Here is a 57,671-nt window from a genome sequence, read left to right on the forward strand (position 1 = left end):
CTGGATGTGCGTGAGCGACTGTTCGTGGGGGGCGTGTGGCGTGAACGCACGGTAATGCTGACGCTCAGGAAGCGCGTGACAACGGAGGCCTCGGAAGGTGATGAAATGGCTGTTGAAGTGGGTGGTGATGGCGTTGATACCCAGCCAGTGGTGCATCGCGGCGCCCTATCGGGGTGAGCCCATCTCGTTGAACTTTCAGGATGTCGAGGTGCGTTCGGTGCTGCAGGTGCTGGCTGACTACGCCGGGATCAACCTGGTGGCCAGTGACACGGTGCAAGGCAATGTCACCCTGCGGTTGCACGATGTCCCCTGGGATCAGGCGCTGGAACTGGTCCTGCGTAGTAAAGGGCTGGCTCGGCGCGAGGAAGGAAATGTGCTGCTGGTGGCACCAGCCGCCGAATTGGCCGAGCAATCCCGCGGCACGCGTATCGGGCAAGAGCTGGATGCGCAGTTGCAACCCTTGCGGCGTGAGTTGCTGCCCATTCATCACGCCAAGGCTTCCGACCTTGCAGAGCTGCTGCTGGCGACCCTGGCGGATGACGGCATCCTGACCGGGCGTGGCAGCCTGAGCGTCGACGCTCGCACCAACACCTTGGTCGCGCACCAGCCTGCGGAGCGCCTTGCCGAATTGCGGCAGTTGGTCGCTCAGCTTGATGTGCCGGTACAGCAGGTAGAGATCGAGGCGCGCATCGTTGAGGCCAATGTTGATTATGAGAAAGGCCTGGGCGTGCGCTGGGGGCGACAGCTGTACGGGGAAGCGCCGCAATTGGGCAAGGACCTGTTTGTCGACCTGGGCGTGGAGCGGGGCGGCGCCAGCATCGGAGTTGGCTTGTTGCGTGGCGGCGTGCTGCTGGATCTGGAACTCAGCGCCATGGAAAAGAGCGGCAACGGCGAAATCATCTCCCAGCCCAAGGTGGTCACGGCCGACAAGGAAACCGCCAGGATTCTCAAGGGTACCGAGGTGCCTTATCAGGAAACCAGCAAGAGTGGCGCCACCTCGGTTGCCTTTCGCGAAGCCTCGCTGTCGCTGGAGGTCACGCCGCAGATCACCCCGGACGGCAAGGTCATCATGACGGTCAAGGTGACCAAGGACGAGCCGGACTTCGTCAATGCCCTGAACGACGTGCCGCCGATTCGCAAGAACGAGGTCAATGCCAAGGTCCGTGTGGCGGACGGTGAAACCATCGTCATCGGTGGTGTCTACTCGACCACGCAAAACAATGTGGTCGACAAGGTGCCATTTTTCGGCGATCTGCCGTATGTTGGGCGGCTGTTTCGACGCGATGCATTACAAGAGAAAAAATCCGAGCTGCTGGTCTTCCTGACTCCGCGTATCATGAGTGACCAGGCGATTGCTGTGAGTCGTTGATTCTGTGCGAAATTTGATACTTGTAGGGCCCATGGGTGCTGGCAAAAGCACCATCGGGCGCCTGTTGGCCAAAGAGCTGCGCCTGCTGTTCAAAGATTCCGACAAGGAAATCGAACTGCGAACCGGCGCCAATATCCCGTGGATCTTCGATAAAGAAGGCGAACCGGGCTTCCGTGACCGTGAGCAGGCGATGATCGCCGAGCTCTGCGCACTCGATGGCGTGGTCGTGGCGACCGGTGGCGGCGCAGTCATGCGCGCGGAAAACCGCCAGGCGCTGCACGAGGGCGGTCGGGTCATCTACCTGCACGCCTCGGTGGAGCAGCAGGTCGGGCGCACGGCGCGCGATCGCAACCGCCCGTTGCTGCGTACCGCCAACCCGGAGGCGACCCTGCGCGCCTTGCTGGAAGCGCGCGACCCGCTCTATCGCGAAATCGCCGACCTGGTGGTGGAAACCGACGAACGGCCACCGCGCATGGTGGTGCTCGATATTCTTGAGCGCCTGCAGCAGTTGCCGCCCCGCTAAGCCGGGACTATTCTCGGCCAGCGCCGAGGCGAGGTTCAACGTTACCGCGCGGGTCGAACAGCCGGCGCCGCGCCCAAGTACATTGTGGGGATACATGCAGACACTTAAGGTCGACCTCGGCGAGCGTAGCTACCCGATCTACATTGGCGAAGGCCTGCTGGACCAGGCCGAACTGCTGGCGCCGCATATCCGCGGGCGGCAGGTTGCCATCGTTTCCAACGAAACCGTCGCGCCTCTGTATCTCGAACGCCTGAGCAAGACCCTCGGCGCCTACTCTGTGCTGCCGGTGATCCTGCCCGACGGCGAAGCTCACAAGAACTGGGAAACCCTGCAACTGATCTTCGACGGCCTGCTGACCGCGCGGCATGACCGCCGTACCACGGTGGTCGCCCTCGGCGGCGGTGTGATCGGCGACATGGCCGGCTTTGCGGCGGCCTGCTATCAGCGCGGCGTCGACTTCATCCAGGTGCCGACCACACTGCTGTCTCAGGTCGACTCCTCGGTGGGCGGCAAGACCGGCATCAACCACCCATTGGGCAAGAACATGGTCGGTGCCTTCTATCAGCCCAACGCGGTGCTGATCGATACCACCAGCCTCAAGACCCTGCCCGAGCGCGAGCTGTCGGCGGGCCTGGCCGAAGTGATCAAGTACGGCCTGATCTGCGACAAGCCGTTCCTTGCCTGGCTCGAAGACAATATGCAGGCCTTGCGTGCCCTGGAGCCCACAGCGCTGACCGAAGCGATCAGCCGCTCCTGCGCGGCCAAGGCTGCCGTGGTTGGCGCCGATGAGCGTGAGTCCGGCGTGCGTGCCACGCTGAACCTGGGCCATACCTTCGGCCACGCCATCGAAACCCACATGGGCTACGGCGTATGGCTGCACGGCGAGGCCGTGGCGGCAGGCACGGTGATGGCCCTGGAAATGTCCATGCGCCTGGGCTGGATCGACCAGACCGAGCGTGATCGCGGTATCCGCCTGCTGCAGGACGCAGGTTTGCCGGTGGTGCCACCACAGGAAATGACCCCGGCGCATTTCATGGAGCACATGGCGGTCGACAAGAAGGTGCTCGATGGCCGCCTGCGGCTGGTGCTGCTGCGCCAGTTGGGCGAAGCCGTGATCACCGACGACTATCCGAAAGAGATTCTTCAGGCCACGCTGTCGGCGGATTACCGCGCGATCGTGGCCCAGCTTTGAGGTTGTGACAGCGTAATGACCAGTTTGCATGCCGATGAGGCGTTCCTCGAACATTACCAGTTGAGCCACGATCCGTTCGCACCGCGTGTGCCCGGCTTCAAGTTCTTCCCTGCCCAGCGCAAGCCGGTGCTGGGCCAACTGCATCACCTGGCCCGCTACAGCCAGCTGATGCTGGTGGTCACCGGCCCCGTGGGCAGCGGCAAGACCCTGCTGCGCCAGGCCCTGGTGGCCAGCACCAACAAGCAGTCGGTGCTGAGCGTGGTGGTGTCTGCCCGCGGCGCCAGTGACGCCGCCAGTGTGCTTGGCCAAGTGGCGCAAACGCTGGAAGTGGCCCAGCCTGAAGTGCAGGCGATCCTGAACAAGGTGGTGCAGCTGGCACTGACCGGGCAGGAAGTCTATTTGCTGGTGGACGATGCGGAACAACTCGACGAGTCGGCACTCCAAGCGTTGCTGGAACTGGCGGCAGGGCTACCGGAAGGGCGCCCGCACGTGTTCCTGTTCGGCGAGCCTTCGCTGATTGCCGGGTTGGACGAGATCCAGGTCGAGGAAGAGCGCTTCCACGTCATTGAACTTGCCCCCTACAGCGAGGAAGAAACCCGCGAGTACCTGGAGCAACGCCTGGAAGGCGCTGGCCGGGGCATCGAGGTGTTCACCCGTGAACAGCTAGTCGATATTCATGAAAACTCCGACGGATGGCCTGGCAACATCAACCAGGTCGCCCGCGATACTTTGATCGAAGCCATGATCGCCAGCCGTACCACGGTCAAGCGACCATCCATGGGGTTCAAAATGCCTAAGAAACACGTACTCGCGCTGTCCGCTGTCGTCGTGGTCGCCGTAGGTGCTGCGGTTCTGATGCCCAAGAAAGGCGACAAGGCTCCTGCCGAGGCGCCGGTGGCCCAGGCCCAGTTGCCGCTGGGCGAGGGCAAGCCAGGTGGCGCCCAGTCGAACAACGGCAACCCGGCCATCGAGTTCTCCGGCCAGTCGCAGCCGATGCCACTGCCGTTGGTGGGCCAGTCCCAGCCAGTCATGCGCGAGCCGCTGGCTCAAGCGGCCGGCATGGGTGACGGTGAAGAAGGTAGCCCGGCCGGCAACACCGCCTTGCAGCCTGGCAATCCACCGACCGTGACCACGATTGCGCCGCCACAGGGCGTGCCTGCCGGCCCGGCGCCGAGCATGGCCCAGGCTACCGCGCCAGCACAGCCGGTTGCGCCTGCGCCGAAACCTGTCGCTACCCAGCCGGTCAAGCCGGTTGCGCCTGCCAAGCCAGTGCCGGCACCGACCCAGGTCGCCGTCGCCAAGCCTGCCGCCAAGCCGGTAGAAAAACCGGTCGCGAGCGCCAGCGCCAGTAGCAGCGGCGGCTGGTACTCGGGCCAGAAGCCAGGCAACTATGTAGTGCAGATCCTCGGCACCAGCTCCGAGGCGTCGGCCCAGGCCTTCGTCAAGGCGCAGGGTGGCGACTATCGCTACTTCAAGAAAAACCTGCAGGGCAAACCCCTGTACGTGGTCACCTACGGCAACTTCGCCAACCGCGACGCAGCGGTTGCGGCAATCAAGAACTTGCCAGCGAAGGTCCAGGCTGGTAAACCTTGGCCACGTACCGTTGCCAGCGTCCAACAAGAGCTGGCCTCGGCCCGCTGACACCTGCCGGGCGGCATCACCCCCGCCGCCCAGTTGCTGAGCGATTAACGACATTCGAATAGCCTGCTGCGCCTGAGCGCGGCAGGCTTTTCTGTCCCAGACTGCCGGCCACAAGCCTCTGTTGCAGTCATGGCTGAAACGCTTCAGACTCGAGCCAAGCCGCTATCACGGCGCATGGCGCAAAAACATTCAAAATTGCGACATAAATTTTCAATGGTGAGACATGAAAATTTGTGGGTATGACTGTCGCTGTGCAACAATGGTTTTCCATGGCCACCGCAAAAAGCTGGCGTTTGATCGGCGTGGATGGTAAGTGGTTGTACATAAAAGAGATTTGCCTCCGGTTGAGAGGTGAACCTGGTGAGAAAGTGTCTATGAAAACAGGTCTGTACCATCCCGAAGAATTCAAGGACAACTGTGGTTTTGGCCTGATCGCCCATATGACGGGCGAACCGAGCCACCACCTTCTGCAAACCGCCATGCAGGCACTGACTTGCATGACCCACCGCGGCGGTATCAACGCCGACGGCAAGACCGGTGACGGTTGCGGTCTGCTCATGCAGAAGCCCGATCAATTCCTGCGGGCCGTGGCCCAGGAGCACTTCGCCGTCGAGCTGCCCAAGCAGTACGCCGTCGGCATGGTGTTCTTCAACCAGGACCCGGTCAAAGCCGAAGCTGCCCGCGCCAACATGGACCGCGAAATCGTCGCTGCCGGCCTGAAGCTGGTCGGCTGGCGCAAGGTCCCGATCGATACCAGCGTGCTCGGCCGCCTGGCCCTGGAGCGCCTGCCGCAGATCGAACAGGTGTTCATCGGCGGTGAAGGCCTGAGCGATCAGGAATTCGCCATCAAGCTGTTCAGTGCCCGTCGCCGTTCGTCCGTGGCCAACGCCCACGACGCCGACCACTACATCTGCAGCTTCTCGCACAAGACCATCATCTACAAAGGCCTGATGATGCCGCGCGATCTTGCGGCGTTCTATCCAGACCTGGGTGACGAGCGCCTGCAGACCGCGATCTGCGTGTTCCACCAGCGCTTCTCCACCAACACCCTGCCGAAATGGCCGCTGGCGCAGCCATTCCGCTTCCTCGCCCACAACGGCGAGATCAACACCATCACCGGCAACCGCAACTGGGCCATGGCCCGTCGCACCAAGTTCGCCAACGACCTGATCCCCGACCTCGAAGAACTCGGCCCGCTGGTCAACCGCGTCGGTTCCGACTCCTCGAGCATGGACAACATGCTGGAACTGATGGTCACCGGCGGCATCGACCTGTTCCGCGGCGTGCGCATGCTGGTACCGCCAGCCTGGCAGAACGTCGAGACCATGGACGCCGACCTGCGCGCCTTCTACGAATACAACTCCATGCACATGGAGCCGTGGGATGGCCCGGCCGGTATCGTCATGACCGAAGGCCGCCACGCGGTGTGCCTGCTCGACCGTAACGGCCTGCGCCCGGCGCGCTGGGTGACGACCACCAATGGCTACATCACCATCGCCTCGGAAATCGGTGTGTGGGGCTACCAGCCTGAGGAAGTCCTGGCCAAGGGCCGTGTCGGCCCGGGCCAGATCCTTGCCGTGGACACCGAGACCGGCCAGATCCTCGACACCGACGCCATCGACAACCGCCTGAAGTCGCGCCACCCGTACAAGCGCTGGCTGCGTCAGCACGCCCTGCGCATTCAGGCGACCCTGACCGACGACCAGGGCGTGGCCAGCTACGACGCTGACCAGCTCAAGCAGTACATGAAAATGTTCCAGGTCACCTTCGAGGAGCGTGACCAGGTGCTGCGCCCACTCGGCGAGCAGGGCCAGGAAGCGGTCGGCTCGATGGGTGACGACACGCCGATGGCCGTGCTGTCGCAGCGTGTGCGTTCGCCGTACGACTTCTTCCGCCAGCAGTTCGCCCAGGTGACCAACCCGCCGATCGACCCGCTGCGCGAAGCGATCGTCATGTCCCTGGAAATCTGCCTGGGCGCCGAGCGCAACATCTTCCAGGAGTCCCCGGAACACGCTTCGCGGGTGATCCTCAGCTCGCCGGTCATCTCGCCTGCCAAGTGGCGCTCGCTGATGAACCTGGAGCGCGAAGGCTTCGACCGTCAGCTGATCGACCTCAACTATGAAGAGAGCGTCGGCCTGGAAGCAGCCATCCGTAATATTGCCGACCAGGCTGAAGAGGCCGTGCGCAGCGGCAAGACCCAGCTGGTGCTGAGCGACCGCTACATCGCCCCGGGCAAGCTGCCGGTGCATGCATCGCTGGCTGTGGGTGCCGTGCACCACCGCCTGACCGAACAGGGCCTGCGTTGCGACAGCAACATCCTGGTCGAAACCGCCACTGCCCGCGACCCGCACCACTTCGCCGTGCTGCTGGGCTTCGGTGCCTCGGCCGTGTACCCGTACCTGGCCTACGAAGTGCTGGCCGACCTGATCCGTACCGGCGAAGTGCTGGGCGATCTGGACGAAGTCTTCAAGTACTACCGCAAAGGCATCTCCAAGGGCCTGCTGAAGATCCTGTCGAAGATGGGCATCTCCACCATCGCCTCGTACCGTGGCGCCCAGCTGTTCGAAGCCGTGGGCCTGGCCGAAGAAGTGGTCGGCCTGAGCTTCAAGGGCGTGTCCAGCCGCATCAAGGGTGCGCGCTTCGTCGACCTCGAAGGTGACCAGAAGCTGCTGGCAGCCGAAGCCTGGAGCGCGCGCAAGCCGATCCAGCAAGGTGGCCTGCTGAAGTTCGTCCACGGTGGCGAATACCACGCGTACAACCCGGACGTGGTCAACACCCTGCAGGCCGCCGTGCAGCAGGGCGACTACGCCAAGTTCAAGGAATACACCACGCTGGTCGACCAGCGCCCGGTGTCGATGATCCGCGACCTGCTGAAAGTGAAAGTGGCCGACGAGGCCCTGCCGCTGGATCAGGTCGAGCCGCTGGAGGCCATCCTCAAGCGCTTCGACTCCGCCGGTATCTCGCTGGGCGCATTGTCGCCGGAAGCTCACGAAGCCCTGGCCGAGGCGATGAACCGCCTGGGCGCGCGCTCCAACTCCGGTGAGGGCGGTGAAGACCCGTCGCGCTACGGCACCATCCGCAGCTCGAAGATCAAGCAGGTGGCCACCGGCCGCTTTGGCGTGACCCCGGAATACCTGGTCAACGCCGAAGTGCTGCAGATCAAGGTTGCCCAGGGCGCCAAGCCCGGCGAAGGCGGCCAGCTGCCTGGCGGCAAGGTCAACGGCCTGATTGCCAAGCTGCGCTATGCGGTACCGGGCGTGACCCTGATCTCGCCACCGCCGCACCACGACATCTACTCGATCGAAGACCTGGCCCAGCTGATCTACGACCTCAAGCAGGTCAACCCGCAGGCCCTGGTATCGGTCAAGCTGGTGGCTGAGGCCGGCGTTGGCACCATCGCCGCCGGCGTGGCCAAGGCCTATGCCGACCTGATCACCATCTCCGGCTACGACGGTGGTACCGGTGCTTCGCCGCTGACCTCGATCAAGTACGCTGGCGCCCCGTGGGAACTGGGCCTGGCTGAAACCCACCAGACCCTGCGCGGCAACGACCTGCGCGGCAAGGTACGGGTACAGACCGACGGTGGCCTGAAGACCGGCCTGGACGTGATCAAGGCCGCCATCCTCGGCGCTGAGAGCTTCGGCTTCGGCACCGCGCCGATGATTGCCCTGGGTTGCAAGTACCTGCGCATCTGCCACCTGAACAACTGCGCCACCGGCGTAGCCACGCAGAACGAGAAGCTGCGCAAGGACCACTACATCGGCACTGTCGACATGGTGATCAACTTCTTCACCTTCGTCGCTGAAGAAACCCGTGAGTGGCTGGCCAAGCTGGGCGTGCGCAGCCTCGGCGAGCTGATCGGCCGTACTGACCTGCTCGACGTGCTGCCAGGCGACACCGAGCGCCAGCAGTACCTGGACCTGACTCCGCTGCTGGGCAGCTCGCACATCCCGGCCGACAAGCCGCAGTTCTGCGAAGTCGACAAGAACCCGCCGTTCGACAAGGGCGAGCTGGCCGAGAAGATGGTCGAGATGGCCCTGCCGGCGATCCGCGATCAGGCCGGTGGCGAGTTCAGTCTCGACATCTGCAACTGCGACCGTTCCATCGGTGCCCGTATCTCTGGCGAAATCGCCAAGCTGTACGGCAACCAGGGCATGGCCGACAAGCCGGTCACCTTCCGCTTCAAGGGGACTGCCGGGCAGAGCTTCGGCGTGTGGAACGCCGGTGGCCTGAACCTGCACCTGGAAGGCGACGCCAATGACTACGTCGGCAAGGGCATGACCGGTGGCAAGGTGACCATCGTGCCACCGGCCGGCAGCCCATTCGCTACCCAGCACAGCGCCATCGTCGGCAACACCTGCCTGTACGGCGCCACCGGCGGCAAGCTGTTCGCCGCAGGTACCGCAGGCGAGCGCTTCGCTGTGCGTAACTCTGGCGCCCACGCGGTTGTCGAGGGTACTGGCGATCACTGCTGTGAATACATGACCGGTGGCTTTGTCTGCGTTCTGGGCAAGACCGGTTACAACTTCGGTTCTGGCATGACTGGCGGCTTCGCCTACGTGCTCGACATGGACAACAGCTTCGTCGACAAGCTCAACCACGAGCTGGTGGAAATCCAGCGCATCAGTGGTGAGGCGATGGAAGCCTACCGCAGCCACCTGGCGCGGGTCCTTGGCGAATACGTGGAAGAGACCGGCAGTGAGTGGGGGCGTGAGCTCTTCGAGAACCTGGACGACTACGTGCGGCGCTTCTGGCTGGTCAAGCCGAAGGCGGCCAACCTCAAGCAACTGCTGTCCAGCACCCGTGCCAACCCGCAGTAAGAACAGCTGCAAGTGACGGCCCCGTGCGCGGGGCCCGTCGTGCTCAAGTGATCGTCTTGCAGCTTGCAGCCTGAGGCTGGCAACTGCGGTAAAGAGGTTTTGAAAAATGGCTGAACGTCTGAACAACGACTTCCAGTTCATCGAAGTGGGCCGCAAGGACCCGAAGAAAAAGCTGCTGCGCCAGCGCAAGAAGGAGTTCGTGGAAATCTACGAACCGTTCAAGCCTGCGCAGTCCGTGGAGCAGGCACACCGCTGCCTGGGCTGCGGCAACCCCTATTGCGAATGGAAGTGCCCGGTGCACAACTTCATCCCCAACTGGCTGAAGCTGGTCTCCGAAGGCAACATCCTGGCCGCGGCCGAACTGTCGCACCAGACCAACACCCTGCCGGAAGTGTGCGGCCGCGTATGCCCGCAGGACCGCCTGTGCGAGGGTGCCTGCACCCTGAACGACGGTTTCGGTGCGGTGACCATCGGCTCGGTGGAGAAGTACATCACTGACACCGCCTTCGCCATGGGCTGGCGCCCGGACATGTCCAAGGTCAAGCCAACCGGCAAGCGCGTCGCCATCATCGGTGCCGGCCCGGCTGGCCTGGGCTGCGCCGACGTGCTGGTACGCGGTGGCGTGACCCCGGTGGTGTTCGACAAGAACCCGGAAATCGGTGGCCTGCTGACCTTCGGCATCCCCGAGTTCAAGCTGGAAAAGACCGTGCTGAGCAATCGTCGCGAAGTCTTCACCGGCATGGGCATCGAGTTTCGCCTGAACACCGAGGTGGGCAAGGACATCACCATGGAACAGCTGCTCGCCGAGTACGACGCAGTGTTCATGGGCATGGGCACCTACACCTACATGAAGGGTGGCTTCCCGGGCGAAGACTTGCCTGGCGTGCATGACGCGCTGGACTTCCTGATCGCCAACGTCAACCGCAACCTGGGCTTCGAGAAGTCGCCGGAAGACTTCGTCGACATGCAGGGCAAGAAGGTCGTGGTGCTGGGCGGTGGCGACACCGCGATGGACTGCAACCGCACCTCGATCCGCCAGGGCGCCAAGTCGGTGACCTGTGCCTATCGCCGTGACGAAGCCAACATGCCGGGTTCGCGCAAAGAGGTGAAGAACGCCAAGGAAGAAGGCGTGAAATTCCTCTACAACCGCCAGCCCATCGCCATCGTTGGCGAGGACAAGGTCGAAGGCGTGAAGGTGGTCGAGACACGTCTCGGCGAGCCGGATGCCCGTGGCCGTCGCAGCCCCGAGCCGATCCCGGGCTCCGAAGAAATCCTGCCGGCCGACGCCGTGGTGATCGCCTTCGGCTTCCGCCCGAGCCCGGCACCGTGGTTCGAGCAGCATGGCATCCAGCTGGACAGCCAAGGTCGCGTGGTGGCCCCAGAGAAAGCCAAGTTCAAGCACCAGACCAGCAACCCGAAAGTGTTCGCCGGTGGCGACATGGTGCGCGGTTCGGACCTGGTGGTGACGGCGATCTTCGAAGGCCGCAACGCCGCCGAAGGTATCCTGGACTACCTCGAAGTCTGATCCATCGCATTCGCGGCTAAAGCCGCTCCCACAGGGATCGCGCAGCTTCAAAGGCAGCGTAGAACCTGTGGGGGCGGCTTCAGCCGCGAACACCGGCGAAGCCGGTGCCACCCTTCGCAGCACTTTTTGTATACAAAATCGTTTGACCTATGGCACCCAATAGACAAAACGCATGGCCTTGACCGTGCCTTTTGCGCTGGCGTCTGAGAAAATGCCCGCACTATTTTTCCGGATGCCGACATGACTGCCCTGAAGAACGATCGTTTCCTGCGTGCACTGCTCAAGCAACCCGTAGACGTCACCCCTGTCTGGATGATGCGCCAGGCCGGCCGCTACCTGCCGGAGTACCGCGCCAGCCGCGCCAAGGCCGGTGATTTCATGAGCCTGTGCATGAACCCGCAGTTCGCCTGCGAGGTAACCCTGCAGCCGCTGGACCGCTACCCGCTGGACGCGGCGATCCTGTTTTCGGACATCCTCACCATCCCGGACGCCATGGGCCTGGGCCTGTACTTCGAAACCGGCGAAGGCCCGCGTTTCAAGAAGGTCATCAGCACCCCGGCCGATATCGAAGCGCTGCCGATCCCTGACCCGCAGAAAGACCTCGGCTACGTGATGGACGCGGTCAGTACCATCCGCCGCGAACTCAATGGTCGCGTGCCACTGATCGGTTTCTCCGGCAGCCCGTGGACCCTGGCCACCTACATGGTCGAAGGCGGCTCGTCGAAAGACTTCCGCAAGACCAAGGCGATGGCCTACGACAACCCGCAAGCCCTGCACCTGCTGCTAGACAAGCTGGCCCAGTCAGTCACCAGCTACCTCAACGGCCAGATCCTTGCCGGCGCCCAGGCGGTGCAGATCTTCGATACCTGGGGCGGCAACCTGTCGGCAGCGGCTTACCAGGAGTTCTCCCTGGCCTACATGCGCAAGATCGTCAGCGGCCTGATCCGCGAGCACGAAGGGCGCAAGGTGCCAGTCATCCTGTTCACCAAGAACGGCGGCCTGTGGCTGGAAAGCATCGCCGAAGCCGGCGCTGATGCGCTGGGCCTGGACTGGACCTGCGAGATCGGCGACGCTCGCCGCCGCGTTGGTGGCAAGGTGGCGCTGCAGGGCAACATGGACCCGACCGTGCTCTACGCCAAGCCCGAGGCCATCCGCCAGGAAGTGGCGCGCATCCTCGCCAGCTATGGTAAGGGCACTGGCCACGTGTTCAACCTCGGCCACGGCATCACCCCGGAAGTCGACCCGGAACACGCAGGCGTATTCATCAACGCCGTGCATGAACTGTCGGCGCAGTACCACCAGTAAATGCGCTGAAACGAACAGCCCGGCCAAGTGCCGGGCTTTTTGTCGCACTGACTTGAGCGCCCTTTCGCGGGTAAACCCGCGAATGGGCCTCAAGCCGTTTTCGGTTGAAGCTTGCTCAGGTGCAGTGCCACCAGCAACGCCACTGCCAGCAGGCTACCGATGAACAAGCCGATCCCGTTCCACCCCCACTGGTGCCAGAACACCCCACCGGCCGTACCGGCCACGCTGGACCCTGCGTAATAGCTGAACAGGTAAAGCGACGAAGCCTGCCCCTTGGCCTTCAGCGCGCGGCGGCCGATCCAGCTGCTGGCCACCGAGTGCGCACCGAAGAAGCCGAAGGTGAACACCAGCATGCCGACGATCACCATCGCCAACGGGGTGGCCAGGGTCATCAGCAGGCCGCCGGCCATTACGACGATACTGGCCCAGAACACCTTGCGCCGGCCCAGCTTGTCAGCCAGTGCGCCGACTTGCGCCGAGCTGTAGATACCCGACAGGTAGACCACCGACAGCAAGCCGACCAGCGCCTGGTTCATGTGGTAAGGCTCGGCCAGCAGGCGGTAGCCGATGTAGTTGAACAGGGTGACGAAGGCGCCCATCAGCAGGAAGGCTTCGAGGAACAACCAAGGCAACCCGGCATCCTTGAAGTGCATGACGAAGCCGTCCAGCAGGCTGCGAGGGCTCATCAACTGCGGGCGGAAATTGCGCGATTCGGGCAGCACTTTCCAGAACACCAGCGCAGCCACCAGGGCCAAGCCGCCAATGGTCAGCATCGCCGTGTGCCAGCTGACGAAGTCGATCAGTACCCCGGTGATCAGCCGCCCACTCATGCCGCCGATGGCATTGCCGCCGATGTACAGGCCCATGGCCAGGCCGATGTGCTGCGGGTGGATTTCTTCGCTCAGGTAGGTCATCGCCACCGCCGCCAGGCCACTCAGCGACAGGCCCACCAGGGCGCGGGTGGCCAGCACCAGCTCCCAGCTCGGCATCACCGCGCTGGCCAGGGTCGACAGGGCAGCACAGACCAGGGCAAAGACCATCACCGGTTTGCGGCCGATGCGGTCGGAGATCGGGCCGGTGATCAGCAGGCCGAACGCCAGCATCGCAGTGGACACCGACAGCACCAGGCTGCTCTGCGCCGCGTTGATGGAAAACTCCTTCGACAGCAGCGGCATCATCGGCTGCACGCAGTACAGCAGGGCGAACGTGGCGAAGCCGCCGCTGAACAAGGCCAGCACGGTTTTCATGAAGGCGGGGGTGCCTTTCTCGATCCACATTTCGTTCAGGGGGGCAGGTTCTGGGCCGGCAGGAAGGGGGGCTACAGCAGTTTTCACGGGCGGTACCTCTGGCGCAATGAAAAAAGCATATAGCTGGCTAATGATTAGATCCAATATATTGTTCGACCTATTTGAGACGTTTAGCGACCTGATTGGAGCCGATCATGGAACTGCGCCATTTGCGTTACTTCATCGCCGTTGCCGAAGAACTGCACTTCGGCCGCGCGGCCCAGCAACTGGGCATCTCCCAGCCGCCATTGAGCCAGCAGATCCAGGCGCTGGAGCAGGAATTGGGTGCGCGCCTGTTCGAGCGGACCAATCGTCGGGTCGAGCTGAGCGAGGCGGGTCGCCTGTTCCTTGAAGAGGCGCGCCAGGTGCTGGCGCAGGTGGAGAAGGCGGCCGATGTGGCGCGCCGTGCACAGTTGGGTGAACTGGGCGAGATGAAAATCGGCTTCACGTCGTCGGCGCCGTTCACGTCGAAGATCCCCAAGGCCATTCATGCCTTTCGCCAGCGCTTCCCCGCAGTGCACCTGAACCTCAAGGAAATGAGCAGCCGGGATGTCGCCGAAGGGGTGTTCGACGAATCCATCGAAGTCGGTCTGATGCGGCCGATGCCGCTGCCGGAAGGCCTGGTGGCTACCGAGCTGTTCCGCGAGCCGCTGGTGGCAGTGATCAATGCCTCGCATCCGTTGGCGGAAGGCACGGAACAAGGCGTGCACATGGCCGCCCTGGCCCATGAACCGTTCGTGTTCTTCCCGCGCAGCTATGGCAGCGGGTTGCATGCGCAGTTGTTGAGCCTGGCACGCCAGGCCGGGTTCAGCCCGCACTTTGCCCAGGAAGCGGGGGAGGCGATGACCATCATCGGCCTGGTGTCGGCGGGGCTTGGGGTCTCGGTGCTGCCGGCATCGTTCAAGCGCATGCAGATCGAAGGCGTGGTGTACCGCACGTTGCTGGATGAAGGGGCGATGTCGGCAGTGTGGCTGGTGCAGCGCGAGCGCGGTGGTTCGGCGATGGCCCGGGCGTTCGCCGAGTTGCTGACGGGACTGATGGCGGCCTGATCCGGCGAACGGGCAAATGGCACTGGCCATTGCCGCTGCGCCGCCACATACTCGGGCATTCGTTGATACACGGAGGTCAATCATGCGGCGCGTGGTGTTCAATCAGAAAGGTGGCGTGGGCAAGTCGAGCATCGCTTGCAACCTGGCGGCAGTGAGCGCCAGCGAAGGTTATCGGACCTTGCTGATCGACCTGGATGCCCAGGCCAACTCGACCCAGTACCTGACCGGCCTGACCGGCGACGATATCCCCATGGGTATTGCCGACTTCTTCAAGCAGAGCCTGTCCAGCGGACCGTTCAGCAAGAAGAACAAAGTCGACATCTACGAAACCCCGTTCGACAACCTGCACGTGGTCACCGCCACGGCAGAGCTTGCCGACCTGCAACCCAAGCTGGAAGCCAAGCACAAGATCAACAAGCTGCGTAAGTTGCTCGACGAGCTGGACGAGGACTACGAGCGGATCTACATCGACACGCCACCGGCGCTCAACTTCTATGCGGTTTCCGCACTGATCGCCGCTGATCGCGTGCTGATTCCCTTCGACTGCGACAGTTTCTCGCGCCAGGCGCTGTACGGCCTGCTGGCCGAAATCGAAGAGCTCAAGGACGACCACAACGAAGACCTGGTGGTCGAAGGCATCGTGGTCAACCAGTTCCAGTCCCGCGCCAGCCTGCCCCAGCAGATGCTCGACGAACTGCTGGCCGAAGGGCTGCCGGTGCTACCGGTGTACCTGGGCAGCTCGGTGAAGATGCGCGAATCGCACCATGCCAACCTGCCGCTGATTCACCTGGAACCGCGGCACAAGCTGACACAGCAGTTTGTCGAGTTGCATTCGCTGCTCGAAGAGAACGCTTAGACCCCTTGGCTACGCAACCACTCCAGCAACGACTGGAGTGGAAACGCCCCGGCCTGGCGGCTGACTTCGCGGCCGTTCTTGAACAGGATCAGGCTGGGAATCGAGCGGATACCCAGCTGCCCGGCCAGGTTGCGGTTGGCTTCGCTGTCGAGCTTGGCCAGGCGGCAGCGGCCGCTGAGCTGGCGGGCAGCCTGTTCGAAGGTCGGGGCGAAGGATTTGCATGGGCCGCACCAGTCGGCCCAGACGTCGATCAGCAGCGGCAGGTCGCCCTTGATCTGGCTGGCGTAGTTGGCTTCGCTGAGTTCGAAGGGTTGGCTCAGCAGCACGTCCTGTTTGCAGCGGCCGCATTTCGGCGCGTCGCCCAGGCGTGCCGCCGGCAGGCGGTTGAGGCCGTTGCAGTGGGGACAGGGGATTACCAGTGGGTCGGACATTTGGGTTCCTTGAACATTAAGAAGAACAGCTGATTTCCAGGTGCTTGCCCCACTCCGGCGGGCGCTCTGCATAGGCCTGCATGCCGGCTTGCTCCTCGAACGGCTTGCTCAGCACCTGGTGCAGGCGTCGCACCTCACTGTAATCCCCCGCTTCGGCCGCTTCGATGGCCTTCTGCGCCAGGTAGTTGCGCAGCACGTACAGCGGGTTCACCGCATGCATGCGCTCACGACGGCCTTCGGCATTGCCTGCCTCTCGTTCGCAGCGGGCCAAATAATCCGCGCCCCAGGCATCGAACCCGGCGAGGTCGATGAAGTCGTCGCGCACCGCCTTCAGCGCCTCGGCGGCGGGCTGGTCGCCCAGCTTGCGGAAGAACAGGTTGTAATCCACACCGCCGCTCTGCATGCGCTGCAGCAGGCGTTCGACCAGCGCCATGTCGTCGTCTTCTGCGGTGGTCAGGCCCAGGCGCCGACGCATCAGGTCGAGGTAGTGCGCCTGATACAGCGGCAGGAACAGGCCCAGCGCTTCCTTGAGCGATTCCACCTCGATCACCGTGGTCAGGGCCTGGGCCAGGGCGCTGAGGTTCCAGTGGGCAATCGGCACCTGGTTGGCGTAGCTGTAGCGGCCACGGTCGTCGGAGTGGTTGCAGATGAAGTTGGCGTCGAAGTCGTCGAGGAAGGCGAACGGGCCGAAATCGAAGGTGATGCCGAGGATCGACATGTTGTCGGTGTTCATCACCCCGTGGCAGAAGCCATAGGCCTGCCAGCGGGCGATCAGCTCGGCATTGCGCTCGACGATGGTGCGGAACATGGCCAGGTAAGGCTGCTCGGCATCGCGGCATTCGGCGTAGTGCTGCTCCAGCACGTGGTCGATCAGCGCGCGCTGCTGTTCCGGCTGCTTGGTGTAGTAGAAGTATTCGAAATGCCCGTAACGCACATGGCTCTGCGCCAGGCGGGTGAGCATTGCCGCGCTCTCGCGGGTTTCGCGCCACACCGGGGTGCTCGAACCGATCACGCACAGTGCCCGGCTGGTGGGGATGCCGAGCGCGTGCAGGGCCTCTGAAGCGAGGAACTCGCGGATCGACGAGCGCAGCACGGCGCGGCCGTCGCCCATGCGCGAATAGGGCGTCTGGCCGGCGCCCTTGAGGTGCAGGTCCCAGTGCTCGCCCTGGTCATTCAGCACTTCGGCCAGCAGCAGGCCGCGGCCATCGCCCAGGCGCGGGTTGTAGGAGCCGAACTGGTGGCCGGAATAGACCATCGCCCGCGGGTCGGCCTCTTCCCAGAGCTTGTGGCCGCTGAACAGCTCGGCGAACACTGGTTCATTGGCCTGGGCCGGGTCGAGGTCGAGCAGGGCCATGGCCGACTCGCTGGCCACCACCAGGCGCGGCTCGGCAATCGGCTCGGGCAGGACCTGGGTGGAGAACGCATCGCCCAGGCGGGCGAAGCGATTGTCGAAGGTGAGTTGGTCGAGGGCTTTCACGGGCTGCTCCTGGAGATCGGTGCCAAGGGGCCGCTTTGCGGCCCTTCGCGGGTAAACCCGCTCCCACAGGTACAGCGCTGTTCTCAAGACCGGCGCGGTCCCTGTGGGAGCGGGTTTACCCGCGAACGAGGGCGGAGCCCTCGCAGGGGATTTGCACAGGATAAAGTATTCGAGCCCGTTCAGGCCGAAGCAGTGCCATCCGGTTTAGGTTGCTCCATCGGGATCAACTGCTGCTTGCCACCTTTCGGGTCCATCAGGAACACCTCGACCTGGCGTACCGAGATCTTGATGTTGTGGGCCTTGAACTCACGATTGATGTAGCGGTTGATCTCGTCCAGCGTCGGGTTGCGGTCACCGAGGTCACGCACGTGCATGCGCAGCTCGTGGTCCAGCGAGCTCTCGCCGAAGTTGAGGAAGTACACGATCGGCTCCGGGTCCTTGAGCACCCGCGGGTTCTCGTGGGCGCCCTTGAGCAGCAGGTCGCGCACCAGGTCGAGGTCGGAGCCGTAGTCGATGCCCAGCTTCAGCGTCACCCGGGTGACCGTGTCGGTCAGCGACCAGTTGATCAGCTGGCCGGTGATGAAGGTCTTGTTGGGGACGATGATGTCCTTGCGGTCGAAGTCGGTGATGGTGGTGGCACGAATGCGGATCTTGCTCACCGTGCCGGACAGGTTGCCGATGGTGATGGTGTCGCCGATCCGCACCGGGCGCTCGAACAGGATCATGATGCCGGAGATGAAGTTGGCGAAGATCTCCTGCATACCGAAGCCCAGGCCCACCGACAGCGCGGCCACCAGCCACTGCAGCTTGTCCCAGCTCACCCCGAGGGTCGACAGGGTGCTGACGATGCCGACGCCGACGATGGTGTACGACAGCAGCGTGGTGGTGGCGTAGGCGCTGCCCTGGGCCAGGTTCAGGCGCGACAGCACCAGCACTTCCAGCAGGCCCGGCAAGTTGCCGGCCAGGGCGAAGGTGATGCCGACGATCACCAGCGCACCGAGCAGGTCGCCGAGGCTGATCGGCACCATGCTGGCGGCGGCGCCGGTGCCGCTGGTGTACTCGTAAAGGGTGAAGTTGTTGAGGTAGGCGAATACCGAGATCAGGTCCGACCAGACCCAGTACAGGCCGGCGATGAAGCCGCCGAGCAGGGCCAGGCGGATCAGGCGCAGCGACTGCTGGTTGACCTGTTCGATGTCCAGGGTCGGTTCTTCGGTGATGACTTCGCCATCCAGCCCTTCCTTGGCGGCCTGGCGCTTGCTCAGCGCGCGCTGGTAGGCCAGGCGCCGTGCCGCCACCGACAGGCCGCGGACGAAGGCGGCCTCGATCACCAGCCAGAACAGCAGCAGGTAGAGGGTGTAGATCAGTCGGTCGGTCAGTTTCAGCGCGGTGTAGTAGTAGCCGAAGCACACGGCCACGAACAGCGCGATCGGCAGGGCGGTGAAGGCCACCCCGACCGCCCTGCGGAACAGCGACGTGTCACGGTGCGCCGGGCTGCTCAGCAGCAGGCGGCTGAGCAGCCAGGCCATCAGCGCGTAGCAGGTCAGCACCACGCCGATGCCGAGCACGTCGTCGGCCAGGGCAGAAGGTTGGTGCTCGGCGACCGCCACCACGCCGACCAGCGCCAGCACCACGGTACCCAGCCGGCGCACCCAGCCCCGCAGGAACTCGACCTGTGGCTTGTGCCAGCGGAAGTGGATTTCCGCCACGCCACCGGGGGCGAGGATGCGGTAGGCGGTGTAGAACACCAGCCAGGCCTGGGCCAGCTGCCACAGCGCCGCGCCGAGGTTGGCGTTCTGCCCGCGGGCGTCGATCTGCAGGGCATAGCTGCACAGCGCCAGGCCCAGGCTCACCGGCATCGCCAGGAGGATGTTGATCAGGATGGCCTGGGGGGTGTGCCACTGGCTGTCACGGCGGAAGTGGCCGATGTCCTGGTGCACCTTGCCCAGCCGTTGGTAGAGGTACTTGCGCCGCCACAGCAAGGCGCCGATCGCCAGCAGCAGCGGCAGGAACAGCAGCGGCCGCTGGCTCAGGCCGTCGGCGAGTTCCTTGATGCCCGAGCCCCAGGGCAGGCTGGCGACCTGTTCGGGGAAGCGTTCCGGTACCAGGCGCAGCCAGTCCCAGTCCAGCGGCTTGTTGCTGGGGATCCAGAACATCTGCTCGTCGAGGGTGTTGCGCAGGCCCTGGGCAGTGCCCAGCAGTTGCTTCTGGTTGAGCTGCAGGGTGATCGATTCGTTGAGCAGTGCCGACAGCTCGCGGTTCAGGCGTTCGAGCAGGTCGCTGCGGGTGATTGCCACGTCCAGCAGGGCCTTGCGCAGTTGCGGCGTGACGTCTTCCTGCGGCTGGTTGGCCAGCAGCTTGTCGACGTAGGTCACCGGGTTGCTCATCTGCTCGCGCTGCTGGTTGATCTCGAACTGGTAGAGGCGGATATCAGCGATCTGGTCGGCCAGGTCGCGGTCGACCCTCAAGTGCGGCAACGCCTGCTTCTGCTTGTAAAGGATCTTCGACAGCAGCAGGCTGCCCTTGAGCACGTTGATCTGCTCATCCAGCGCCTGGTCGGCCTGGGTCAGGCTGTCGAGCTGCTGCTTGGTGCGCAGGTTCTGCTGGGTCAGCTCGTTGAGGCGGTCGGTGCTTTTCAGCAGGTAGTCGGAGAGCTTGAGGTTGGCCGCGCTCTCGGTGGCCAGCAGGCTGCTGCCGCCAGCCTTCTGCGCTTCGATCGACTGCTGGGTAACGGCTTGCTGGGACTGGGCCAGGCGCTTTTCGTTGATCAGCGTCTGCAGGTCCTGGATTTCCTGTTCCAGGCGCGCGGCGCGCTCGATCAGCAGGTCGTGCCGGGCGTTGCCGAGGTCTTGCAGCAGGCCGTTGCCGGCCAGTTCCTGGCGGCGCAGCAGGGTCAGCGCGTTGAGCGAGGCCAGCTCGGCATTGAGCTGGTTGCGCTGGTCGGCGTTGATCGGCTTGCCGCCGTCCTTGCCGCTCTTGAGGCTGTTGTTGATCTGCTGGGTACGGGTCTGGTTGTTGCTGATTTCGGCCTGGGCGCGCTCGGGGCGGGTCTGCGAGTTGATGATCAGGCTGTTGGCCTCGGACAACGCCTTCTGCAGCTCGCCCTGCTGGGTGTTGCGCTCACTGAGCATTTGCTCGAGCTGCGGCACGGTCAGGCTGGCATAGCGCTGGGCGACCGGCTGCGGCTTGCTTTCCTTGAGCTTGGCCAGTTCTTTCTGGCTGTCGCTGGTTTCCTTGGGCGCGCTGGTCAACTGCTGCTTGAGCGCGGCAAGTTTCTTCTCGCTGTCTTCCTTGCTGTTGAGCAGGCTCAAGGTCTGCTCAAGCACCTGCTGCAGGGCCTTCTGGTCGGCTTCGGGCAGCTTGCGCTCGGCGATCTTGTCGAGGCTGTTCTGGATGCTGGCGGTGGTCGGGGTTTCCGCCGCGTTGACCGCGAAAGGAAGGGACAGGCACAACCCCAGCAGGGCTGTGCGAAGGTACACGCGCAAGGACATAGGCAGACTACTTGTGGATCAGGCAGAAACGGAGTTTAGAGGAACAATCCTGGTCCGGGTCGCGTTCCCTCGGGGAATCTGACGCCGACTTTCTGGATCTTGTTCCCGTCCATGGTCGCCACGGTCCAGATCGTGCCGTGCCAATCGACCTGGTCACCTACTACTGGAGCGCCTCCGACCTTCTGTCGGATGAACTGCGCCAGCGGCATTTTCGCGTCCAGGCCGTCCAGCTTGAGACCATAAAGGGCGGCCACCGCGCCCAGCTCGGCATCGCCTTCGAGCACGAAGTCGCCGAAGAAGCGCAGGTCCAGACCACGCTGGGGTGCCTGGCTGAACAGTTTGCCCAGCGCCGGGAGGTTATGTTCGTGGCCGATCACGCAGAGCATGTCGCCGACTTCCAGTACCGTGCTGCCGGACGGGTGCAGCAGTTGCTCGGCGCGGAACAGCGCGGCGATGCGGGTGCCTTCAGGCATTTTCAACTCGCGCAGGGCCGCACCGATGCACCATTTTTCCGCGCCCAGGCGGTAGACGAACAGCTCCCACTCGCTGGTGACGTGCACTTCCAGCGCCGAGCGGGAAATCGGCGCCGGGTCTGGTGGTACGGTGACTTTCAGCAGCTTGGCCATCCACGGCAGGCTGGTGCCCTGCACCAGCAGCGACACCAGCACGATGAAGAACGCCAGGTTGAAGAACAGCTGGGCGTCCGGCAGGCCGGCCATCAGCGGGAACACCGCCAGAATGATCGGCACCGCGCCGCGCAGGCCAACCCAGGAGATGAAGCCTTTTTCGCGACCATGGAAGGCCTTGAACGGCAGCAGGCTGGCGACCACCGACAGGGGGCGCGCCACCAGGATCATCCACAGCGCCAGGCCCAGTGCGGGCAGGGCAATCGGCAGCAGGTCGTGGGGCGTGACCAGCAGCCCCAGCACCAGGAACATGCCGATCTGGGCCAGCCAGGCCATGCCGTCGAGCATGTGCAGGATGCCGTGGCGGCTGCGGATCGGCTTGTTGCCCAAAACCAGGCCACACAGGTAAACGGCGAGGAAGCCGCTGCCGTGCAGGGCGTTGGTCAACGAGAACACCACCAGGCCGCCAGCGACCACCAGGATCGGGTACAGGCCACCGGCCAGGTTGATGCGGTTGACCAGTTGCAGCATCAGCCAGCCGCCACCCAGGCCAACCAGGCCGCCGATGCCGAATTCGCGCAACAAGTGGCCCAGCAGGCTCCAGTGCAGGCCGGTCTGGCCGCTGGCGATCATGTCGATCAGGGTCACGGTAAGGAACACGGCCATCGGGTCGTTGCTGCCCGATTCGATTTCCAGCGTGGCGGTCACCCGTTCGTTCAGGCCTTTGCCGCCGAGCAGCGAAAACACTGCCGCGGCGTCGGTAGAGCCGACGATGGCGCCGATCAGCAGGCCCTGGATCAGGCTCAGGTTGAACAGCCAGGCGGCTACCATGCCGGTGAGCCCGGTGGTGATCATCACGCCGACGGTGGCCAGCGACAGTGCCGGCCACAGTGCCACACGGAAACTCGCCACCCGGGTGCGCAGGCCACCGTCGAGCAAGATCACGGCCAATGCCAGGTTGCCCACCAGGTAGGCGGTCGGGTAGTTGTTGAAGATGATGCCGCCACCGTCGACACCGGCGACCATGCCGACGGCGAGGATGATGACCAGAATTGGGATGCCCAGACGCGACGACAGCGAGCTGACCAGGATACTTGCGCCCACCAGCAATGCGCCGATCAGAAACAGGCTGTTGATGGTGCTGGCATCCAAAGGCAGGTACTCCGGGATATCGCGGGAAGAGGGTGACTCGCAAGTCGCGTGCCAAATGATTCTAACCTGATGAATTGGCAGCCTGTAAAGCGTTTCTGCAGATGAAAAAAAGGCACCGCGGTGGGTGCCTTTTCGGGTGTTGCCTGGGAGGGCCCTTTCGCGGCTAAAGCCGCTCCTACAGGTACTGCACAGATTTCAAAACCTGTGCGAACCCTGTGGGAGCGGCTTCAGCCGCGAAGAGGCCGGGGCAGGCTTACGCCTGCTTCACCTCACGCATCGCCTTGCCCTTCACCGGTGCACCGTTGGCCACGTAGTACTTGGCGGTGCTGCGCGGCAGCGGCTTGCGGTTGCGGATCTTGTCCGAGATCTTCTCGGCGATCATGATCGTGGTGGCGTTGAGGTTGCCGGTGATGATGATCGGCATGATCGACGCATCGACCACACGCAGGCCTTTCATGCCGTGCACGCGGCCTTCGCCGTCGACCACTGCCATGTCATCGGTGCCCATCTTGCACGAGCAGGATGGGTGGAAGGCGGTTTCGGCGTGCTCGCGGATGAACTTGTCCAGTTCCTCGTCGGTCTGCACATGCTCGCCCGGGCTGATCTCGCGACCGCGGTACGGGTCCAGCGCTGGCTGGGCCATGATTTCGCGGGTCAGGCGGATGCCGTCACGGAATTCCTGCCAGTCCTGCTCGGTGGCCATGTAGTTGAACAGGATGCTCGGGTGCTGGCGCGGGTTCTTCGACTTGGCCTGGATGCGGCCACGGCTTGGCGAGCGCATCGAGCCCATGTGCGCCTGGAAACCGTGTTCCTTCACGCCGTTGGAGCCGTTGTAGTTAATCGCGACCGGCAGGAAGTGGTACTGGATGTTCGGCCACTCGAACTCAGGGCGGGTGCGGATGAAACCACCGGCCTCGAACTGGTTGCTGGCGCCGATACCGGTACCGTTGAACATCCACTCGGCGCCGATGGCCGGCTGGTTCCACCACAGCAGCGATGGGTACAGCGACACGGGCTGGGTGCAGGCGTACTGCAGGTACAGCTCGAGGTGGTCCTGCAGGTTCTCGCCGACGCCCGGCAGGTCGTGCACGACCGGGATCTCGAGGCTTTCCAGCAGGGCGCGTGGGCCGACACCGGAGCGCTGCAGCAGCTGCGGCGATGCGATGGCGCCGGAGCTGACGATCACTTCCTTGCGGGCACGGGCTTCAACGCGCTCTTCGCTGTCGCCGACCAGGTAGGTCACGCCAACGGCACGCTTGCCGTCGAACAGCACACGGTCGCTCAGGGCGTGGGTGACGATGGTCAGGTTCGGGCGCTTCTTGGCCTGGTCCAGGTAGCCGCGGGCGGTGCTGGAACGGCGGCCGTTCTTGGTCACCGAACGGTCCATCGGGCCGAAGCCTTCCTGCTGGTAACCGTTGAGGTCTTCGGTACGCGGGTAACCGGCCTGCACGCCAGCTTCGACCATGGCGTGGAACAGCGGGTTGTTGCCGGCTTTCGGCGTGGCCACGCTGACCGGGCCGTCGCCGCCGTGGTAGTCGTTCGGGCCGATGTCGCGGGTTTCGGCTTTACGGAAGTACGGCAGGCAGTCCAGGTAGGTCCAGTCTTCCAGGCCTGGCAGCTCTGCCCAACCGTCGAAGTCCTTGGCGTTGCCGCGGATGTAGCACATGCCGTTGATCAGCGACGAGCCACCCAGGCCCTTGCCGCGGCCACATTCCATGCGGCGGCCGTCCATGTGCGGCTCCGGGTCGGTCTCGTAGGCCCAGTTGTAGCGGCGGCCCTGCAGCGGGAAGGCCAGGGCGGCTGGCATCTGGGTGCGGAAGTCGAAGCGGTAGTCGGGGCCACCGGCTTCCAGCAGCAGCACGGTAACGCCGGCGTCTTCGGTCAGGCGGGTAGCCAGGGTGTTACCGGCGGAGCCTGCTCCGACGATGATGTAATCGAATTCTTGGGACATGGGAGTACCCTCGTGTTGGCGGTGATCAGGGAGCGGAAACGCCCGTGCGCAGTGGCACGGGCGTGGCTGGACAGGGCCTTAGAAGACCGAGTTGTAGCCGCCCAGCTCGACCTGGACCGACTTGATGCGAGTGTATTGAGCCAGCGAGCTGACGCCGTTCTCACGGCCGACGCCCGACTGCTTGTAGCCGCCAACCGGCATTTCGGCTGGCGATTCGCCCCAGGCGTTGATCCAGCAGATACCGGCTTCCAGCTGGTGGATGATGCGGTGGGCGCGGGAGATGTCGTTGGTGCAGACACCGGCGGCCAGGCCGTAGTCGGTGTCGTTGGCACGGCGGATGACTTCTTCTTCGGTCTCGTAGGTGAGGATGCTCATCACCGGGCCGAAGATCTCTTCCTTGACGATGGTCATGTCGTCAGTGCAGTCGGTGAACACGGTCGGGGCCACGAAGGCACCGTTGGCGAAGTCACCGGCAGTCAGACGCTCGCCGCCGCACAGCACGCGGGCACCTTCTTCTTTACCCTTGGCGATGTAGCCCAGCACGCTTTCCATGTGCTGGAAGCTGACCAGTGGGCCGAAGTTGGTGTTCTCGTCTTCCGGGTTGCCAACGCGGATGCGGGCAACGCGTTCGGCGATCTTGGCTTCGAAGGCCGCCTTCATTTCAGCCGGGATGAACACGCGGGTGCCGTTGGTGCAGACCTGGCCGGAGCTGTAGAAGTTGGCCATCATGGCGATGTCGGCGGCCTTGTCCAGGTCGGCGTCGGCGCAGATGATCAGTGGCGACTTGCCGCCCAGTTCCATGGTGACTTCCTTGAGCGACGAGCTCGAGGCGCTGGCCATGACCTTCTTGCCGGTGGTGGTGCCGCCGGTGAAGGAGACTTTCTCGATGCGTGGGTGCTCGGTCAGCCAGGTGCCGACTTCGCGACCGCTGCCGGTCAGGACGTTGAACACGCCGTTCGGCAGGCCGGCTTCGGTGTAGATCTCGGCCAGTTTCAGGGTGGTCAGCGAAGTGACTTCCGAAGGCTTGAAGATCATCGCGTTGCCAGCGGCCAGGGCCGGGGCGGATTTCCACAGGGCGATCTGGATCGGGTAGTTCCACGCGCCGATGCCGACGGTGACGCCCAGCGGCTCGCGGCGGGTGTAGACGAAGGACGATTCGCGCAGCGGGATCTGCTCGCCTTCGATGGCCGGTACCAGGCCAGCGTAGTACTCCAGCACGTCGGCGCCGGTAACGATGTCGACGTAGCGGGTTTCCGAGTACGACTTGCCGGTGTCCAGGGTTTCCAGCATGGCCAGTTCATCGTTGCGCTCGCGCAGGATGTCGACGGCGCGGCGCAGGATGCGCGAACGCTGCATGGCGGTCATCGCAGCCCAGACCTTCTGGCCGCGCTCGGCGCTTTCCACGGCCTTCTCGACGTCGGCCTCGGTGGCACGTTGCACGTGGGCGAGGACTTCGCCGGTAGCCGGGTTGATGGCTTCGAAGGTGGCATCGCTGCCAGCGTCGACGTAAGCGCCATCAATGTAGAGTTTTTGCGTTCCGAAACGGGCCATAGTGTCCTCGCAAGTGCAGTGTGTGGTTGGCTGCGCGTCACGCTCCTGCCGGGTTGGCAAGCGCCGTGCGTGCTTGATCAGCGGCCTGGTCGGTTGTGTCCAGGGTGTGCTGTTTAGCCAGTTGTAGATCCATGTATTCGTATGCAATCCGTACTGCCTGGTCGGTGTCGAATGCATCTCCCGACAGGGCACCACGCAGCCACAGGCCGTCGATCAGGGCCGCCAGGCCGCGGGCTGCCTTGCGCGCATGGTAGAGCGGCAGGGCGCGGCGGAACTGGCAGCACAGGTTGGAATACAGGCGGTGATCGTTGATCCGCTGCAACCTGTGCAAATCGGGCTGGTGCATGCTGGAAGCCCAGAAGGCCAACCAGGTTTTCATTGCCGGGCCGTTCACCTGGCTGGCATCGAAGTTGCCCTCGATGATCACTTTCAGGTGGGCACGCGGGCTGTCGTCCGTCAGGGCCTGGCGACGTGCTCTAACGCCTTCGTTGAGCATGTTCATGATGTAACCCATCGTCGCTGCGATCAGGCCGTTCTTGTCCCGAAAGTAGTGACTGATGATGCCGTTCGACACACCGGCCAAACGGGCAATCAGCGCAATGCTGGCGTCACCCAGTCCGACCTGATCGACCGCCTGCAATGTGGCTTCGATCAACTGCTGGCGGCGGATGGGCTGCATACCGACCTTGGGCATCTTGCTATCTCCTCAGGCCTGCGAGCAGACGACAGGCGGCTGACTCGGCGAAGGCCAGTCTATTTTGTTTTGATTGAACGTTCAATCAATAAAGAATAAGCTCTGCGACAATTTGTGCCATTGACAGTTTTTCACGCTGTCGAGAAGGCACTGATTGACACCCCAGGAAATCGCGTAACCCCCGGAATACAAGGCGTTGACGGGCATGAGCGATGCGAAATGCAGATTCTGCCGTACGGTCACTGGCCCTGCGACAGGCCCTTGGAGCGGGCGGGGTGATCTGTGACGAATGCGCGCACCTCAGCTGAGGCGTGGCATTTTCAGCAGGCCACCTGTCTGTTTTTTTGCAACGTATCGATTCGGGATCGCGGTTTCCAGGGTGCTTTTATAACACCTGATGCAGTGGGGGAATTCCACCAATTGCTCGGGAAAGACTGATTAGCCTCCACAGCCGTACTGCCCGGAGCATTCGTGCAATGAGTTCTGCCTCACTTACCAAGCCCCCCGCCGAGAGGGTACGGGTCAACCGCGTGGTGTTCTTCACCTCCGCGCTGATGATCCTCGTTCTGACTGCCTTGTTGATCGCTGTACCCGAAACCGCCGGCCAGGTGCTGGGCGTGGCCCAGAAATGGCTGACGCGCACCTTCGGCTGGTACTACATGCTGGTGATCGGCGGCTACCTGCTGTTCGTCATCTACCTGGCCTTCTCCGATTACGGCAAGCTCAAGCTTGGCGGCAAGGACGACCAGCCTGACTTCAGCTACGGCGCCTGGGCCGGCATGCTGTTCTCCTCCGGTATCGGCATTTCGCTGCTGTACTTCGGCGCGTCCGAGCCGCTGGACCACTACTTCAATCCACCAGAAGGCACCTCTGCCAGCCTCGAGGCCGCGCGCCAGGGCCTGCAGCTGACCTTCCTGCACTGGGGTCTGCATGGCTGGGCGATCTACGCCCTGGTCGGCCTGGCCGTGGGCTACTTCGCCTACCGCCACAACCAGCCGCTGGCACTGCGCTCGGCGCTGTACCCGCTGGTGGGTGAGCGCTGGGTCAAGGGCGCTGCGGGCAATGCCGTGGACATCTTCGGCATGTTCGTCACCCTGCTGGGCCTGGTGACCAACCTGGGCATCGGTTCGATGCAGGTTTCGTCCGGCCTGGAATACCTGTTCGGCATGGACCACAGCAAGACCAACCTGCTGGTGGTGATCCTGGTCATGGCCGGCGTGGCCACCGTGGCGGCGGTATCGGGTGTGGAAAACGGCATCCGCCGCCTGTCCAACCTGAACATCATGCTGTTCAGCGGCCTGCTGATCTTCGTCCTGCTGGGCGGCGAGACCCTGCACCTGCTCAACGGCTTCGTGCAGAACGTCGGCGACTACCTGAACGGCATCGTGCTGAAGACCTTCGACCTCTATGTGTATGAAGGCGAAGCGGGCAAGTCCGAGCGCTGGCTGGGCCTGTGGACCGTGTTCTACTGGGCCTGGTGGATCTCCTGGGGCCCATTCGTCGGCATGTTCATTGCCCGTATCTCCAAGGGCCGTACCGTGCGCCAGCTGGTCAGCGGCGTGCTGCTGATCCCGCTGGGCTTCACCCTGGCCTGGCTGTCGATCTTCGGCAACACCGCGCTGGACCTGGTGATCAACCAGGGCGCCGTGGAGCTGGGCAAGACCGCCCTTGAACAGCCGTCGATGTCGATCTACCAGCTGCTGGAATACTTCCCGGCGGCCAAGATCGTGATCGGTGTGGCGGTGTTCGTCGGCTTCGTGCTGTTCCTCACCCCGGCCGACTCTGGCGCGGTGATGATGGCCAACCTGTCGTGCAAAGGCGGCAAGGTCGACGAAGACGCCCCGCACTGGATGGTGGTGTTCTGGTCGGTGGTCATTACCCTGGTTACCATCGGCCTGCTGTTCGCCGGCAACTTCGAGGCCATGCAGACCATGGTGGTGCTGGCGGGCCTGCCGTTCTCGGTGGTGCTGGTGCTGTTCATGTTCGGCCTGTACAAGGCCATGAAGCAGGACGTGGCCGTCGAGCAGGAGCGTGCCGAGCTGGCCGCCCGTGGCCGCCGCGGCTTCACCGAGCGCCTGAGCCAGCTGGACCTGCAGCCGACCCAGGCCGTGGTGCAGCGCTTCATGGACAAGCAGGTCAGCCCGGCACTCAAGGAAGCCGCCACACAACTGCAGACCCTGGGCTTCGAAGTGGAGACCCGCGTCGGCCAGTCGCGCAACATGATGGGCCTGCGGGTGATGATGGACGAGGGCAACCCGTTCGTTTACGAAGTGAGCCTGGACGGCTACATGGCCGCGCCGAGTGAAGCACCGGTGGAAGGCGAGCCGGAAGTGCGCCAGCGCTTCTACCGCGCCGAGGTGTACCTGCACGATGGCAGCCAGGAGTACGACCTGATGGGCTTTGCGCCGGAGCAGATCGTGCGTGATGTGCTGGACCAGTTCGAAAGCCACCGCCAGTTGTTGGGCCGTGTGTACAGCTGACTGCTCTTGAGGCAAACAAAAAAACCGCTCCTGTGAGCGGTTTTTTTTATGGGGCTAACTGCCTCTCGAAGTAGAACCGTCTCCTGTGGGAGCGGGTTCACCCGCGAAGCAGACAACGCGGAGGATGGCACGGGCTTAGCCCGTGTTCGCGGGTAAACCCGCTCCCACAGGGATCGTGCAGCCTAGGGTTTGCGTGTTCTTCTAGCGGTTGGCATAGCGGCCATTCTTGCCATGCCCCGGCATCGCCAGGTTGCTGCGCACGGCAATCATCTGCTTGAGCCTTATGAGCTCGATACCCTGGCTCTTGAGCCTTGGCAGCTCACGCTCGAGCACTTCCAGGGTCTGTGGATAAGGGTGCCCGATCAGCACCGCCGAGCCCTGCTTGCGGGCCAGGGCGATGCCCTGCTGCAACTGCCCGGTAATGGCCTCGGTGGTGCGCACGTCGTCGAGGAACACATCCCGCGACACATGCGCCAGCCCCTGGGCCTGTGCCTCGGCCGCAGCGACCGTGGCCGCGCTGGTGCGGCTGTCGACGAAGAACAGGTGCCGGCGTTGCAGCTCACCCATCAACCAGGCCATCGGCTCACGCTGGGCGGTCATGCGGCTGCCCATGTGGTTGTTGATGCCAGCGGCATACGGCACCTTGGCCAAGGCAGCGTCCAGGCGTCGCGCCAGCTCTTCGATCGGGATGCCTGGGTGCCAGGCATAGGGCCCGGTGGCCGGGTCCATGGGCATGTGCAGGATTACCGTCTTGCCGGCCTTGTGGGCCTGGCGGGCGAAGTCGGTGGCATGCGGGGTATCGGGCATGATCGCCATGGTCACCGGCCCGGGCAGGGCCAGCGTTCGGCTGTCGCGATCGGCGCTCTGGCCCAGGTCGTCGATGATGATGCTCAGGTAGGCCTTGCCGGCCGGCGCCGCTTGCGCGACCCCGGCCATCAGGCAGAACAGCAGACACAGCAGATAACGCATGGAGTGGATCAGTCGCCCTTGGTGATGTTCAGGCCCTTGAGCAGGCTCAGGGCCTGGCTCAGCTGGTAGTCACTGTCCTGCGGGCGCTCGGTGCGCTTGCTGCTGCCGGTCGGGCGGTCGGCGCCGCCGTTGCCGTTGCCCAGGTGGCCCTGCAGGTCGGCTTCCTTGAAGGTGTCGTTGTCGCTGGCATCGGCGGTCAGCTTGGCCGGGCGCACCTCGATGTCGGGGACGATGCCCTGGGCCTGGATCGAGCGGCCGTTGGGCGTGTAGTAAAGCGCGGTGGTGAGCTTCAGCGCACGGTCGTTGGCCAGTGGCAGCACAGTCTGTACCGAGCCCTTGCCGAAGCTGTCGGTGCCCATCAGCACGGCACGCTTCTGGTCCTGCAGGGCGCCTGCAACGATTTCCGAGGCCGAGGCACTGCCGCCGTTGATCAACACCACCAGCGGCACGCCTTCGCTGGCGTCGGCCGGGTCGGCATAGAAGCGCAGCTCGGAGTTGGCGATGCGGCCCTTGGTGTAGACGATCAGGCCCTTGGTCAGGAAGTGGTCGGCCACTTCCACTGCCGACTGCAGTACGCCGCCGGGGTTGTTGCGCAGGTCGAGGATCACCCCGCGCAGCTTCTTGCCGTTGTCCTTGCGCAGCTTGGCCAGGGCCTTGCCGACTTCGTCGCCAGTCTTGACCTGGAACTGGGTGATGCGAATGTAGCCATAGCCGCTCTCCAGCAGCTGGCTCTTCACGCTCTTGACCTGGATCACCGCACGGGCAAGGGTCACGTCGAACGGATTGCCGCCGTCGCGCACCAGGGTCAGGGTGATCTTCTCGCCAATCTTGCCGCGCATCTTGTCGACCGCTTCGGTCATGGTCTGGCCGCGGGTAGGTGCACCGTTGATCTTGACGATCAGGTCGCCGGCCTGCACGCCGGCACGCGAGGCTGGGGTATCGTCGATCGGCGACACCACCTTGATATTGCCGTCCTCCTGGCCCACTTCGATGCCGAGGCCGCCGAATTCGCCGCTGGTGCTTTCCTGCAGCTCCTGGAAGTCCTCTGGGCCGAGGTAGGCCGAGTGTGGGTCAAGGTTGCTGAGCATGCCCTTGATGGCGTTTTCCAGCAGGGTCTTGTCGTCCACGGGTTCGACGTAGGCGGCCTTGATGCGGTCCATGACCTCGGCAAAGGTGCGCAGCTCTTCCAGCGGCAGTGGCGCCTTGGCAGTCACCTCTGTGGCTGGCACGGCGGCAGTCTTGGCTGGCGAGGCTTTCGCCGGCTCCGCGGCGCTGGCCAGGGGCGCACCGATCGCCAACGCGATGGTCAGGGCCAGCTGGGTGAGGCGAGGCGAGTGCAGCATGTCGAACGAACTCCTGATCCTGTAAACGCTCCCTGCGGAGCATCGGCGCAGCGCCTGGCGCCATGCCGTATGTAATGTGTCAGCCGCGGCACCACTGCGAAGGGTCGGTAGGCCGGCCCTGCTGGCGGATGGCGAAGTACAAGCCTGCACTGTCCTGGCCACCGCTGTCGCCAACGGTGGAGATGGCCTCGCCGGCCTTGACGATGTCGCCGGCGCTCTTGAGCAGGCTCTGGTTGTGGCCGTACAGGCTCAGGTAACCATTACCATGGTCGAGAATGACCAGAAGTCCAGCGCCACGCAACCAGTCGGCAAACACCACGCGCCCGCCGTGCACCGCGTGTACCTGGGTGCCGGGGCTGGCGCTGATCATCACGCCGTCCCACTTGGCCCGGGCATCGCTGCCGCGTGCGTCACCAAAGCGTGCCAGCAATCGACCATTGACCGGCCAGGGAAGTTTTCCCCGTGCCGCAGAAAATGCACCGCCGTAGCTGGCGCCGTCACTGGAAACCAGCGGGCCGAGGGTGGTGCGAGCCTTTTTCGGCGGCTCGGCTTCTTCCTTGTCCGCGCGGGCGGCCAGGGCTTCCTGCTGGCGGCGTTTCTCGGCTTCCTGCTGGGCGAGCAGGGCTTTCTTGCGCGCTTCTTCGGCTTCGCGGGCCTGGCGGGCCAGGGTTTCTTCGATGGTCTTGAGCACCTTGGCCAGGTCGGCCTGGTCCTGTTGGCGGGCCTGCAGCTTCTGGTCGCCGTCTTTCACGTCGCTGTTGAGCTTGGCCAGGACCTGCTGGCGCTTGCCACGTTCGGCGTCCAGCGCCTGGCGGCGGGTGTCGAGGTCAGCGCGTTGGGCCAGCAGTTGTTCCTGCTCGCGGGAAATGTTCTGTTCGACACTGGCCAGTTGGCGCAGGGTCTCGTTGAATGCCTTGAGCTGCTCGAGGCGCGCTTTGCTCAGGTAGTCGTAATAGGACAGGGTGCGCGCGAATTTCTCTGGGTTCTGCTGGTTGAGCAGCAGCTTGAGGTATTCCTCGCGGCCGTTGTTCTGGTAGGCCGAACGGGCCTGGATGGCGATCAGTCGTTGTTGTTCAACGCGGGCGCTCTGGAGTTTTTTTTTCTCGGTATCAAGGCGCTCCAGCTCGCCCTCGGTCTTTTTTAGTTCTTGTTGCAGGGCCTCCACCTGCTTCTCCAGATTACCGATGTCGGTTTCAGTGGCCTTGAGGTCTTTTTGTACGCCGGCCTTTTCTTCCTGGAGCTTGCCCAGCGTCTTCTTGAGCTCGGCAATGTCCTGGCGGGTGGCGTCCAGTTGCTGCTGGGTCTGTGCGCGCTCATCGGCAAAGGCCGGGCTGAGCAGGCAGGACAGGGCTAAAGGGATCAGGGCGCGTAGCATGGGGTTTGGCGTACCAAGGATGGAGACTGGCCTAGTATGCCCGTGCGGGCAGGCAAAAAAAACGCCTCGCTGCGGGGGCAGCGGGGCGTTTGTCCGGAATTCGTGTGCAAAGGGGCTGCAAGGCGGCCCCAGCACACCGAATCAGGCGTCGACCAGGATCGAAGTACCGGTCATTTCTGCCGGCTTTTCCAGGCCCAGCAGTTTCAGCATGGTCGGCGCCACGTCCGCCAGCACGCCGCCTTCGCGGACTTTCACCTTGCGCTTGCCGACATAGATGAACGGTACCGGCTCGCTGGTGTGCGCCGTGTGCGCCTGGCCGGTGCACGCGTCTTCCATCTGCTCGACGTTGCCGTGGTCGGCGGTGATCAGTGCTTCGCCGTCGACCTTGTCCAGTGCCTCGACAATACGCCCGACACAGGTATCCAGGGCTTCGACTGCTTTGACGGCAGCCTCGAACACGCCGGTGTGGCCGACCATGTCGCCGTTGGCGTAGTTGACCACGATCACGTCGAAACGCTGCTGCTCGATGGCTTCGACGATGCGGTCGGTCACTTCAGGGGCATTCATCTCGGGCTGCAGGTCGTAGGTGGCGACCTTTGGCGACGGGATCAGGATGCGCTCTTCGCCTTCGAACGGCTCTTCGCGGCCACCGGAGAAGAAGAACGTGACGTGTGCATATTTTTCGGTTTCGGCGATGCGCAGCTGGGTCTTGCCGTTTTTCGCCAGGTACTCGCCGAGCACGTTGTTCAGGCTGGACGGGGCGTAGGCTGCCGGCGCGGCGATTTTTGCCGAGTACTGGGTCAGGCCGATGTAGGCGGCCATCTTCGGCAGGCGGGCACGCGGGAATTCGTTGAAGTCCGGTTCGACGAAGGCGCGAGACAGCTCGCGGGCGCGGTCGGCGCGGAAGTTCATGAAGATCACGGCGTCGCCGTCTTCGACTTTGACCGCCTCGCCAATGCGCGTGGCCTTGACGAATTCGTCATTCTCTTCGCGGGCATAGGCGGCTTCCAGGCCTGCCAGCGCGGTGTCGGCGGTGTAGTCGGCAACGCTGTCGACGATCAGGTTGTAAGCCGCGCTAACGCGGTCCCAGCGGTTGTCGCGGTCCATTGCGAAGTAGCGGCCGATCAGGCTGGCGATACGGCCCTTGCCGAGCTTGGCGAAGGTCGCGTCGAGCAGTTCTATCGACGATTGGGCGCTGCGTGGCGGGGTGTCACGGCCATCGAGGAAGGCGTGCAGGTAGATCTTCTCGGCACCGCGCTGAGCGGCCAGTTCGGCCATGGCGATCAGGTGGTCCTGGTGGCTGTGCACACCACCGTCGGACAACAGGCCGAGGATGTGCACGGCCTTGCCGGCGCCCGCAGCCTTGTCCACCGCGCCGGTGAGCACCGGGTTCTGGAAGAACTCGCCATCGCGGATGGCCTTGGTCACCCGGGTGAAGTCCTGGTAGACGACGCGACCCGCGCCGAGGTTCATGTGACCGACTTCGGAGTTGCCCATCTGCCCGTCCGGCAGGCCGACATCCATCCCTGATCCGGAAATCAGGCCATGCGGCTTGGTAGCGCGCAGGCGGTCATAGACCGGTGTGTTGGCGGCATAGATGGCGTTGTATTCGGGGCTTTCGCTGTGGCCGAATCCATCCAGGATGATCAGGACCAGGGGTTTGGGCGTACTCGTCATCAATCAAACTCACGGTTGTTCAAAGATGATAAAGACACGCATTTTAGGGCAAATGCGCCATCAACGGCGAATAATCGTCCTCTTGCCCGACCGGCGCGGACAACCCGGTAACATGAAGGTACTTTTACCGCCGACCCTTCGGGCTTTGGTGGTACTGGGGGGCTGTGTATACTGGCCGGCATTTTCAATCGCCTGGAACACCGCTGATGGTTGCTCACCTGATTCAATTCGCGACAGATCACTACATCCTGGTGGCGATCTTCGTGGTTCTGCTGGTTGCACTGCTCGTCAATGAACTGCGCCGCGGCGGCCAGAGCCTGAGCAACGGCCAGCTGACCGCGCTGGTCAATGCCGACAAGGCACTGGTCATCGACATTCGTCCTTCCAAGGAGTACTCCGCCGGCCACATCGTCGGTGCGCTGAACATTCCGCAGGACAAGATCGCCAACCGCATGAGCGAGCTCGAGAAGCACAAAGAGAAGACCCTGATCGTCGTCGACGCGATGGGCCAGCAGTCCGGCGCGGTCTGCGGCGAGCTGATCAAGGCCGGTTACACTGCCGCCAAACTGAGCGGTGGCGTTTCCAGCTGGAAAGCCGATAACCTGCCCCTGGTGAAGTGATATGAAGCCCGTCATCGTCTATTCCAGCGACTACTGCCCCTACTGCATGCGCGCCAAGTACCTGCTCGAGAGCAAGGGCGTGGCCTTCGAAGAAATCAAGGTCGACGGCAAGCCGCAGGTTCGCGCCGAGATGAGCCAGAAGGCCGGCCGTACTTCGGTGCCGCAGATCTGGATCGGCAGCACCCACGTCGGTGGATGCGATGACCTCTTTGCCCTGGAGCGCGCGGGCAAGCTCGACGCGCTGCTGGCGGCCTGATTTGCACTGCATTCAAAAACATTAGGATTAAGGATCTGCCATGACTGACCAACAGACCAACGGCGCTGCTGCAGAAGACAACAGCCCTCAGTTCTCCATGCAGCGTATCTACGTGCGTGACCTGTCGTTCGAAGCCCCGAAAAGCCCGCAGATCTTCCGTCAGACCTGGGAGCCGAGCGTTGCCCTGGACCTGAACACCAAGCAGAAGGCCCTGGAAGGCGACTTCCACGAAGTGGTGCTGACCCTGTCGGTGACCGTCAAGAACGGCGACGAAGTGGCCTTCATCGCTGAAGTCCAGCAGGCTGGCATCTTCCTGATCAAGAACCTCGACGCTTCGTCGATGAGCCACACCCTCGGCGCGTTCTGCCCGAACATCCTGTTCCCGTACGCCCGTGAAACCCTGGACAGCCTGGTGACCCGCGGTTCGTTCCCGGCCCTGATGCTGTCGCCGGTCAACTTCGATGCCCTGTACGCGCAAGAGCTGCAGCGCATGCAGGAAGCTGGCGAAACCCCGACCGTGCAGTAATTCTGCCGGTATCAAAAAAGCGCCTCTCGGGGCGCTTTTTTGTTGCCTGTACCGGCCTCTTCGCGGGCACGCCCGCTCCCACAGATACTGCACAACCTTCAAGTTTTGCGCGGTCTCTGTGGGAGCGGGCATGCCCGCGAAAGGGCCGGTACAGGTTAGAGATCAGCTACCGGCAAAGCCGTTCTGCCGCCAGGCCTCATACACCGTCACCGCCACGGTATTGGACAGGTTCAGGCTGCGGCACCCTGGCCGCATCGGCAGGCGCAGGCGTTGCTCGGCCGGCAGGCTGTCCAGCACGTCGGCCGGCAGGCCGCGGCTCTCTGGCCCGAACAGGAACGCATCACCGGGCTGATAAGCCACCTCATGGAACGGGTGCGAGCCCTTGGTGGTGAAGGCGAACAGCCGTGGATTGCCCAGGCTTTCCAGGCATCCGGCCAGGCTTTCGTGGCGCTTGAGCGTGGCATACTCGTGGTAATCCAGCCCGGCACGGCGCAGGCGCTTGTCGTCCAGTTCGAAGCTGATCGGCTCGATCAGGTGCAGGGCGCAACCGCTGTTGGCGCAGAGGCGGATGATGTTGCCGGTATTCGGCGGAATTTCTGGTTGAAAAAGGATGACGTGAAACATGCACGGCTCCAAACGTGAAGATGACGAGCATTCTACCCCCGAACCCGACCTGCGTTCGAAGGCCTGGCCGCGCATGCTGCTATCCCTGGCGCTGTTCGGCGTATTGGTAGGCCTGATGATAGGCCGCCTGACTGCCCCGGATGAGCATGTGCTGGAGCAGGTTGAAGTGGTGCAGGATGGCCTGGACCTGTGGTTCAACGAAGAGCCCAAACTGCATGGCGAAAATGTCGAAGGTACCGTGGCGCTGTTGTTCGAGGCCGAGGGCAAGGCGCAGCGTGGTCAGTTGGACCTGCAGGGCAAGCCGGTCGGCTGGCGTTTGCAGAAGAGTGACAAGGGGCTGTTGCTGACGGTGATTGCCGCGCGCCCTCTGCACGGCGAATGGGCCGGTGCAGAGGACGCTGGGCGTTGGCGGGTGCAGGTGAAACTGCACGAATAAAAAGGGGATATCTCGGCCTGCCTGTACCAAGGTCCCCAAAAGGGCTTACAGCGAATTAAAGAGGGGATGGCCCGGCCTGCCTGTACCGAGGTCCCCGAAAGCGGCGTTACTGCAAATAAAAGAGGGGTCACCCGGCCTGCCTGTACCAGGGCCCCCGAAACTGGGTATGTATTAGCTATTGCAGGGGGCGTGCCAGTTTTGCAAAGCCTGTGAATACTGGGCTTTCAGGGTGATTTGGCCGGGTTTTGAGGGGATTTGTGCCTTGGGGAGGTGCGTCGGGCACAGGATCGGTGCATCGGGGCTGAAATGGCTGGGGCCGCTGTGCGGCCCTTTCGCGACACAAGGCCGCTCCTACAGGGGATTGCAGTCTTCCTGTAGGAGCGGCCTTGTGTCGCGAAAGGGCTGCAAAGCAGCCCCGGGGATGTTACAGGTGCACCGCTAGATCAGTGGTCCTCACCCTCATCATCATCCCCGCCATCCACATTCATCCCCAGCTCCTTGATCTTGCGGGTCAGGGTATTGCGCCCCCAGCCCAGCAGCACCGCCGCATCACGCCGGCGCCCGGCGGTGTGCTTGAGCGCGGTCTCGATCATGATCCGTTCGAAGCTGGGCACGGCGCTGTCGAGCAGGTTCGACTGCCCGCGCGCCAAGGCCTGGTCAGCCCACTGGCGCAGGGCCTGTTCCCAGTTGGTCACCGGTGCCGCGTCCTGTGGCAGGTTCAGCAGCTCCGGCGGCAGGTCGCCGATCAGTACCTCGCGGCTGGAAGCCATCACGGTGATCCAGCGGCAGGTGTTCTCTAGCTGGCGCACGTTGCCTGGCCACGGCAGGTTGCGAATGAACTCCTCGGTTTCCGGCTTGAGCAGCTTCGGCTCGACGGCCAGTTCCTGGGCGGCACGGCCGAGGAAGTGACGGGCCAGCGCCGGGATGTCCTCGCGGCGGTCGGCCAGGCGTGGGATATGAATGCGGATGACGTTGAGGCGGTGGAACAAGTCTTCACGGAACTTGCCGGCCGTCACCAACGACTCCAGGTTCTGGTGGGTTGCCGCGATGATGCGTACATCGACCTTCACCGGCACGTGACCGCCAACGCGATAGAACTCGCCATCGGCCAGTACTCGCAGCAGGCGGGTCTGGGTGTCGGCGGGCATGTCGCCGATCTCGTCGAGGAACAAGGTGCCGCCGTCGGCCTGCTCGAAGCGGCCGCGGCGCAGGTTGGCCGCCCCGGTGAAGGCGCCTTTCTCGTGGCCGAACAGCTCCGACTCCATCAGGTCCTTGGGGATGGCCGCCATGTTCAGGGCAATGAACGGCGAGGCGGCACGCGGGCTGTGACGGTGCAGGGCGTGCGCCACCAGCTCCTTGCCGGTACCGGACTCGCCGTTGATCAGCACGGTGATATTGGAGTGGCTCAGGCGGCCGATAGCGCGAAACACCTCCTGCATCGCCGGCGCTTCGCCGATGATTTCCGGGGTGCGGGCCAAGGCCTGCGGTACATCGAGGCCTTGCTGCTCTTGGGCGTGCTGATTGGCACGCTTGACCAACGACACCGCTTCGTCGACGTCGAACGGCTTGGGCAGGTACTCGAAGGCACCACCCTGGTAGGACGCCACGGCGCTGTCCAGGTCGGAATGGGCGGTCATGATGATGACTGGCAGGCGCGGATGCTGTTCGCGGATCTGCGCCAGCAAGTCAAGGCCGCTGGCGCCGGGCATGCGAATGTCGGAAATGATCACATCCGGCTGCTGGCGGGCCAGGCGGCCCATGACGCCATCGGCGCTGTCGAAGCTCTGGGTGGTCATGCCTTCCTGTTGCAGGGCTTTTTCCAGGACCCAGCGGATGGAGCGATCATCATCGACGATCCATACGGTTTCACTTCGGCTCATGAGGCGGTGGCTCCTTGTTCCAGGGGCAGGAAGATCGAGAAGGCGGTGTGCCCTGCGTGGCTTTCACACTCGATCAGGCCCTGGTGCTGGCTGATGATGTTCTGGGTAATGGCCAGGCCAAGCCCGGTACCGTCCGGGCGCCCACTGACCATGGGATAGAAAAGCGTGTCCTGCAATTCCGCAGGGATGCCCGGGCCGTTGTCGATGATCTCGATACGCGCTGCCAGGCGATGGCGCACATGGCCGATGGTGAACTGGCGCACGGCGCGGCTGCGCAGGGTGATGCGGCCCAGGCGCAGCTCGTTCTGCGAACTGATCGCCTGCATCGCGTTGCGCACGATGTTCAGTACGGCCTGGATCATCTGCTCGCGGTCGATCAGCACGTCCGGCAGGCTTGGATCGTAGTCGCGCACCAACGTGATGCAGCCCTGGCTTTCGGCTTCGACCAAGCTGCAGACCCGCTCCAGCACCTCGTGAATGTTGGTCATGGCCAGCGACGGCAACTTGTTCGAGCCGAGCATGCGGTCGACCAGGTTGCGCAGGCGGTCAGCCTCTTCGATGATCACGTTGGTGTAGTCGCGCAGGCCCTCATCGGGCAGTTCGCGAGCCAGCAGCTGTGCGGCGCCACGGATACCGCCGAGCGGGTTCTTGATCTCGTGGGCCAGGCCACGCACCAGCATCTTGGTGGTTTCCTGCTTGCTCAGCTGGGCTTCTTCCTTGGTGATGCGCAGCAGGCGATCACGCGGGTGCACCTCCAGCAGCAGCAAGGTATTGCCCTGATGCAGGATCGGCGTCACGGCATAGTCGACGGTAATGGCCTGCCCGGTCAGCGAGGTCAGTTGCGCTTCACGCTTGGTGAACGGGTGCGCCTGTTCCACGGCCTGGCGCAGCGAGTTGAGCGCCTCGGTCGATTCGGTGAACAGCTCACTGATGAACTGCCCGTGGCTGCGCTGGCCGCTGACGGCCAGGAGCATTTCTGCGGCCGGGTTCATGTATTCCAGGCGCAGCTCGGCATTGAGCAGGAGCGTGGCGGTGGTCAGGTTGTCCAGAAGCAGACGGTGCTGTGCATCGCTGATGGTCATAAGGCGTCGTTGACCTCTTTTGGCGCTAGTCAGGCATGGCGCGGCCACGGCCGGGCACGCGGTGGATCCGCTGATGCCAGTCTCTGTCCAGGAAAATGCAAGAAACAAACCAAGGCTCCGAAAAGAAGCGGAATTGCCTGATAAAGACCTGGAATTGCGCTTATTCGGACCAGATTGCCCTGATTTATCGTTTCAAGTGACCTGTTTTGGGTTGCAGAACGAGGCGCTGGGTGTGTTCATGCACCAATATAGAGCATTGCTGCGCTCAGCGTTCCGCGCACAGTTGTGCGGTTGCGCGGACCAGGGCCGTGTGTCGGAGTGGGTCGCTGGCATACCTGGCCAGGGCGTCGGTCAGCTGGCGAGGGCAATCGTGCAGGGGCTTGCGGTCCAGATGGGCAAGTTCGAACAGCAATGTTGCCTGGAGCATGTCCAGGCGTGGACGCAATTCTTTGTCCAGGTCCCTAGCCTGCTGAGGGGGGCGTTGCCCCAGAGCGGTCCAGCGGTCGATCAGGCCGTACTGGACGATTTTGTTGGCTTCGATCTGGTCGGCGAAAAAGGCCGCTGCCCGCTCGCCAGTCAGGCCGTAGTCCTGGGCTGCAGCTTGAACCTGCTGAATGACCTCTCGCTCCCGTGAGGGCGCTTCGACAGGCAGGCCATTGTCCCACTTGTGAACGGCCACCGAGTAGGCCAGGTCCAGGCGCTGCCCGACTGCCGTGAGCAACGGCTTGAGTTCAGGTTGTGAGGTGGAACAGCCGAGAAGGGTGAAAATGAAGCACAGCAAAAAAGGCATCAGGCGCATGGCAATCTCCTTGTGGTCGGAGATTTGATTGTGGGCAGTCAGGCAGCCATTGCTTGTAGGAAGCATCTGAAACGGATGGGCGTAAAACAAAAAACGGCCTTCAGAAGAAGGCCGTTTTCGGTGATTCAGATTGGCGCCAGGCGCCAGTCAGATCAGCAGCTGTAGTACAGCTCGTATTCCAGCGGGTGTACGAAGGTGCGGACCTTGATTTCTTCTTCGCTCTTCAGCTCGATGAAGGCATCGATGAAGTCGTCGGAGAACACGCCGCCCTTGGTCAGGAACGCACGGCCTTTATCCAGCTCTTCCAGAGCTTCTTTCAGGCTGCCGCAAACTTGCGGGATGTCCTTGGCTTCTTCTGGCGGCAGGTCGTACAGGTTCTTGTCGGCAGCATCGCCTGGGTGGATCTTGTTCTGGATGCCGTCCAGGCCAGCCATCAGCAGGGCCGCGAAGGCCAGGTACGGGTTGGCCGATGGGTCCGGGAAGCGTGCTTCGATACGGCGGGCTTTCGGGCTGCCGACGTAAGGAATACGGATCGAGGCGGAACGGTTGCGAGCCGAGTAGGCCAGCATTACCGGAGCTTCGAAGCCTGGAACCAGACGCTTGTACGAGTTGGTCGACGGGTTGGTGAAGCCGTTCAGGGCCTTACCGTGCTTGATGATACCGCCGATGAAGTACAGGGCGGTTTCGGACAGGCCGGCATAGCCTTCACCGGAGAAGGTGTTCTTGCCGTCTTTCCAGATCGACATGTGTACGTGCATGCCCGAGCCGTTGTCGCCGTACAGTGGCTTCGGCATGAAGGTGGCGGTACGGCCGTAAGCGTCGGCAACGTTGTGCACGACGTATTTCAGGGCCTGTACTTCGTCAGCCTTCTTCACCAGGGTGTTGAACTTGACGCCGATTTCGTTCTGGCCGGCAGTCGCCACTTCGTGGTGGTGAACTTCAACGGTCTGGCCCATTTCCTCCAGAGCGTTGCACATGGCGGTACGGATTTCGTGGTCGTGGTCGAACGGCGGAACCGGGAAGTAGCCGCCTTTCACGCCTGGACGGTGGCCTTTGTTGCCGCCTTCCACGTCAGCGTCGGACATCCACGAGCCTTGCTCGGAGAAGATCTTGAACATCGAACCGGAGATGTCCGACTTGAACTTCACTTCGTCGAAGATGAAGAACTCTGGCTCTGGGCCAGCGAAGACGGTGTCACCGATGCCGGTGCTCTTCAGGTACTCTTCGGCGCGCTTGGCGATGGCGCGTGGGTCGCGATCGTAGCCCTGCATGCTCGACGGGTCGACGATGTCGCAGGTGATGATCAGGGTTGGTTCTTCGGTGAACGGGTCCAGGACGGCGGTCTCGTCGACCGGCATCAGGATCATGTCGGACGCTTCGATGCCTTTCCAGCCAGCGATGGAGGAGCCGTCGAACATCTTGCCGACTTCGAAGAAGTCTTCGTCCAGCGCATCACGCGCTGGCATGGTCACGTGGTGCTGAACGCCTTTGGTGTCCGTGAAACGCAGATCAATCCACTTGACGTCATGATCTTTGATGAGTTGAACCGACTTCGACATGTTGTCCTCCGGATGGTCTAGGGCGCGGTGGGCCGCTGCCCTGGAAAAAGGGTGTTGCCGGGCGCGGATAGTCGGCCAAGCTTACCTGCCTCACAAGGGAGCAAATTGCATGCCAGTGCCCGAAAATGGCGAGGGCGAGATAAAAGGGGGCGTTTGCGGGCATTTGCTGGGGTGGCAGCGGACAAAAGTGCACCCTTAGGAGGCAGGGATTCAGGGTGATGCACCAAATAAGTGCGCGGCTCGAAAGCTGTGCTTTCTTTGAGGGCCCTTTCGCGGGTAAACCCGCTCCCACAGGGATCGCACAGCGCTGGAAACTTGTGGGGTCCCTGTAGGAGCGGGTTTACCCGCGAAAGGGCCGGAACAGGCGGCACAAAAACCGACCCCTGCATTTATCTGAAAGCTTCTGATCAAAAGTTGGTCAAATCCTGAGCAATTTCCGCTATAATTCGCGCCCCTCATTTTCGGCAGGCCCTGCGCGCGCTGTTAACCCAATGAAACTTATCGTCAAAGTCTTCCCAGAAATCACCATCAAGAGCCGGCCGGTGCGCAAGCGCTTCATCCGCCAGCTCGGCAAGAACATCCGCAACGTGCTCAAGGACCTTGATCCTGAGCTCGCGGTCGATGGTGTCTGGGACAATCTCGAGGTGGTCACCCGCGTCGAGGACGAGAAGGTCCAGCGCGAGATGATCGAGCGCCTCACCTGCACCCCGGGCATCACCCACTTCCTGCAGGTCGAGGAGTACCCGCTGGGCGACTTCGACGACATCGTCGCCAAGTGCAAGCAGCACTTCGGCCACCTGCTGGCCGGCAAGCGCTTCTCGGTGCGCTGCAAGCGCGGCGGCCATCACGACTTCACCTCGATGGACGTCGACCGCTATGTCGGCAGCCAGCTGCGCCAGCAGTGCGGCGCCGCCGGCATCGACCTGAAGACGCCTGAAGTCGTGGTGCGCATGGAGATTCGCGATCAGCGCCTGTACGTGATCCACAACCAGCACAACGGCATCGGCGGCTACCCGCTGGGTGCCCTGGAGCAGACCCTGGTGCTGATGTCCGGTGGTTTCGACTCCACCGTGGCGGCCTACCAGATGATGCGCCGCGGCCTGATGACCCACTTCTGCTTCTTCAATCTCGGCGGCCGTGCCCACGAGCTGGGTGTGATGGAAGTCGCCCACTACCTGTGGAAAAAGTACGGCAGCAGCCAGCGCGTGCTGTTCATCAGCGTGCCGTTCGAGGAAGTGGTTGGCGAGATCCTCAACAAGGTCGACAACAGTTACATGGGCGTGACCCTCAAGCGCATGATGCTGCGCGGTGCCGCGCACATGGCCGACCGCCTGCAGATCGACGCGCTGGTTACCGGCGAGGCGATCTCCCAGGTCTCCAGCCAGACCCTGCCGAACCTGTCGATCATCGACTCGGCCACCGACAAGCTGGTGCTGCGCCCGTTGCTGGCCAGCCACAAGCAGGACATCATCGACCAGGCCACCGAAATCGGCACGGCCGACTTCGCCAAGCACATGCCGGAGTACTGCGGCGTGATTTCGGTGAACCCGACCACCCATGCCAAGCGTCACCGCATGGAGCACGAAGAAAAGCAGTTCGACATGGCCGTGCTGGAACGTGCCCTGGAGCGTGCCAAGTTCATCTCCATCGACCACGTGATCGACGAGCTGGGCAAGGACATCGAAGTCGAGGAAGTGGCCGAGGCGCTGCCAGGCCAGATCGTCATCGACATTCGTCACCCCGATGCCCAGGAAGACGAACCTCTGGCGCTGGAAGGTATCGAAGTCCAGGCCATGCCGTTCTATGCGATCAACAGCAAGTTCAAGCACCTGGACCCTACGCGCCAGTACTTGCTGTATTGCGACAAAGGTGTGATGAGCCGTTTGCACGCACACCACCTGCTCAGTGAGGGACATGCCAATGTGCGTGTTTATCGTCCGACATAAGACGCCAGGGCTGTATGGCGGCAGCATCCGCCATCGCCCTCCCGACCATCGGGCCCGCTGAGCCTCAAACCGTACATATTCGCCGCCTACACTGGCGGCAACCGAATCCTCTGATCGAGATACAGTTGTGATCGAAAATCTGCGTAACATCGCCATCATCGCCCACGTTGACCATGGTAAAACCACCCTGGTCGACAAACTCCTGCGTCAGTCCGGCACTCTGGAGCGTAACGAGCTCAACGACGAGCGCGTCATGGACTCCAACGACCAGGAAAAAGAGCGCGGTATTACCATTCTGGCGAAAAACACCGCCATCAACTGGAACGGCTACCACATCAACATCGTCGACACCCCCGGCCACGCCGACTTCGGTGGCGAGGTTGAGCGTGTAATGTCGATGGTCGACTCCGTGCTGCTGCTGGTCGACGCCCAGGATGGCCCGATGCCGCAAACCCGCTTCGTGACCAAGAAGGCTTTCGAAGCCGGCCTGAAGCCGATCGTTGTGATCAACAAGGTCGACCGTCCGGGCGCGCGTCCTGACTGGGTTCTGGACCAGATCTTCGACCTGTTCGACAACCTCGGTGCCACCGACGAACAGCTGGACTTCAAAGTCGTCTACGCCTCGGCCCTGAACGGCATTGCCGGTCTGGACCACACCGCCATGGGCGAAGACATGACCGCCCTGTACCAGTCGATCGTAGACAACGTACCGGCGCCGGACGTTGACCGTGACGGCTCGTTCCAGATGCAGATCTCCGCGCTGGACTACAACAGCTTCCTCGGCGTTATCGGCGTTGGCCGTATCGCCCGTGGCCGCGTCAAGCCGAACACCCCGGTTGTCGCCATCGACACCAACGGCAAGAAGCGTAACGGTCGTATCCTGAAGCTGATGGGCCACCACGGCCTGCACCGCGTCGACGTCGAAGAAGCCCAGGCTGGCGACATCGTCTGCATCAGCGGTTTCGACGAGTTGTTCATCTCCGACACCCTGTGCGCCCCGGACGCGGTAGAAGCGATGAAGCCGCTGACCGTTGACGAGCCGACCGTTTCGATGACCTTCCAGGTCAACGACTCGCCGTTCTGCGGTAAAGAAGGCAAGTTCGTCACCAGCCGTAACATCAAGGACCGTCTGGACAAGGAGCTGCTGTACAACGTTGCTCTGCGCGTTCAGGAAACCGATTCCCCTGACAAGTTCAAGGTATCGGGCCGTGGTGAGCTGCACCTGTCCGTTCTGATCGAAACCATGCGCCGTGAAGGCTTCGAGATGGCCGTAGGCCGTCCTGAAGTAATCATCCGCGAAGTCGACGGCGTGAAGCAGGAGCCGTTCGAGAACGTCACCATCGACATCCCTGAAGAATCCCAGGGCAAGGTCATGGAAGAGATGGGTCTGCGTAAAGGCGACCTGACCAACATGGTGCCGGATGGCAAGGGCCGTGTGCGCCTGGAGTACAACATTCCAGCCCGTGGTCTGATCGGTTTCCGTAACCAGTTCCTGACCCTGACCAACGGTGCAGGCATCCTGACCTCGATCTTCGATCGCTACGACACCATGAAGTCGGGCCAGATGTCCGGCCGTCTGAACGGTGTTCTGGTTTCGGTCGAGACCGGCAAGGCACTGACCTACTCGCTGGAAACCCTGCAGGCTCGCGGCAAGCTGTTCGTTGAACACGGCCAGGAGATCTACAACGGTCAGATCATCGGCCTGAACAGCCGTGATAACGACCTGGGCGTGAACCCGACCAAAGGCAAGAAGCTCGACAACATGCGTGCTTCGGGCAAAGACGAAGTCATCGCCCTGGTTCCGCCAGTTCGCCACACTCTGGAACAGGCTCTGGAATTCATCCAGGACGACGAGCTGTGCGAAGTGACGCCTAAGTCGATCCGTCTGCGCAAGAAGATCCTGGACGAAGGCGAGCGTACCCGCGCTGCCAAGAAAGCCAAGAACTGAGTTAGCTCAGGCTGAATGAAAACGCCCCCGGTCGAAAGGCCGGGGGCTTTTTTTTTGTCTGGGGCAAGGTTTTGTAGGCAGAGTCTCAAGCTGATGTAAGTTGAGTCTTTTAGGGTGGGTCATGCCTTGTGAGCGGGCGCCGGGAAACCTAGCGTGATGTGCTTTCTTATCCAGGAAACGCAGCCATGAAGTACCGATTTGCACTGGCCATCCCTTGCCTGATGGCCAGTTTCCATGCCCTGCAGGGCTGTAGCGGCCTGCGCCCGCAGGAAGTCGTTCACTGCCACATCGGCAATGTGCGCCAGACACCTCTGGAGGCCGTACTGCTCGAACAGGCCTCTGAACCTGGCTACGAATTCCGTCGCCTGCAGATGGTTTCGCAGGTGTGGGAGCCAGTGCCGGTGGTTGAACCACGTCGCTGGGAGCACGATGTCGAGTTGCACATGCCGCGCAATGCAGTGCCCGGCAAAGCCTTGCTGGTGGTGAACAACGGCGTGCGGCACGGGCCGGCGCAGTCCCCGGACTATACCCGCGAAGCCTTGCGCGAAGTGGCTCTCAAGTCGCAGATGGCGGTGGTCATGATCAGCGATGTGCCCAACCAGTACGTGACCTTCAGTGATGTCGAGAAGCCCCTGCGCGAGGATGACGCCGTGGCGCATACCTGGGCACATTCGCTGCGCGGTGCCGCACCGGAACTACCCCTGCATGTGCCGATGGCTGCGGCGGCGAGCCGGGCGATGGACCTGGCCGAGCTGGAACTGGGGAAGCAAGGGCTCACGGTGAACAGTTTCATCATCACGGGGGCCTCCAAGCGTGGCTGGAGCGCGTGGCTCACGGCGCTGGCCGATGAGAGGGTGATGGCCATCGTGCCTGCGGTAATCGACGTGGCGGACACCTCGGACATGCTGGCTGGGTTACGCAAGCGCTATGGCGGTCACTGGCCCTTGGCATTGGGCTCCTACCAGCAGGCCGGTGTGCTGCAACAGCTGGGCACCCCGGCATTCGAGCGGCTCATGGCGATGATGGACCCGATGCAGTACCTGGGCGAGGAGGGGCAGCGCCTGGCGATTCCCAAGTACCTGGTGTCTGCCAGCGGCGATGATTTCTTCGCGCCCGACCCCGTCACCGATTATCAGCAACGCCTGCCAGGCCAGACCAGCCTGAGAGTGTTGCCGAACTCGGACCACGGCGGGGTGCGTCAGCAGGTGATCAGCACCTTGGTGCCGGTGGTAACGCGCCTGCGCGATGGCAAACCACTACCGAGCGTGCAGGTGTCAGAGGGTGGGCAGCCTGGGCTGATGGCTGTCGACTTCTCCGAGCCGCCTGTGGCAGTGAGAGTGTGGACGGCAAGCAACAGCCAGGATCGCGACTTCCGCTATGCCTGCGGGGTGCGCTACCAGTCCGAGACGCTGACGCCCCAGCAACACTTCACCCTGCAACGCACGGCGCCAGCTTCGGGGTGGCAGGCGCAGTTCGTCGAAGCGAAGTTTGCTGATGGCTTCATCGCCACCAGCCCGGTCAGCGTGCTGCCGCAGACATATCCCGCGCATCCGCCGACGGATCACGGTGGTGCTTGCCGCAGCTTCCCGGCGGGCAGTGCGTGAGGCGCAGGCTCAGTGCGGCATGCCCAGTTCGGAGGCTTAGTCGCGGGCGTCCTGGCAGGGGATGCCTGCGCAGACCTGGAACAGGGGTTGTTTGTGCTCTTCGCCCTGGTAGAAGCAGGTTTTGCCGGGGGTGGTGTGGTTGTTTTCGGTCATTGGTTTTTCACCCGGGGTGTTGTTGTGGATGGCACCGGCTTCGCCGGTTTCGCGGGCTCGCCCGCTCCCACAGGGGATGTGCAGTGCCCACGGCCGGCGCCGTACCTGTGGGAGCGGGTTTGCCCGTGAAGCGGCGAACATTAATGCGTGCTGCCGGCACGCTCCAAGGCGAGCGACAAGGCATCCGCCTGCCCCCAGGCCAACTGCATGGCCCGCAAGCCATTAACCAGCGTCTCCCGCGTGCGGTCATCCTTGATGCCGTCGAGGGCGCGGTGGCTGTGGTTGTAGGCGATCATCAGGTAGTGGGTGATGTTGACCACGACGTGGTCGGGGGGGACGAGGTTTTCGCAGATGGCGTGGGTGAGGGTCGTGCCGTCTGGGTGGTCGAAGTGGTGGGGTGGGTCGGGGACTAGCTTTTTCATATCGGCTCCATGTGATTCATGTGCCACCCGTCCGTTTCCACACATTGGGGTGACAGCTGTACACGGGGTGGAAAACCAGGCACATGGCAAACCCGGTAGGCTCGAAAGCCTCCCGTGTACAGCTGTCATGACGACAGCCTCCATGTTGAATTGCCGAGGTTTCCACACCTCGATCGCTGAACTATTCAGCGACCTGGAAAGCCTAGGGGGACAGGTTTCCAGTAACAATCAGACGCGAGTCGACAGGGTTTGTAGGGTATTTCGCAGGGGGCGATATCACCAGCTCAGATACGTAGGAATTATCTGAAGACATTGTGGGATACCGAGGGGAGGACACAGCTTCTGTGGGAGCGGGCTTGCCCGCGAACACCGGCGGAGCCGGTGCCAGACACCGCGGTGCCTGCTTCGCGGGCAAGCCCGCTCCCACAGGTCAAACAGGGGCTTCACGTATTGCGCTATGCCTGCAGAGGGCAGCTAATCACCGCCCAACCACCTTCGGCTTGTAAGCACAGTACCCCGGCCGCGGTCCGACCTTAGGGTGGTTGCGGCAGGTATCCGGGCGCTTGTCATAGATGGTGCACAGCCGGCTCTTGCGATCCAGGTACATGCAGTCATCGTTGCTCATCCGGGTCAGGGTGAAAATCCCCGACTTCTGGTTGAAGCGCTCGATGATGCCTTCCTTCTGCAGGCGCTTGGCCACGTTCTTCGGCGGTTCGTCTTTTTCGAACTCGTCGACCACGCCGATGCGGATCAGATCCTTGATCTTCACCTCTACCGGCAGGGTGCAACAGGTCGAATGGCAGCCATGGCACATGTTGCTGGTGTAGCGCTGCCAGGTCTCCAGGCGGTCGACTTCGGCCGCGGCGATCAGGGTCGTTTTCATCGTTATGGGGGTGAATCACGGTCTTGGGGCGCGCGATCATACCGGAATTGTTCAATTTATGAACAACCTTTTGACCGAATGCGCAAACGTTCATGAAAACCGCGAACACTGGCTGTCGCTCTTGGTCGAAGCGTCTAGGCTCAACAGTCTCCCTCCGCTTTCGTCAACTTGCCCGAGGATGCCGCATGTCCCAGGAACCTAAAGCACGTGACGCCGAAGTCGCGGATTTTCGCGCTGCTGTACTGGATAAGCTGACCTACGCGGTCGGCAAGGACCCGGAGCATGCCTTCGATCACGACTGGTTCGAAGCCATCGCCCTGGCCGCGCGCGATCACATGGTCGACCACTGGATGGACCACACCCGCCGCGCCTATCGACGCAGCCAGAAGCGGGTCTACTACCTTTCCCTGGAATTCCTCATCGGCCGCCTGCTCTACGACAGCCTGAGTAACCTCGGCTTGCTGGATATCGCCCGGGACGCCCTCGAAGGCTTGAACGTCGATCTGGAGCGCATTCGCCTGCTTGAGCCGGATGCTGCCTTGGGCAATGGTGGCCTTGGCCGCCTGGCGGCCTGCTTCATGGAGAGCATGTCGACCTTGGGCATCGCCGCCCATGGCTACGGCATCCGTTACGAACATGGCCTGTTCCGCCAAGCGGTGGTCGATGGGTGGCAGCAGGAGCAGACCGAGAACTGGCTGGACTTCGGTAACCCCTGGGAGTTCGAGCGCGCCGAGGTGATCTACCCGATCAGTTTCGGTGGTAGCGTCGAAACCGTGCACGATACCCACGGCCAGCAACGCCAGGTGTGGTCGCCGGGCGAGACGGTGCGGGCCGTAGCCTACGACACGCCCGTGGTCGGCTGGCGCGGCGCCAGCGTCAACACCTTGCGCCTGTGGCGGGCGCGGGCGCTGGAGGAGCTGCACCTGGAGCGCTTCAATGCCGGTGACCACCTCGGTGCCGTCGCCGAAGTGGCGCGGGCCGAGAGCATCTCGCGGGTGCTGTATCCGGCCGACAGCACCGAGGCCGGCCAGGAGCTGCGCCTGCGCCAGGAGTACTTCTTTGTTTCGGCGTCGCTGCAGGATCTGCTGCGCCGGCACCTGAACATGCACCAGAACCTGCTCAACCTTCCGGATGCTGCCGCCATCCAGCTCAATGACACGCACCCGTCGATCGCCGTGGCCGAGCTGATGCGACTGTTGGTCGACCAGCACGAAATTCCCTGGGACAAGGCCTGGGAGCTGACGGTCGGCACGCTGGCCTACACCAACCACACCCTGCTGCCCGAGGCCCTGGAAACCTGGCCGGTGGCACTGATGGAGCGCATGCTGCCGCGGCACATGCAGATCATCTACCTGATCAATGCCTACCATATCGACAGCCTGCGGGCCAAAGGCCTGCACGACTTCGATGTGCTGCGCGCGGTCTCGCTGATCGAAGAGGACAACGGCCGTCGGGTGCGCATGGGCAACCTGGCATTCCTTGGCTCGCACAGCGTCAATGGCGTGTCGGCGCTGCACAGCAAGCTGATGAAGAGCACGGTGTTCGCCGAGCTGCACAAGCTCTATCCGCAGCGGATCAACAACAAGACCAACGGCATCACCTTCCGCCGCTGGCTGTACCAGTCCAACCCGCAGTTGACCGAGATGCTGGTCGAGGCGCTCGGGCCGGAGCTCAAGGACGACCCCGAGGGGCGCCTGGCCGGGCTGGTGCCGTTCGCCGACAAGGCCAGCTTCCGCAAGCAGTTCGCCGCCCAGCGCCTGCACAGCAAGCGTGCCCTGGCCAGCATCATCCAGGACCGGATTGGCGTCACGGTGAACCCCGAGGCGCTGTTCGACGTGCAGGTCAAGCGCATCCATGAGTACAAGCGCCAACTGCTCAACCTGCTGCACACCGTGGCGCTGTACCAGGCCATGCGCAACGACCCCGGTACCAACTGGGTGCCGCGGGTGAAGATCTTCGCCGGCAAGGCCGCAGCCAGTTATCACCAGGCCAAGCTGATCATCAAGCTGGCCAACGATATCGCCCGGGTGGTCAACAACGACCCGACCGTGCGCGGCCTGCTCAAGGTGGTGTTCCTGCCCAACTACAACGTCAGCCTGGCCGAAAGCATCATCCCGGCGGCGGACCTGTCGGAGCAGATCTCCACGGCCGGTTACGAAGCGTCGGGTACCAGCAACATGAAGTTCGGCCTCAACGGCGCGCTGACCATCGGCACGCTCGACGGTGCCAACGTCGAGATGTGCGAGCAGGTGGGTGCGGACAACATGTTCATCTTCGGCCTGACCGCGCAGCAGGTGGAGGCGCGGCGCAAGGCCGGGGACTTCGGTGCGAATGTGGCGATTGCCGCGTCCAGCCGCCTGAGCGATGTGTTGCAGGCGATTCGCAGCGGGGTGTTCTCGCCGGATGATCCATCACGCTATGCGGGGCTGATCGATGGGCTGGTGGGCTACGACCGGTTCCTGGTGTGCGCCGACTTCGATGCCTACTGGGACGCCCAGCGGCGGGTCGAGGAGCTGTGGCACACACCGCAGGAGTGGTGGCGCATGGCGGTGCTGAACACGGCACGGATGGGCTGGTTCTCCTCGGACCGAACCATTCGTGAATACGCCACCGAGATCTGGAAGGCTTTGGATTGATGTGAGGCCATTCGCGGGCTTGCCCGCGAATGGGCCCACAACCAGACCATCGGCCTGGCGCATGCTGAACTACCGACCTATTGTGCCGTCAGAGAGCCGTGGCGAGTCTCATCACTCGCTAGCCCGCAACTCTCCCTGTAAACTGCGGGGGTTTTCTCCCCCTATCCTTCGGAGCCATACATGTCCCGCGTTACCCTGAGTCGCTATCTGATTGAGCAGACCCGCAGCAACAATACCCCTGCCGATCTGCGCTTCCTGATCGAAGTGGTGGCGCGTGCGTGCAAGGAAATCAGCCATCACGTGTCCAAAGGCGCCCTCGGCGGCGTGCTGGGCAGCATGGGCACTGAAAACGTGCAGGGCGAAGTCCAGAAGAAACTGGACGTGATCTCCAACGACATCCTGCTCGAAGCCAACGAATGGGGCGGCCACCTGGCCGGCATGGCGTCCGAAGAAATGGACAACGCCTACCAGATCCCGGGCAAGTACCCGAAAGGCGCCTACCTGCTGGTCTTCGACCCGCTGGACGGTTCGTCCAACATCGACGTCAACGTGTCGGTCGGCACCATCTTCTCGGTACTGCGTTGCCCTAACGAGTACCTGAGCCAGAACGAAACCCTGAACGAAAACGCCTTCCTGCAGCCAGGCACCCAGCAGGTCGCTGCCGGTTACGCCATCTATGGCCCGCAGACCATGCTGATCCTGACCCTGGGCAACGGCGTCAAGGGCTTCACCCTGGACCGCGAACTGGGCAGCTTCGTCCTGACCCACGAGAACATCCGCGTGCCGGAAAGCACCGCCGAGTTCGCCATCAACATGTCCAACCAGCGTCACTGGGAAGCTCCGGTGCAGCGTTACGTGGGCGAACTGCTGGCAGGCGAGACCGGCCCGCTGAAGAAGAACTACAACATGCGCTGGATCGCCTCGATGGTGGCCGACGTGCACCGCATCCTGACCCGTGGCGGTCTGTTCATGTACCCGCGCGATGCCCGCGAGCCGAGCAAGCCGGGCAAGCTGCGCCTGATGTACGAAGCCAACCCGATGTCGTTCATCATCGAGCAGGCCGGCGGCGCCTCCACCAACGGTTACGACCGCATCCTCGACATCAAGCCGGATAGCCTGCACCAGCGCGTGTCGGTGATCCTCGGCTCGAAGGAAGAGGTTGAGCGCGTCACCGCCTACCACAAGGAGTAAGTCATGCTCGCACCTTGGCAGCCGTTGCTGGAGTGGTGGTTCGGTTGGGGCACCAGTCCCCAGGCCGTGGCTGACGAGAAGAGCACGCTGTGGTTCGGCAAGCATCACGATGCTGAAGCCCAGGCGCTGTTTGGCGACCTGGTCGAGCATGCCCTGGCGGGTGGGCTCGACGAGTGGCAGCAGAGCCCGCAGGGTTGGCTCGGTTTGCTGATCCTGCTGGACCAGCTGCCGCGCATGCTCTACCGCGACACGCCGCGCGCCTTCGAAGGCGACCGGCGGGCGCAGGTGGTGGCCATGCAGGGCCTGCAGAAAAACTGGGATTACCAGTTGCTGCCGATCCAGCGGGTGTTCGTGCTGCTGGTGCTGGAGCATGCCGAGGTGCTGGACTGGCAGAACCTGTGCGTCGAGCGTTACCAGGTGCTGCTGGAAGAGCAGCCCGGGGATCACCGGCGCTTGTTCGAAGGCTTCCTCGATTATGCCGAGCAGCATCAGCGGGTGATTGCCCGCTTCGGCCGCTTTCCGCACCGCAACCTGGTACTGGGGCGGCCGAGTACCAGTGAAGAGATGGACTTCCTGCTGGAGCCTGGGTCCAGGTTCTAGATCCTAGGGGCCGCATAGCGGCCCCAGCGGTTTCAGATCCGGAAGCTACCTACCAGGTGCTTCAACCGCTCGACCTGATGCTCCAGGTCGGTGCAGGCACGCAAGGTGCTTTGCAGGTTCTGCACCCCTTCCTGATTCAACGTATTGATCTCGGTGATGTCGACATTGATCGACTCGACCACAGCCGTCTGTTCTTCGGTGGCGGTGGCCACCGACTGGTTCATGCCATCGATCTCGCCAATGCGCTGGGTCACGCTGCCCAGGCGCTCGCCGGCCTGGTTGGCAATTCCCACGCTGTGGTCGCTGTGCTCGCGGCTCTGGTTCATGGTGCTGACCGCCATTTGCGCGCCGGCCTGCAGTTCCTCGATCAGGCGCTGCACCTGCTGTGCCGACTCCTGGGTACGGTGGGCCAGGTTGCGTACCTCGTCGGCCACCACCGCAAAGCCACGCCCGGCTTCGCCGGCACGGGCCGCTTCGATCGCGGCGTTGAGCGCCAGCAGGTTGGTCTGCTGGGAGATACCGCTGATCACATCGAGGATCTGGCCGATGTTGGCGGTGTGGGCATTGAGTGTTTCGATGTTGCCGCACGAGTCGCTGATCCGTGCCGACAGCTGGTTCATCACATCGATGGTGCGCCCGACCACTTGCTGGCCGTCCTCGGCCAGGCCACGCGCTTCGCTGGAATGTTGCGAGGCCAGTGCGGCGTTCTGGGCGATTTCCTGGGCGGCGGCGCCCAGTTCGTTGATGGCGGCCGCCACGCTGCTGGTACGGCTGGACTGCTGGTCGGCATTGTTGATCGAGGCATTTGAAGCGTTCACCACCTGGGCGGCCACGGCGTTGACCTGGCCGGTGGCCGAGGCCACTTCGCGGATCGACTCGTGAATGCGCTCGACGAAGCGGTTGAACGATTGGCCAAGGCTGCCGAATTCATCCTGGGCGTGAATGGTCAGGCGCCGGGTCAGGTCGCCTTCGCCTTCGGCGATGTCATGCATGGCACGGCCCATCAGGTGCAGCGGCTCCATCAGCATGCGAATCAGCAGGCCGAGCAGGGCGATGATGGCCACCACTGCGATCAAGGTGGCGACGATGGCGGAGGTGCGCAGTTCACCCAGCATGGCGAACGCTGCGTCCTGGTCGAGTACCAGGGCCACGTACCAATCCGCCGACGGCACACCGTCGACGTGGGTGAAGCTGATGAACTGCTTGTGGCCATCGACTTCGACTTCCTTCAAGCCGTTGCCGATGCGCGGCGTTTCTTGCGGGTAGACGTCGGCCAGGGTTTTCAGGGCCAGGTCGGCTTTGGGGTGGATGAGGATCTTGCCTTCGCCGTTGACGATGAAGGCATGGCCCTGGCCGTCGAAGTTCAGGGCGTTGATCAGGTTGCTGATGGTCTGCAGGTCGGTGTCGACGCCGCTGACGCCGATCAGTCGGCCCGCTTGCTGCACCGGGGTGGCCAGGGTGATCACCAGCTTGCCTGCGGAGGCCGAGATGTACGGTTCGGTGACGATGGTCTGACCGCTGGCGCTGGCCGCCTTGTACCAGCCCCGCACCCGCGGGTCGTAGTCGGCGGCGCGGTTGCCCACCGGTACCGACTGCATGCTGCCGTCCTGGCCACCAAAATAGGTGAGCTGGAAGTTCTTGCCGTACACCGGCAAGGCCAGGCTGCGCTCCAGGCTGGCTTTGCCCGGCCCATCGACGGCAACTTGCTGGGCCAGTGAGTCGAGCAACTGGATGCGGCTGTCGAGCCAGTTGCGGATGTTGCCGGCAGTGAGGTTGCCCAGGTCTTGCAGGTTGGTCTGTGTGTCGCTGCGCAGGGACTGGCGTTGTCGGTAGTCGTTGAACAGCACGAAACAGGTAAAGGCAACGGCCACCACGAGGGCGGCGGCCAGCAGGATCTTGTGGCTGAACTTGAGGTTCTTGGTCATTTTTTTGGTCTGCACAAGGCAAGGCATAGGAGGAGGCTGCGGCAATGCGCCACAGCGCGCTCGCTGTGTCGTCGCGGCGAGCCAAAACATTAATCGTTTGCGCAGGTCCAGCCGACCAACGGCGTACGACTAAAGCGGTGTCGCCAGGGAACCAGGGAGGGTTTTTCCCGTCGAAGATCACTGCAGGCCACTCGCCTGTGTCTATTTTCCAGGAGTGTCCCTTCATGTCGTTGCGTTCCCTCGCCCTGTTGTCCTTGTGCGTCGTCCTGACTGCGTGCAGCAAGATCAATCAGGAAAACTATTCCAAGCTCAAGGCCGGCATGAACAAGGCCGAGGTCGAGCAACTGCTTGGCACGCCCACCGAGTGCTCCGGCGCCCTGGGCATGAGCAGCTGCACCTGGGGGGACGAGAAGAGCTTCATCAGCGTGCAATACGCGGCCGACAAGGTGCTGATCTACTCCGGGCAGGGCCTCAAATGAGGCGTTTGCACGTACTGCTGGGGCTGTGCCTGGTCATGCTGCTGGGTGGCTGCGCCACCTCAGCCAACGACCCGCTGGCGCCGAAGACTGCCGGTGATGTCGACCTCAAGCGCTATCAAGGCAAGTGGTTCGAACTGGCACGCCTGCCGATGAAGTACCAGGCCGAGTGCGTGCAGTCCGAAGCGCATTACAACCTCAAGCCCGACGGCTCGTACGGTGTGCTCAACCGCTGCCGCACGATGGGGGATGAATGGCTGCGTGCCGAAGGGCACGCCCACATCCAGGAGCCGGGGCATACTGACAGGCTGTGGGTGGAGTTCGACAACTGGTTCACCCGCCTGGTACCGGGCGTGGCCAAGGGCGAGTACTGGATCCTGTATGTGGATGACCACTATCGCACGGCGATCGTCGGCAGCCCGGACCGCAAGTACCTGTGGATCCTGTCGCGCACGCCGACACTGCCGGTGTGGGAGCGCGAGAGCCTGATGTCCAAGGCCCGTCAGCAGGGCTATGACACCAGCCGCTTGATCTGGCGTACGCCGGACAAGCAGATCGTGCAGATGCATTGATAAGACGGGGCCGCTTTAGCGGCCCCTCTGCATTCAGCCCAGTAGCGCTCGCAACACGCTGGCAAATGCCTGTCGGCTTTCCTCTTCGTGGGCATGCTGCCCCTGGCGCACTACCCATTTGCCATTGACCATCACATCCCGCACCTGACGGTCGCCGCCCGCGAACAGCCAGCGGTTGAGAATCCCATCCCCCTCGGCCATGGCGATATACGGGTCCTGCCCATCCAGCACCAGCCAGTCGGCCCGCTTGCCTACCGCCAACTCGCCAACCTGCTGCCCCAGTGCCTGAGCCCCGCCAACCAGCGCCGCGTCATACAGCGTGCGCCCGACCATCGGCTGGTCGCCACGGTACAGCCGGTTACGCCGCTGATCCCGCAGGCGCTGGCCATATTCCAGCCAACGCAGTTCCTCGACCACGCTCAGTGACACATGGCTGTCCGAACCAATGCCCATGCGTCCGCCCTGGGCCAGGAAGTCCACCGCCGGGAAGATACCGTCGCCCAGGTTGGCTTCGGTGGTCAGGCACAGCCCGGCCACTGCGCCACTGCGCGCCATGGCGGTGACTTCGTCGGCTTCGGCGTGGGTGGCGTGCACCAGGCACCAGCGGCGGTCCACCTCGACATGTTCATACAGCCATTGCAGCGGCCGCAGCCCACTCCAGGCCAGGCAGTCGTCGACTTCCTTCTGCTGTTCGGCGATGTGGATATGAATCGGGCAGTGTTGATTGCCGGCCGCCAGCACCTCGGCGATCTG

Annotated in this window: 44 protein-coding genes (2 of these 44 only partly in view); 23 read left to right on the forward strand and 21 right to left on the reverse strand. The window is 63.1% G+C overall.

Annotated elements, in window-relative coordinates; translation table 11 throughout:
• From J7573_RS10030 to hemE, 8 genes are all read left to right on the forward strand, one after another.
• Positions 1-177 carry the 3' portion of a pilus assembly protein PilP gene (locus J7573_RS10030; RefSeq protein WP_294333850.1) on the forward strand. The gene continues 840 nt to the left of window position 1, outside the view, so the window shows 177 of its 1,017 coding nt (coding positions 841-1,017); its start codon lies beyond the left edge, outside the window; its stop codon occupies positions 175-177.
• Entirely contained in the window at positions 101-1,369 is a 1,269-nt protein-coding gene (locus J7573_RS10035; RefSeq protein ID WP_294333855.1) for a type IV pilus secretin PilQ family protein, read from the forward strand. Before J7573_RS10030 ends, J7573_RS10035 begins: the two co-directional genes overlap by 77 nt.
• Positions 1,370-1,373: 4 nt before the next feature.
• Positions 1,374-1,892 carry a shikimate kinase AroK gene (gene aroK, locus J7573_RS10040; protein WP_060509908.1) on the forward strand — a complete coding sequence of 173 codons (519 nt, stop codon included), beginning with the start codon at positions 1,374-1,376 and terminating at the stop codon, positions 1,890-1,892.
• Positions 1,893-1,986: 94 nt separating this feature from the next.
• Positions 1,987-3,084, forward strand: coding sequence for a 3-dehydroquinate synthase (gene aroB, locus J7573_RS10045; protein ID WP_294333860.1), 1,098 nt, complete (start codon positions 1,987-1,989; stop codon positions 3,082-3,084).
• 15 nt (positions 3,085-3,099) lie between these two features.
• Positions 3,100-4,725: an AAA family ATPase gene (locus tag J7573_RS10050; RefSeq protein ID WP_294333864.1), complete on the forward strand. Its 1,626-nt coding sequence runs from the start codon at positions 3,100-3,102 to the stop codon at positions 4,723-4,725.
• Between the two features lie 374 nt (positions 4,726-5,099).
• Complete coding sequence (gene gltB, locus J7573_RS10055; RefSeq protein ID WP_294333866.1) at positions 5,100-9,545, forward strand: glutamate synthase large subunit; 4,446 nt, start codon at positions 5,100-5,102, stop codon at positions 9,543-9,545.
• Between the two features lie 106 nt (positions 9,546-9,651).
• Positions 9,652-11,070, forward strand: coding sequence for an FAD-dependent oxidoreductase (locus J7573_RS10060; protein WP_294333869.1), 1,419 nt, complete (start codon positions 9,652-9,654; stop codon positions 11,068-11,070).
• A 240-nt stretch (positions 11,071-11,310) separates the two neighbouring features.
• Complete coding sequence (gene hemE, locus J7573_RS10065; RefSeq protein WP_294333872.1) at positions 11,311-12,375, forward strand: uroporphyrinogen decarboxylase; 1,065 nt, start codon at positions 11,311-11,313, stop codon at positions 12,373-12,375.
• A gap of 89 nt (positions 12,376-12,464) precedes the next feature.
• On the opposite strand, the gene J7573_RS10070 is transcribed toward hemE, so the two are convergent.
• Positions 12,465-13,652 (reverse strand): MFS transporter, encoded by a 1,188-nt coding sequence (locus J7573_RS10070; protein ID WP_294334016.1) that lies wholly within the window; start codon positions 13,650-13,652, stop codon positions 12,465-12,467.
• A gap of 164 nt (positions 13,653-13,816) precedes the next feature.
• On the opposite strand from J7573_RS10070, the gene J7573_RS10075 reads away from it, so the two are divergent.
• Both J7573_RS10075 and J7573_RS10080 read left to right on the forward strand, forming a co-directional pair.
• The gene (locus J7573_RS10075; protein ID WP_294333875.1) at positions 13,817-14,710 is read left to right on the forward strand and encodes a LysR family transcriptional regulator; all 894 of its coding nucleotides are present in this window, start codon (positions 13,817-13,819) and stop codon (positions 14,708-14,710) included.
• Between the two features lie 82 nt (positions 14,711-14,792).
• Positions 14,793-15,566: a ParA family protein gene (locus tag J7573_RS10080; RefSeq protein ID WP_016395419.1), complete on the forward strand. Its 774-nt coding sequence runs from the start codon at positions 14,793-14,795 to the stop codon at positions 15,564-15,566.
• Here the strand turns inward: J7573_RS10080 and trxC are convergent.
• The 7 genes from trxC to betI form a co-directional block, all read right to left on the reverse strand.
• Positions 15,563-15,997: a thioredoxin TrxC gene (gene trxC, locus J7573_RS10085; protein ID WP_110633055.1), complete on the reverse strand. Its 435-nt coding sequence runs from the start codon at positions 15,995-15,997 to the stop codon at positions 15,563-15,565. The genes J7573_RS10080 and trxC overlap by 4 nt on opposite strands.
• Positions 15,998-16,013: 16 nt before the next feature.
• Positions 16,014-17,474: a protein adenylyltransferase SelO gene (gene selO, locus J7573_RS10090; protein WP_294333885.1), complete on the reverse strand. Its 1,461-nt coding sequence runs from the start codon at positions 17,472-17,474 to the stop codon at positions 16,014-16,016.
• Positions 17,475-17,653: 179 nt separating this feature from the next.
• Complete coding sequence (mscK, locus tag J7573_RS10095) at positions 17,654-20,962, reverse strand: mechanosensitive channel MscK (protein ID WP_294333888.1); 3,309 nt, start codon at positions 20,960-20,962, stop codon at positions 17,654-17,656.
• Between the two features lie 35 nt (positions 20,963-20,997).
• Positions 20,998-22,740 (reverse strand): potassium/proton antiporter, encoded by a 1,743-nt coding sequence (locus J7573_RS10100; RefSeq protein ID WP_294333891.1) that lies wholly within the window; start codon positions 22,738-22,740, stop codon positions 20,998-21,000.
• Between the two features lie 253 nt (positions 22,741-22,993).
• Positions 22,994-24,691 (reverse strand): choline dehydrogenase, encoded by a 1,698-nt coding sequence (betA, locus tag J7573_RS10105; protein WP_294333894.1) that lies wholly within the window; start codon positions 24,689-24,691, stop codon positions 22,994-22,996.
• A gap of 78 nt (positions 24,692-24,769) precedes the next feature.
• A complete protein-coding gene (betB, locus tag J7573_RS10110; protein WP_110633071.1) occupies positions 24,770-26,242 on the reverse strand; it encodes a betaine-aldehyde dehydrogenase in 1,473 nt (490 codons plus the stop codon).
• Positions 26,243-26,279: 37 nt separating this feature from the next.
• Complete coding sequence (gene betI, locus J7573_RS10115; protein ID WP_294333898.1) at positions 26,280-26,936, reverse strand: transcriptional regulator BetI; 657 nt, start codon at positions 26,934-26,936, stop codon at positions 26,280-26,282.
• Positions 26,937-27,469: 533 nt separating this feature from the next.
• On the opposite strand from betI, the gene J7573_RS10120 reads away from it, so the two are divergent.
• Positions 27,470-29,416: a BCCT family transporter gene (locus J7573_RS10120; RefSeq protein ID WP_294334019.1), complete on the forward strand. Its 1,947-nt coding sequence runs from the start codon at positions 27,470-27,472 to the stop codon at positions 29,414-29,416.
• A gap of 201 nt (positions 29,417-29,617) precedes the next feature.
• Here the strand turns inward: J7573_RS10120 and J7573_RS10125 are convergent, their stop codons facing one another.
• The 4 genes from J7573_RS10125 to gpmI form a co-directional block, all read right to left on the reverse strand.
• The gene (locus J7573_RS10125) at positions 29,618-30,385 is read right to left on the reverse strand and encodes a divergent polysaccharide deacetylase family protein (protein WP_294333899.1); all 768 of its coding nucleotides are present in this window, start codon (positions 30,383-30,385) and stop codon (positions 29,618-29,620) included.
• A gap of 8 nt (positions 30,386-30,393) precedes the next feature.
• On the reverse strand, positions 30,394-31,728 hold the full coding sequence (locus J7573_RS10130; protein ID WP_294333901.1) for a S41 family peptidase: 1,335 nt from the start codon (positions 31,726-31,728) through the stop codon (positions 30,394-30,396).
• 79 nt (positions 31,729-31,807) lie between these two features.
• On the reverse strand, positions 31,808-33,103 hold the full coding sequence (locus tag J7573_RS10135; RefSeq protein WP_294333904.1) for a murein hydrolase activator EnvC: 1,296 nt from the start codon (positions 33,101-33,103) through the stop codon (positions 31,808-31,810).
• Positions 33,104-33,244: 141 nt separating this feature from the next.
• Positions 33,245-34,780 (reverse strand): 2,3-bisphosphoglycerate-independent phosphoglycerate mutase, encoded by a 1,536-nt coding sequence (gene gpmI / locus J7573_RS10140; RefSeq protein WP_294333907.1) that lies wholly within the window; start codon positions 34,778-34,780, stop codon positions 33,245-33,247.
• Between the two features lie 206 nt (positions 34,781-34,986).
• On the opposite strand from gpmI, the gene J7573_RS10145 reads away from it, so the two are divergent.
• Genes J7573_RS10145 through secB form a run of 3 tightly spaced genes read left to right on the forward strand, consistent with a single transcriptional unit; the run spans position 34,987 to position 36,182 of the window.
• A complete protein-coding gene (locus J7573_RS10145; protein ID WP_294333909.1) occupies positions 34,987-35,400 on the forward strand; it encodes a rhodanese-like domain-containing protein in 414 nt (137 codons plus the stop codon).
• 1 nt (position 35,401) lies between these two features.
• A complete protein-coding gene (grxC, locus tag J7573_RS10150) occupies positions 35,402-35,656 on the forward strand; it encodes a glutaredoxin 3 (RefSeq protein ID WP_167064546.1) in 255 nt (84 codons plus the stop codon).
• A gap of 40 nt (positions 35,657-35,696) precedes the next feature.
• Positions 35,697-36,182, forward strand: a complete 486-nt coding sequence (gene secB / locus J7573_RS10155; RefSeq protein WP_103446040.1) for a protein-export chaperone SecB — start codon at positions 35,697-35,699, stop codon at positions 36,180-36,182.
• Between the two features lie 162 nt (positions 36,183-36,344).
• Here secB and trmL read toward each other — a convergent pair whose 3' ends face one another.
• The gene (gene trmL / locus J7573_RS10160) at positions 36,345-36,806 is read right to left on the reverse strand and encodes a tRNA (uridine(34)/cytosine(34)/5-carboxymethylaminomethyluridine(34)-2'-O)-methyltransferase TrmL (RefSeq protein WP_110633097.1); all 462 of its coding nucleotides are present in this window, start codon (positions 36,804-36,806) and stop codon (positions 36,345-36,347) included.
• Here trmL and J7573_RS10165 point away from each other — a divergent pair.
• Positions 36,805-37,242: a hypothetical protein gene (locus J7573_RS10165; protein WP_103446039.1), complete on the forward strand. Its 438-nt coding sequence runs from the start codon at positions 36,805-36,807 to the stop codon at positions 37,240-37,242. The genes trmL and J7573_RS10165 overlap by 2 nt on opposite strands.
• A 443-nt stretch (positions 37,243-37,685) precedes the next feature.
• Here J7573_RS10165 and ntrC read toward each other — a convergent pair whose 3' ends face one another.
• From ntrC to glnA, 4 genes are all read right to left on the reverse strand, one after another.
• Complete coding sequence (ntrC, locus tag J7573_RS10170) at positions 37,686-39,122, reverse strand: nitrogen regulation protein NR(I) (RefSeq protein WP_054884256.1); 1,437 nt, start codon at positions 39,120-39,122, stop codon at positions 37,686-37,688.
• On the reverse strand, positions 39,119-40,204 hold the full coding sequence (gene glnL, locus J7573_RS10175; RefSeq protein ID WP_294333930.1) for a nitrogen regulation protein NR(II): 1,086 nt from the start codon (positions 40,202-40,204) through the stop codon (positions 39,119-39,121). The genes ntrC and glnL overlap by 4 nt, the downstream gene beginning before the upstream one ends.
• A gap of 265 nt (positions 40,205-40,469) precedes the next feature.
• The gene (locus J7573_RS10180; protein ID WP_294333933.1) at positions 40,470-41,003 is read right to left on the reverse strand and encodes a chorismate mutase; all 534 of its coding nucleotides are present in this window, start codon (positions 41,001-41,003) and stop codon (positions 40,470-40,472) included.
• Positions 41,004-41,155: 152 nt separating this feature from the next.
• Positions 41,156-42,562, reverse strand: coding sequence for a type I glutamate--ammonia ligase (glnA, locus tag J7573_RS10185; RefSeq protein WP_294333936.1), 1,407 nt, complete (start codon positions 42,560-42,562; stop codon positions 41,156-41,158).
• 491 nt (positions 42,563-43,053) lie between these two features.
• Between glnA and thiI the strand changes: the two genes are divergently transcribed.
• From thiI to J7573_RS10200, 3 genes are all read left to right on the forward strand, one after another.
• Positions 43,054-44,508 carry a tRNA uracil 4-sulfurtransferase ThiI gene (gene thiI, locus J7573_RS10190; RefSeq protein ID WP_294333937.1) on the forward strand — a complete coding sequence of 485 codons (1,455 nt, stop codon included), beginning with the start codon at positions 43,054-43,056 and terminating at the stop codon, positions 44,506-44,508.
• A gap of 127 nt (positions 44,509-44,635) precedes the next feature.
• Positions 44,636-46,456: a translational GTPase TypA gene (typA, locus tag J7573_RS10195; protein ID WP_027921032.1), complete on the forward strand. Its 1,821-nt coding sequence runs from the start codon at positions 44,636-44,638 to the stop codon at positions 46,454-46,456.
• 185 nt (positions 46,457-46,641) lie between these two features.
• Positions 46,642-48,060 (forward strand): PhoPQ-activated protein PqaA family protein, encoded by a 1,419-nt coding sequence (locus J7573_RS10200; protein WP_294333940.1) that lies wholly within the window; start codon positions 46,642-46,644, stop codon positions 48,058-48,060.
• 293 nt (positions 48,061-48,353) lie between these two features.
• Here J7573_RS10200 and J7573_RS10205 read toward each other — a convergent pair whose 3' ends face one another.
• Both J7573_RS10205 and J7573_RS10210 read right to left on the reverse strand, forming a co-directional pair.
• Entirely contained in the window at positions 48,354-48,635 is a 282-nt protein-coding gene (locus J7573_RS10205; RefSeq protein WP_294333943.1) for a hypothetical protein, read from the reverse strand.
• Between the two features lie 478 nt (positions 48,636-49,113).
• Positions 49,114-49,518, reverse strand: coding sequence for a YkgJ family cysteine cluster protein (locus J7573_RS10210; RefSeq protein ID WP_003249225.1), 405 nt, complete (start codon positions 49,516-49,518; stop codon positions 49,114-49,116).
• Between the two features lie 185 nt (positions 49,519-49,703).
• Here J7573_RS10210 and J7573_RS10215 point away from each other — a divergent pair, with 185 nt between their 5' ends.
• The 3 genes from J7573_RS10215 to J7573_RS10225 all read left to right on the forward strand — a co-directional run bounded on the left by J7573_RS10215 (position 49,704) and on the right by J7573_RS10225 (position 53,945).
• On the forward strand, positions 49,704-52,154 hold the full coding sequence (locus tag J7573_RS10215; protein ID WP_294333981.1) for a glycogen/starch/alpha-glucan phosphorylase: 2,451 nt from the start codon (positions 49,704-49,706) through the stop codon (positions 52,152-52,154).
• A 180-nt stretch (positions 52,155-52,334) separates the two neighbouring features.
• The gene (locus tag J7573_RS10220) at positions 52,335-53,345 is read left to right on the forward strand and encodes a class 1 fructose-bisphosphatase (RefSeq protein ID WP_166885815.1); all 1,011 of its coding nucleotides are present in this window, start codon (positions 52,335-52,337) and stop codon (positions 53,343-53,345) included.
• A 3-nt stretch (positions 53,346-53,348) separates the two neighbouring features.
• Positions 53,349-53,945 carry a DUF924 family protein gene (locus J7573_RS10225; protein ID WP_294333988.1) on the forward strand — a complete coding sequence of 199 codons (597 nt, stop codon included), beginning with the start codon at positions 53,349-53,351 and terminating at the stop codon, positions 53,943-53,945.
• A gap of 32 nt (positions 53,946-53,977) precedes the next feature.
• Here the strand turns inward: J7573_RS10225 and J7573_RS10230 are convergent, their stop codons facing one another.
• Positions 53,978-55,870 (reverse strand): methyl-accepting chemotaxis protein, encoded by a 1,893-nt coding sequence (locus tag J7573_RS10230; RefSeq protein WP_294333991.1) that lies wholly within the window; start codon positions 55,868-55,870, stop codon positions 53,978-53,980.
• A gap of 224 nt (positions 55,871-56,094) precedes the next feature.
• On the opposite strand from J7573_RS10230, the gene bamE reads away from it, so the two are divergent.
• Positions 56,095-56,349 (forward strand): outer membrane protein assembly factor BamE, encoded by a 255-nt coding sequence (gene bamE, locus J7573_RS10235; protein ID WP_027921036.1) that lies wholly within the window; start codon positions 56,095-56,097, stop codon positions 56,347-56,349.
• Positions 56,346-56,918, forward strand: a complete 573-nt coding sequence (locus J7573_RS10240) for a lipocalin family protein (protein WP_294333996.1) — start codon at positions 56,346-56,348, stop codon at positions 56,916-56,918. The genes bamE and J7573_RS10240 overlap by 4 nt, the downstream gene beginning before the upstream one ends.
• A gap of 33 nt (positions 56,919-56,951) precedes the next feature.
• Here the strand turns inward: J7573_RS10240 and J7573_RS10245 are convergent, their stop codons facing one another.
• Positions 56,952-57,671, reverse strand: partial view of a formimidoylglutamate deiminase gene (locus tag J7573_RS10245; RefSeq protein WP_294333998.1) — the 3' portion only. 645 nt of this gene lie beyond the right edge of the window; 720 of the gene's 1,365 nt are visible here — the last part of the coding sequence; its start codon lies off the right edge, out of view; the stop codon is at positions 56,952-56,954.

The organism is Pseudomonas sp., assembly GCF_017744435.1.
Lineage (GTDB): Bacteria > Pseudomonadota > Gammaproteobacteria > Pseudomonadales > Pseudomonadaceae > Aquipseudomonas.

Coding starts and splice junctions, on each gene's coding strand:
- J7573_RS10125 (WP_294333899.1), bottom strand. CDS start 30,385: ATGCGTTATCTGCTGTGTCTGCTGTTCTGCCTGATGGCCGGGGTCGCG.
- J7573_RS10210 (WP_003249225.1), bottom strand. CDS start 49,518: ATGAAAACGACCCTGATCGCCGCGGCCGAAGTCGACCGCCTGGAGACC.
- J7573_RS10200 (WP_294333940.1), top strand. CDS start 46,642: ATGAAGTACCGATTTGCACTGGCCATCCCTTGCCTGATGGCCAGTTTC.
- bamE (WP_027921036.1), top strand. CDS start 56,095: ATGTCGTTGCGTTCCCTCGCCCTGTTGTCCTTGTGCGTCGTCCTGACT.
- J7573_RS10070 (WP_294334016.1), bottom strand. CDS start 13,652: ATGTGGATCGAGAAAGGCACCCCCGCCTTCATGAAAACCGTGCTGGCC.
- J7573_RS10080 (WP_016395419.1), top strand. CDS start 14,793: ATGCGGCGCGTGGTGTTCAATCAGAAAGGTGGCGTGGGCAAGTCGAGC.
- J7573_RS10060 (WP_294333869.1), top strand. CDS start 9,652: ATGGCTGAACGTCTGAACAACGACTTCCAGTTCATCGAAGTGGGCCGC.
- betA (WP_294333894.1), bottom strand. CDS start 24,691: ATGTCCCAAGAATTCGATTACATCATCGTCGGAGCAGGCTCCGCCGGT.
- betI (WP_294333898.1), bottom strand. CDS start 26,936: ATGCCCAAGGTCGGTATGCAGCCCATCCGCCGCCAGCAGTTGATCGAA.
- glnA (WP_294333936.1), bottom strand. CDS start 42,562: ATGTCGAAGTCGGTTCAACTCATCAAAGATCATGACGTCAAGTGGATT.
- J7573_RS10165 (WP_103446039.1), top strand. CDS start 36,805: ATGCACGGCTCCAAACGTGAAGATGACGAGCATTCTACCCCCGAACCC.
- J7573_RS10240 (WP_294333996.1), top strand. CDS start 56,346: ATGAGGCGTTTGCACGTACTGCTGGGGCTGTGCCTGGTCATGCTGCTG.
- secB (WP_103446040.1), top strand. CDS start 35,697: ATGACTGACCAACAGACCAACGGCGCTGCTGCAGAAGACAACAGCCCT.
- hemE (WP_294333872.1), top strand. CDS start 11,311: ATGACTGCCCTGAAGAACGATCGTTTCCTGCGTGCACTGCTCAAGCAA.
- J7573_RS10215 (WP_294333981.1), top strand. CDS start 49,704: ATGTCCCAGGAACCTAAAGCACGTGACGCCGAAGTCGCGGATTTTCGC.
- J7573_RS10075 (WP_294333875.1), top strand. CDS start 13,817: ATGGAACTGCGCCATTTGCGTTACTTCATCGCCGTTGCCGAAGAACTG.
- glnL (WP_294333930.1), bottom strand. CDS start 40,204: ATGACCATCAGCGATGCACAGCACCGTCTGCTTCTGGACAACCTGACC.
- betB (WP_110633071.1), bottom strand. CDS start 26,242: ATGGCCCGTTTCGGAACGCAAAAACTCTACATTGATGGCGCTTACGTC.
- J7573_RS10220 (WP_166885815.1), top strand. CDS start 52,335: ATGTCCCGCGTTACCCTGAGTCGCTATCTGATTGAGCAGACCCGCAGC.
- J7573_RS10145 (WP_294333909.1), top strand. CDS start 34,987: ATGGTTGCTCACCTGATTCAATTCGCGACAGATCACTACATCCTGGTG.
- J7573_RS10205 (WP_294333943.1), bottom strand. CDS start 48,635: ATGAAAAAGCTAGTCCCCGACCCACCCCACCACTTCGACCACCCAGAC.
- J7573_RS10180 (WP_294333933.1), bottom strand. CDS start 41,003: ATGCGCCTGATGCCTTTTTTGCTGTGCTTCATTTTCACCCTTCTCGGC.
- J7573_RS10225 (WP_294333988.1), top strand. CDS start 53,349: ATGCTCGCACCTTGGCAGCCGTTGCTGGAGTGGTGGTTCGGTTGGGGC.
- thiI (WP_294333937.1), top strand. CDS start 43,054: ATGAAACTTATCGTCAAAGTCTTCCCAGAAATCACCATCAAGAGCCGG.
- aroB (WP_294333860.1), top strand. CDS start 1,987: ATGCAGACACTTAAGGTCGACCTCGGCGAGCGTAGCTACCCGATCTAC.
- grxC (WP_167064546.1), top strand. CDS start 35,402: ATGAAGCCCGTCATCGTCTATTCCAGCGACTACTGCCCCTACTGCATG.
- ntrC (WP_054884256.1), bottom strand. CDS start 39,122: ATGAGCCGAAGTGAAACCGTATGGATCGTCGATGATGATCGCTCCATC.
- gpmI (WP_294333907.1), bottom strand. CDS start 34,780: ATGACGAGTACGCCCAAACCCCTGGTCCTGATCATCCTGGATGGATTC.
- J7573_RS10130 (WP_294333901.1), bottom strand. CDS start 31,728: ATGCTGCACTCGCCTCGCCTCACCCAGCTGGCCCTGACCATCGCGTTG.
- J7573_RS10135 (WP_294333904.1), bottom strand. CDS start 33,103: ATGCTACGCGCCCTGATCCCTTTAGCCCTGTCCTGCCTGCTCAGCCCG.
- J7573_RS10035 (WP_294333855.1), top strand. CDS start 101: ATGAAATGGCTGTTGAAGTGGGTGGTGATGGCGTTGATACCCAGCCAG.
- gltB (WP_294333866.1), top strand. CDS start 5,100: ATGAAAACAGGTCTGTACCATCCCGAAGAATTCAAGGACAACTGTGGT.
- J7573_RS10050 (WP_294333864.1), top strand. CDS start 3,100: ATGACCAGTTTGCATGCCGATGAGGCGTTCCTCGAACATTACCAGTTG.
- mscK (WP_294333888.1), bottom strand. CDS start 20,962: ATGTCCTTGCGCGTGTACCTTCGCACAGCCCTGCTGGGGTTGTGCCTG.
- J7573_RS10230 (WP_294333991.1), bottom strand. CDS start 55,870: ATGACCAAGAACCTCAAGTTCAGCCACAAGATCCTGCTGGCCGCCGCC.
- trxC (WP_110633055.1), bottom strand. CDS start 15,997: ATGTCCGACCCACTGGTAATCCCCTGTCCCCACTGCAACGGCCTCAAC.
- trmL (WP_110633097.1), bottom strand. CDS start 36,806: ATGTTTCACGTCATCCTTTTTCAACCAGAAATTCCGCCGAATACCGGC.